Genomic DNA, 57671 nt, shown 5'->3' on the forward strand with positions numbered 1-57671 from the left:
ATAATAATCTAATAGTTTGCTGCCGTGGTGATGAGAATGATGATGGTTCTGGTCATCCAGTAGTATATTTACATAAAGAAGGAGAAATGTATTGTCCTTATTGCAGTAAGCCCATGAGTGAAATAGTAAACTCCGAAGAATTTCAATCTGTTGAGGTGAAAGCAGTGAATAAAAAGGAAAGGACCAAAGGTTAATAGCACTTCATTCTTTAGCTTATGTAAATAGCAATAAAGGGGGCAGTAAAGATGAAACTGTCCATACGGTCAAGTACTCCTCCATGGCCAGGTATTATACCTCCACTATCTTTAACATTGTAAACTCTTTTTATGAGTGATTCAGTAAAGTCTCCAAGTTGGGCTAGAATAGCAATTGTAAAGCCAATTATTGGGGAATAGAAAATTGGAAATAAACTCAAAAATATTGAGCCAAAAATTGTACAAAATACTCCAGCTAAAACTGCACCTAAAAGCCCTGACCAAGTCTTTCCAGGACTAATAATTGGGCAAATTTTAGCACCACCAAAGTTTTTACCAAATAGGTAAGCGGTAATATCGATGCTCCAAATGGTTAAGATAAGCCATATTAATTCATATTTTCCCTGTGGTAGATTATATAAGTATATCAGCGATGCATTTGGTAGTGCAATGAGTAGTAATGCAAAAATGTATAAGATTCTATTGCCTTTAGTTAGGTTATACCATTCAAAAGAAGATAGAACCGCAATTGAAAAAATTAGTAGATAAAATGATAAATCACTGAAATATGTAGCAAAAGAAAATATCAGTAATATTACTATTGAAGACAGTGTTCTCACCATAAGATTATTATCTACCATATTTTTTCTCTCTCTTTGTATAATCTGCTAATGCTTTACTCAAATCTTGACAAGAAAAATCAGGCCACAAAGTATCACAAAAATACAATTCAGCATAAGCTGCTTGCCATAGTAAAAAATTGCTTAACCTTTTCTCGCCACCAGTGCGAATTAATAAATCCAGTTTTGGTAAATCTTTAGTATACAGAAATTTTTCAAATTCCTCTTCCAATACGCAATCAATATTTCCTTTTATGACGTTGTTGATAGCATGTATAATTTCCTGCTTTGCTCCATAACTAACTGCAACAGTGAGTAATAGACCATCGTTCTTATGTGTCACTTCTTCTGCTTTTTTGATTTGATCGAATATTTTACTGGGCAATAGACTTAAATTGCCAATAAAATTTAACTTAATGTTACAATTGCAAATGAATTTCATTTTATCTTCATTAGTTAAAGTGGAGTAAAATAAATTAAATAGGTAGTCTGTTTCGTTTTCAGATCTGAGCCAATTTTCCATGGAAAATGCATACAAAGTTAAGTAAGATATGGCTAAGGTTGTGCAATGTTTAGCAATATCAAATGCAACTTCACTGCCTTTTCTATAACCATCAATTTTTACCATTCCTTGATTCTTTGCCCACCTACCATTACCATCCATAATAATTGCTAGATGTTTTGGCAGAGATTCTAGATTCAACATTTGAATTCAACCTGTTATAATTAGCTTAATGTCTATATCTCTGTATGAAACGTTCACTATATCCACCTAAAACTATATTATTACTGAAAAATCATTGATAGTCTATATTATAAAAATTTTCTGAACCTCGGTGTCAGCTGCCAGTGATTTTACCAAGAAAATATAATAAAAATAGTCTGATATAGATGGTTTTACGATATAGTAAAATTATTATAAATAAATGAATTTAGTGTTATTAGAAATACCTAGCTCTTTTATGTGGATTGATATTCTCAATAACCTGCTCTAAAGATAAATTATATAATTTTGACACAGGTTCTTTGCATTCAATATATCTTTCAAATGTAAGGAATGGTACAAGTGAATTTATATTTATGTCCTGCTCTTGAGGAAGATCTTTACCGCCTAAGACAATCCCTGGGAAAGGATATTGAGTATATATACTCAGCTCTTGGGGAACATATTTAATTATATCTTCGTAAATACGTTCCTTGTTGTTCAAGTAATCGATATTAATATCTGTAATTTTACCAGCTTTACGCAGGATTATAGCAAGCCTCAAAGTCGACTTTACGCTAGGTTTAAAATTTTTAAATATATTGACAAATACCTTACCAGTAACATTATCTGTTATTGCTTTTAGCTCTTTAGTGGTAACAGAATTGATCTTCTCAACAGCATTTTGATCTTTTAGTAGTGTTATAATCCTTTTGTCATTTAAGCTTGCATTATCAAGTAGAAGTCGAAATTTTTCAGTATCAATAGAATCGATAAAATTCCGACTTTTTAGTAAATCCATAACCATGGAGCGATCAAATTTACTACTACTAGATATAAGTTCAAGTTTTTCAAGATCGATAGAATTGACTCGAACGAATAGACTCTGATCTTCTAGTATTTCTCTAACATCTGTAGAATTAAACTTAATGCTTTTGCATATAATTTTTAATCTATTATCATCAATAGAATGGAGTTGAGGTAATGAACTCTTTAGTATTTCTGCAATCTCTCTATCTCTAAAAAAACAATCAGTTTGCATGATACTAACTTTACTATCATCAAGGGAATTGATTTGATCAAACAAACTCTGATCTTTCAGTAAATTCATAATATATCCTTGATCAGTATATATAAATATCAAGTCAAATATTTTACGGTTCATCGAATTGATGCGTTCAACAACTTCATGATTTTCTAGTAATTCTATAATAATACTGGTATGATAAAATTGCCTAAATACGAATTTAGATTTTCCAGGATCAATCAAATTGGTAAGCTTAATAAATTCTCGATTTTCTAGTATTCTTATAATATGTTCACTAGTAAACTTATCACTCTCAAATATGTATTTAAGTAGTTCTTCACTAATAAGGTTGATATTATCAATAGTATTTTGATTTTTTAGTAATTCTACAATAATACTGGTATCATTAAACTTACGACTATCAAGTATGATTTTAGATTTTTTAGGAGCAATCAAATTGATGCATTCAATAACTTCCTGATTTTCTAGTAATTTTATAATACCTTTATTACTAAAATAATTATTCTCAACTATGTATTTAAGTGCTTCTTCATCAATAAGATCGATGTTCCTAGCAGTATTTTGATTTTTTAGTAATTCTACAATAATACTGGTATCATTAAACTTACGACTATCAAGTATGATTTTAGATTTTTTAGGAGCAATCAAATTGATGCGCTCGACAACTTTCAGATCTTCCAGTAATTTTATGATATCTTTAAGACTAAATTTATCATTCTCAATTATATATTTCAACGTTTCTTTATCAATAAGATTGATGTTCCTAGCAGTATTTTAATTTTCTAGTAATCCTATAATACTGTTACCATCAAACTTAATACTATTAAGTATGAGTTGAAATCTTTCAGGAGCAACCGAATTGATGCGTTCAAGAATTTCCTTGTTTTCTAATAATTTTGTAACATCTTCATCACTAAGCTTACCACTTTCAAATATACATTTTAGTATTTCTTCATTAAGATAAAACTGAACACCGTCAACACGTTTTTCATTAGTTCCTTTATTTTCTAATGCTTCTTTAGCAAAGTTATTCGGATCATTTTTTTCATCTTCCTCGTAATCATAATTATTATAATATCCATAATCTTCTTCATTCTCCTCACTATCACTACTTTCGAATTCATTGTTGATATTGCAAACCTTCCCACCTTTTAGTATTTCTAGAATATTGTGTTCCGAAGGTGCATCATTTAGCATGGAACTAAACATTTCATCATCGTAATCGTTGATGTTATCAACAATTTCTTTATCTGATAGTAATTCTTCAATACCTTTGTAACTAAACTTATTATTATATTTGTATAAGATTTTAAGTTTACTGTAATCCATTGAATTGATGCCATCAACAAATCTTTGATTTGATAGTAATTCTCTATTATAAGCCTTACATATCAGTTGAAGTTTTTCGTTATCTAAGTCTTCTGCATTGCCTGCTTTATCAAAATCCATAATCTTATTCTAAGTTACTTAACATTTTAATTTTAAATATATTGAAAGAAATAATCAAGCGTTATGACAAAAAGCCTAATGAATTTATTAGTTTATTACATGTCTCTTTTCATGTATAAATTTATAGAAAGTTTTATGTAGAAGTTATTTTATGAGCAAAATTATAGAAATAAGGGCACCAAAAACTCTTGGTGGTGAATCGGTTACGGAAGGTATAGTAAAAATAAAGAAAAATATTGGCGAAGCAGTAAAAGTAGATGACTTGATCTTTGAAATTGAGACTGACAAAACAGCACTCGAATTAACTGCAGAAGCTTCAGGACAAATAACCGAATTTCTTGTGAAAGAAGATGATGTAATCGGCCCTGATCAATTATTGGCAAAACTTGCTGTAGGAGAAGTAAAAGAAGAAGTGAAAAAAGAAGATAAAGGCGAAAGCGCTAATAAAAAAGATGCCCCTTCAGCTCGTAAAATTATGGAAGAAAATGCAATTAGTGCAGAAAGTGTAAAAGGAACTGGCATGGGAGGCAGAATAACTAAAGCGGATGTGATAGATCATATGAGTAAAGCTGAACAACCTCCGGTAAAACAATATGAATCGCCAAAAAGTGTAGTAAGTGGAGAGAGAAGAGAAGAGCGAGTGAAAATGAGCAAAATAAGGCAAGTAATAGCTGCTCGTTTGAAAGCATCGCAAAATACTGCTGCAATACTGACCACGTTCAATGAAATTGATATGAAAAACGTCATGGATCTGAGGGCAAAGTATAAAGAAACTTTTGAAAAGAAATATGGAATAAAACTGGGTTTCATGTCGTTTTTTATAAAGGCAGCAGTGCAAGCACTAAAAGAAATTCGTGAGATTAACGCTGAGATTTCAGGTGATGAAATTGTATATAAAAATTACTATGATATAGGTGTTGCTGTTGGCACTGACAAAGGTCTTGTTGTACCGGTTATTCGCAATGCTGATCAAATGTCATTTGCTGAAATTGAACTAACTTTAGTTGCTCTTGGCAAAAAAGCACGAGAAGGTAAGCTGCAAGTATCGGAAATGGAAGGTGCAACATTTACTATCTCAAACGGTGGTGTATACGGTTCACTTCTTTCTACTCCAATAATCAACCCTCCGCAATCTGGAATACTTGGCATGCACTCAATACAAAATAGGCCAGTTGCTGTGAGTAGCTCAATTGAAATCAGACCTATGATGTACATTGCCCTCTCTTACGACCACAGAATAGTTGATGGTAAAGGAGCAGTTACTTTCCTTGTTAAAATAAAAAATTACATAGAAGATCCAAATAGATTGGTTTTGGAAGTTTAAACAAGTTAAAAACGGCAGGTAAGTTTTTCTGAAGTTTTCAAGGTGGGTGTTACAGCTGTGCAAACATTTGTTTATAAAGGTAACTTATACGAAAAATGGTCAGTGCTTACTGTACGAGCATTGTGATTTAGGCCTAAAAAATGCGAGTAGCCCCTTTGGTGTTATCCAAGTAGCTGACACTAGGATGGCTTTGTTGCATAGCACCTTAAGCAGTGATGGTTTACGACAAATTTATGTAATGATTTCAAATTTAGCCATACCAATACCAGTGAATTTGTTGAGCAAATAGCACTTAATTAGTAATTCTTTTTCACGGTTTACTTCAGATTTATTCCTAAACAAATACTTGCTTCAACCTTGAGAAAAATCCTTCTATGTAAGATCTTTTTCCATAAATTGCTTCCTTTTTCCACTCTTTTACACCATCTTGTCCATATAATTTTATTAACCTAATAGCAGCATTTCTGTCAGACATATAATCTATTTTTGAATGTTCTGCTGCATCCTTTTTTGGTAGAACTTTTGTCTTTATATCGTATTTCTTACACAATTTATAAAGTTTTTGCCTATCGTATGCCCTATCTGCATATAATGCTTTTATTTTGTGCTGAAAATTAACTTCTTCAAGCAAGCTCCATAGTGGTCAGAGTAGACGCCATTACTGTATCTTGCAGCTATAGCTTTTTTACTATTCACACTTAACATAACATGTAACTTTCTTACTTGCTCGTAGCTTCGGTACTTTCTATCTGCACTGTTTTCCTTACTGTGGCCAGGAGTGTTACTGTAAATTTGTACTATCTATGATAATTTCAATATTTTCCATGTTGCTTTTATCAATCCTGCAATCATTTATCTTAATATTAAGTTTTTTTTGATGCTTGTGAATAGCTGATAACTGCCAAATTTTTTCCTATTTGTTGCAGATATCCTTTTACAAACCCTACCGTTTGTCTTAAGCCAATTCTAAAAAGATTAACGATTATATGCACCAAAATCACAACTTTATCACTATAAATATAGTTGCCGCCCTGCATTTTTGGACTATTTTCATACCAATTTTCGATAGCTTCATCGATGTAACGAAAAATATTCCCCCTTTTTTCAAGGAATTTGTTATATTCGTTTTGGTTACTGACTTTCATTTTCTGTGGCATATTTTTTCTTCAACAGTTAAATGGCTGTTTTATAATGAATTTTGTCAGTAGCCACCAGATTTTTTCAGTTGCTATGCAACAAAGCCATTCCAGCGTCACACGCTGGAATGACAGGGCTGTGAGTGTCATCGAAGTAGCCGATACAGGCCTTTTTCTCCTGTCATCCCAGTGCCCTAACACTGGGATCCAGTTAAATTTACAGGTATAAAAGTAATCAACGTTTCTGGTGATGATAGAAAAATGGATCCCAGCACAGGATACCATTTGTTGTTTTGGCAAACAGCTACGTACTTTATTTGCACATTCTTCTGAACAGATACGCAGCGAAAAAAATGCTTGACACAAAAAAATGGATGCTGTATAGTGCTAACAGTTAAGTATAATATTTACCGTGGTGTAATACTACACTACTTTTTTTTACTTCAACAAGTAATCATTATTATTTTTTTCTCACTACCAAGTAGCTTACGTTCATTTGTATCTACCATGAAGCCAATGCTAGAATCCAGAAAAAAGACCAGTGAATGGCAGGCACGAGCATTATACGTATACAGTTGTATGAACGTTGTTTACCATGAGGGCGCCATCCCAGCACTGGGATCCATATTGTAAACAAGCGTTTGAGTTATAATAAGCTGCCATTCACCGGTCTTTTTTCTGAATGCAGTTTACATGATAACAAAAAGGTACTGAGATTACTGATAAAGATTACTTTCAAATTACAATACTATTCTAATTTTATTTTTAAAGGAGGCTATTATGTCACTTACTGATATCACTTACCGTGTTAATGAACTCGCTTCATCATGGGAGCAATTTAAATTAATAAATGATCGCAAACTAAAAGAAATCGAAAGCAAAGGACCTGAGCAGCTATGCAAGATAAATAGTAATATTGATAATTGCAAAGAGCGCTTAGATTTTATTGAAACCTCAGCTCAACGCCCAGAGATTAGCACAGATTTTAATACAGGTGATAAATATTTTTCTGATTATATTCGTAAAGGAATGGAAAACAGGTTATCACATAAAACCCTAAGTGGAGATGACAATGATATTAGAGGGTATTTAGTTACTCCTCATATTGTAAAACGCATAAACAAGCGTATAACTGATTCATCTCCAATGCGGCAGATATGTTCCAATCAAAGAATCTCTACTGAAACGCTGGATTATATTATAGAAGATTGTGACCGTGCTGGTGCAGGTTGGAGTGGTGAAGTAGTAGACGACGAAGATGGTGGCTATAAATCCAAGTATGATTTTGCACAAGACACAAGTACACCTAAAATTCAAAAGATTTCCATCACAACTTATGAGCTCTATGCTCAGCCGCAAATATCACAAAAATTGCTCGATGATGCATTTGTCAATGTTGAAAATTGGCTTGTAGAAAAGGTTGCCGAAACTTTCAGTAAGAAGGAGAATAAAGCCTTTATTAAAGGTGATGGCACTTTTCAGCCTAAAGGAATTTTAACTTACGAAAATGGAAATGGTCATAATAAGATAGTGACCTTACCCAGAAAAAGTAGACAGAAAGTTAAGACGTTTTTGAAGTAAAATAAAACGTTTTTTCAAAGAGGTGTGGTATGACAAAAAGAAAAGAATATACAGCAGAATTCAAAATTGAAGCTATAAGACTAGTAAAAGAAACAGGTCAATCATCAGCAAAAATAGCAAGAGATTTGGGTATTAGCGGTGATTCATTAAGCAGATGGGTAAAAACATACAATGATAGAATGTCTGGAGTAGATGCGTTTCCAGGAAAAGGGAAAGTAGCTCATTGTGACAAAGAAAAGTTTGATTTAAAGAAAGAGCTGGCAAGAGTAACGAGGGAAAGAGACATTTTAAAAAAAGCCCTGGGATATTTTGCAAACCAAAAAGAGTAAAATATTCTTTTATAAAAGAACATAAAAAATGCTATAAAATACGGGAATCATGCAGATTTTTGAACGTATCTGCTTGTGGTTATTATAAATGGATTACTAAGGAAAAAAACAACAAAAAATCAATAAGAGAAGAGCTCATACAAGATATTCAGAAGGTATATCGAGCATCACAATGCAGATACGGAGCTCCTAAAATTCACGCTGAATTAAAGGCTTTAGGTAAAAATTATAACATCAAAACAGTGCAAAATGTTATGCAGAAAAATGGCATTCAAGCTAAGCTTAGACGAAAGTTTAAAAGTAAAAAACCACAAATAGACAATAGAGTTATAACTCCTAACATATTAAATCAGAATTTCATCGCTGATCAACCTAACAAGATATGGGTAACTGATATTACGTACATAAAAACTAATGAAGGATGGTTATATTTGGCAGCAATAATAGATTTATATTCACGCATGGTGATTGGCTGGTCAATGAGTAATGCAGTAAATAGGCAATTAGTTATAGATGCGTTATTCATGGCTATTGGTAGGCGCAAATCTGCTAAAAATCTACTATTTCATAGCGATCAAGGATCGCAATACACCTCTAAAAATTATCAATTTTTACTAAGTACAAAAAATATTACTTCTAGTATGAGTCACAAAGGTTGTTGTTATGATAATGCTGTTTCAGAGAGCTTTTTTAGTTCACTTAAGAGAGAGTTACTCATTGATACTTCACAACACTCTGCACAACAAGCTAAAACCGCAATATTTGAATATATAGAAATTTTTTATAATAAACAGCGTAGACATTCTACTATTAACTATTGCATTCCTGAGCTTTTTGATTCATCATTCTCATAGCAAAAACGTCTTAACTTTCTGTCTACTTTTTCTGGGTAAGGTCAGAGTTTAGAATCGGGAAAAGATCCTGGAACAGAGGAATTAGCGCTGAAAGCAAGATTTGAAGCGAGAATTGTAGTTGATGGAACAGTCGAGTATTCCTCGTTAGTTGTAAGGTCATTAGCAGCAGAAGTAGCAAGAGTAGTAAATAAAAATACTTGGAACGTAAAAAATATTTCTCCTGCTGAATTTCTCTCTGCAGAGCCTGATGGATTTAGACCCGAATTAGATGCATATTTGGTGTGGATGGTTGATTGGAGTCATCAGCTTCATTTAGGTAAATCAGTATGGGAAGAGGGGAAAATCAAACCACATAAAATAGCAGTGGGAGAAATGCATGTTGGAAAATAATTTTGCCATTGCAGAGTTACAGAGAAAAGTAGCGAATATCATTCGTATAGGAGTTGTAAAAGAAGTAGATTATGAAAAAGCAAAAGTAAGAGTAAAAATAGGAGAATTTTTAACAGATTATTTACCGTGGACAACGAGCAAAGCAGGAAAAGATAGAGATTGGTCTCCTCCAGGTATTGATGAGCAAGTAGTTATACTTTCCCCGCTGGGAGAATTATCTTTAGGAGTAGTACTTCCTGGAATATATCAACAAAAGTACTCTGCTCCAGAAAATAAAAAAGAGGTGAGTAGCTTAACATTTCAAGATGGAACAAAGTTGTCATACGATAAAGATAAACATCATTTAGAGATTGAAGTAGTAGATAAAATAACACTGAAAGCTGGAGAATCGAGTATAGAAATGACAAAAAGTGGAATAAAACTGAAAGGAAGTAGAATAGATTTAAATTGACATGAGAAGAGCTATAGTTTGTACAGGTGATAATTGTACTGGAGTACCTATTCATGTTTGCGTAAGCGGGAGTAAAGATGTGTGTATTAATGGTAGATCTGTCTGTCGTAGAAGTGATACCTTAACTATGGGAGAGACACTAACACAAGGATCAAACAGCGTATTTGTAAATGGTATTGGTGTAGCGAGAACAGGTGATGTGGCGTCCTGTAGTTTTCAAGTAGTAAGTAAAAATCAAAGTGTGTTTTCAAAATAAAAAAAATTAAAGTAGTCGAAAAATGAGAGGAATGGATGCTAAAACAGGGAAAGAATTAGAGGGAATAGAACATCTGAAACAATCAATAATTGATATACTGACCACTCCTATTAACAGTAGAATAATGAGGAGAGATTATGGCTCAAGATTATTTGAATTGGTGGATAAGCCAATAAATAGAGATTTAACACTTGAGATATATGCAGCAACTGCAGAAGCTTTGGAAAAATGGGAAAAGAGATTTAAGTTAGAAAAAGTAAAAGTTGAGGGAGTAAAAGAAGGGAGAATAACATTGAATTTAGAAGGTGTCTATCTTTCAGAAGGTAAGTTCATAAATATTAATGGAGTAGTTGTTTAAAAATGCAGCAGCCAAATATTATCGAACCACTGAACTTTGAAGAGATTTTTGCTCGAATGAAGGAAGAGTTAGTAAAGTGTGATGCAAGTTTTACAGCATTAGTTGAAAGTGACCCAGCAATAAAGATTCTGGAGGTAGCAGCATGGCGAGAACTTTTGCTTAGAGAAAGAATAAATGAAGCTGTAAAGAGCAATTTACTAAAATTTGCAACGGGAGAAGATCTTGATAATTTGGCTGAATTTTATGGAGTAGAGAGGCAGAAAGAAGAAGATGATGAACGATTTAGAAAAAGAATTAAAGCAAAGATAGTAGCGTGTGGGAGCAAGGAGCACTATCGATATCATGCACTGTCAGCAGATAGAAGAGTAAAGGATGCGTTAGTAGAATCGCCTATACCAGGGAAAGTACAAATTTCAATCTTATCAACACAAACTGGCATAGTGTCAGAAGAACTACTTGAAATTGTAAAAAAGCAGGTTACTAGAGATGATATAAGGGTTTTAACAGATACGATAACAGTAATTGGTTGCAATATTACGGAAATAGATATTCACAGCAGAATGAGCATAAGTCCTGTAATATCAGAGGAAGAAATCAAGAAGCAGTTTATTAAGAAGTTTGAATTAGCAAAAAGATTAGGGTGGAGTGTAACAAGATCGTGGATAATAGCGAATCTATTTGTAGATGGTGTAGAAAACGTAGAATTAATCGAGCCAAAAGAGGATGTTGTAGTATTGGGGAATGAGTGTGCAGTGCTTGGTCATGTCAAGTTAGATAGGATTTAAAACGTATTTTTTTGTTTTGTGGAATCGTACCAGTGAGGGGATTGCGTGCAATAAGTGGTTTACTGGATAAAAATGACCAATGTTAGGGAGACGAAAGTATTGATTTTCTTCCAGAAGTTGTAACTTGTTTTTTAAAGTATGGATAATATGGTTAAATATTATGGAAAGTGTTTGCGATATTAAGAACATCTTTATTTTTGATCAGTTCTGAAATGATCTCTTGCTTACTCATAAGCTACCTAAATAAAGGAAATTAAAGCAACTTGAAAGAAAAGACAAATGAAAAGTTTATTACCGCCAAACGCAACAAAGCAAGAGCGAGCACTGGTTGATGCAATCGATTACAAAGTTGATCCAAGTTGCATCAGGGGATTTAAATTTAGTCTTAAAGAAGAAACATTGCCGTGTTTGATTGAGGAATATGAATTGGGGGAAATACTACGCTGGGTAAAAGATAGAAGAAAAGCCGTAGTAGAAGGAGTAAAATTTCAAAGACTGAGAGGAACTCCAGCATCACTAAAAATAGCACTAAAATGGGCAAATATAGAAGATATTACAATTATCGAAGAACCACCTGGTAAACATTTTTTCGAGTTGCAAATAGGAATAAAAGATGTTCCAAATGACTTTTTTGTGGATGCAGTAATAGAACTTGCAAAACTATCGTTACCAGCAAGATCGCGGCTAATGAGGATTTTCAATGATCACTATAACGTTGATAGGTTTATTTTAGATGAAAGTTTATTCGGCAGCTTATTGTCAGACTATTCAGGTAGAAAAGTTGAAAAAGATGGACCAGTACTGTCATTTGGTAGAAAGAACACATTTGAGCTAAAAAGCTTAAATCCAAATTTTAAGTTTAGCACTTTTCGGATTCATTATGAGCAAGCATTTAGTAATGACATATATCGATTAGATGTAGCAATCCTTGGAGAAACCGAGCCTCACACAAGGGATTATAAAGGCATCTATGAAAGAGATCATTTGTGGTACAACTTAAAAGCACTATATCCATTACCACAGAGTTTATTACCATCGATTAAATTTGCAAAAGCGCAGATAGTATTATCAGACAGTTGGGATTTAGGAGACATAAATACGTGCTTTCCAGTAAGTAGCGTAGAAGAAAGAGGAAATAAATTTGTATTGGGAAGCGATAAACTTTCAGGGCAATATTGGAATTTAAAACACAAACCAATTTTAGAAAGGTTTAGCGTTACTCACCACTACAAAGTAGAAAATTATACTGATCAGAAGATTACAAACTATGTTTTAGCAGAACACAATGTTTACTATAAAAACGATTTAGAGCAAAAAGACTCAATACATGAATTAGAAAAGCATATTTTGGTATTTTACCCAGGAGTACTGAAATGGCACGAACATCGACATTTGCACAGAAGTTGGAAAAGTAGTCAAGTTATATCTATAATAAGTTAAGTACTTATATTTAGATCCTCATATATTATATTAATAACAGGTAAAAGTGTATGAAATAAAAAGAAAAAGACTTGCTTTCTTATGCTAAAACAGACATGACTTGAATAGCAGCAGGTAAACATAAGAAATTTATCTGGCGCTAGAAAAGCTAATTTTGTGAGGTAAGTATGAAGTTTAGCAAAGAATCTTTTAGTAAGTTTTTTAAAGAAGTATCAAGTAAAGGGTTTAAAAACATTAATAAAAGAAATGAAGAAGGAGAGACGATATTGCACCAAGCAGTAGAAATCTCTGATTACAAAACAGTGAGATTATTAATAAAAAAAGGGGCAGAGGTTAATGCAAGAGATAAAAATGGTTATACACCTCTGCACTGTGCAGTATTTGCGAAAAGTTTAGAAAATGTAAAAGTGCTGCTAAGAGAAGGAGCAGAAGTAAATGCCACTCAATATGTCACTGGATGTACGCCACTGCACTCTGCGTGCAAAATAGGAGGAGCAGGAGTTGAAATAATAAAGGAGCTAGTAAAAGCAGGAGCTGAGGTTAATCAACTGAATAAATATGGTGCAACACCAATGTACTATATCTGGGAAAGTGAAAAGTATTCTCTGTGTGATAGCAAAGAAAGTGAAAAGGCAAGCAAATTTTTGAGAGAAAAAGGAGGAATAACAAAAAGTAGAGAACTGACGTGCTATGGAATAGAGAGGCTAGTGGGAGAAATAGCAGACATGTTGAATGGAAGCTACATGCCGGAGCTAAAAATAATAGAGATAGGAGAAATAAGGAAGAGAGACAAATCGCTAATAAAGAAAGAATGTAAAAATTTAGCAAGCAAAATAATGAGCCAAGTGAACGAAATGATAGATGAGGTAGCGAAAAGGAAGGTTTAAAAGAGGGATTTAAATTTAAAGAAAAGGTGAGGTGGATTATGTTAAAGCTTGGCAAATTTAATAGGTCAGCAAAAGAATTATTAGAGAACTCATATGAAAATATTTATGAAAGAGACGAGAAGGAAAGAACAGCTCTGCATTATGCAGTAGAGGTAAAAACAGTGAAGTTATTAGTTGAAAAAGGAGTGAATGTGAATGCAGCAGATGTGAAAGGATACACAGCACTGCACCTAGCGGTAACGGAGAAACGTCTAGAAATCGTGAGGGAATTGATAAAATCAGGAGCAGACGTAAATGCTGAGGAATATGGAAATAAATGCATACCTCTACACCTTGCGTGCATGGTAGGTGAAAAAGAAATAGTGGAGGAGCTGGTAAAAGCTGGAGGAGAAATAGAGCAAGCGGATAAATTTGGAATGATAGCGATGGATTATGCTAAAAATAGCAAAAAGATAACCGAGGTATTAAAGAAAGAAACAGACAGAATTGAAAAGTTATTTGAACAGCAAAGTGGGAAATCTTCTATAAGAGGCTAAAAGCATGGAGAAAGAAATAGAAAAGAAGGTAATGAATTTAGAGAAAAAAGCGTTGGTAGAGTTGAGAAGAATATGGAAGAAGGTATTTGGGGAAGAAGCGCCTAGATACTCAAAGAAATATCTGATACCAAGATTAGCTTATAGAATGCAGGAAAAAGCATATGGAGAAATGTCAAGAAAAGGAGCAAAAAGACTAGAGTATCTGGCAGATCGACTAGAGAAGGGAAAAAGAATAAGTAGTGACAAATTACCAGTAGAAGGGACAGAATTAATACTAGAGAGCAGTTGTGTTAAAAGTCAATAGAAAAATTGATGTAGCTGTGAATAAATACTTAAAGTTTATGTAGACGTATTTATTCACAGCTACGCTAGTACTAGATAAAAGCAGAATTAGGGCTATATTCCTTAGTGAACACTCTACCATCTCTTACTAAAGAGTTAGCAAGAATAAGTAATTTTCTCATGGCAGCAGTAGAAGCAACTTTATATGGTTTTTTGTATTGATCATATAGTCTATCAAAGAAGATTTTTATATAAGAATTGTACCTTTGTGCACTAAGGATACACATATACAAAACTGTTCTAATTTGCGATCTACCGCCTTGAATACACCTTTTTCCTTTACTAAAACCGCTGTCTCGATTAAATGGCGCAATTCCAGAAAGGCTAGATATTTCTTTATGTTTAAGAGTTCCTAGTTCTGGCATGTAACAGATCATAGTAATAGCCAAAGTTTTACCGGCACCTGGTATACTAGTTATTGACATGTATTTTTTTTTAAGCTCTTGACTTTGATCAATTAATACCATTATTTCATCTTCCAAGATTTGAATTTGATTTTGTAAAATTACAAGCAATTCTTCTATTTGTTTGATTATGGATACATCGGTTATCTGGTGAGCTTGGGTTTTCTGTATCTTTGCCATTTCCACTAGTTGATTTCTGCGAGATAGTTTTTGCTTCAAACAATCAGTATTATTAACATTTAAAGGAGTAACACGCATGTCTGTATTATTAATATAACGTGAGATGATACTACAGTCTATTTTATCAGTTTTAGTACTAATACCAAGGCTTTTTGCGTAATTTCTAACCCATCTAGGTTGAATGACATATACTTCAAAACCATTGCTTAGTAAAGTGTAAGCGCATAGTTTTTCGTATCCACCAGTAGCTTCTAATCCAACTTTTGTTACATTATGCAAACGTAGAAAGTCAAGCACTTGATCAATAGCTTGTACGTTATTTTCAAACGTTTTATAATAACTAAGTGGATGAATGTGGATGTCTAGTTTAGTTTTGCTAACATCAATGCCAGCAATAGTATTTGGTGAATTCATAATTCCTCCATAAAATAATATTGAATACTGCATTTTCCACCCTTATATACGAGCCTAAAAGCTCAATCAGTTGTTCGGAACTTTCAGTATATAAAACAGAGAAGAGAACCTTGCTCAAAAACGGTTCTTATAACCAAGAAGGGAAACGGTTCCTCTTCTCCATATGTCCTTATATTGCCATTCTATAACATTTATAAAGACTTGTTTTAACATATAAGAGGGGAAGAGACTCATACAGTAATGGTAACAGATAAGGGTTTAATCTACCGAGAAGAATTTTTCACATCATTATCAGCAGTAGCCGGGAAAATAATGGGAATGAGCTACAACGGACCTTTATTATTCGGTATGCGTGATAAAAATGAAAATTGAAGAGAATAAAATGCTAAAAGAAGTAAGGTGTGCGATATATACAAGAAAATCAAATGAGGATGGGCTAGAACAAAAGTTTAACAGTCTTGATGCCCAGCGAGTAGCATGTGAAAAGTACATAAAGAGCAGAGAAGGCTGGGTAGCATTGGCAAAAAGGTACGATGATGGCGGCTATTCAGGAAAAAATTTAGAAAGACCAGCGATAAAGGAATTGTTTGAAGATGTTAAAGGAGGAGAAGTAGATTGTGTGGTAGTATATACGCTAGATAGGCTCTCGAGAGAAACAAAAGACAGCATCGAAGTAACGTCATTTTTTAGAAGGCATAGAGTAAATTTTGTAGCAGTAACGCAGATATTTGACAATAATACGCCAATGGGAAAGTTTGTACAAACAGTGTTATCAGGAGCAGCACAACTAGAAAGAGAAATGATAGTAGAGAGAGTAAAAAATAAAATAGCAACATCAAAAGAACAAGGACTATGGATGGGTGGAACTTTGCCGCTTGGGTATGATGTAAAAGATAAAGAATTAATAATAAATGAGAAAGAAGCAAAGTTGGTAAAACATATATTTGAGAGGTATATAGAGCTGAAGTCAATGGCAGAATTGGCAAGGGAGTTAAATAGCCAAGGTTACAGAACAAAATCAGATATCTTTAAAAAGGCGACGGTGAGAAGAATAATAACAAATCCAATATATATGGGAAAAATACGGCATTATGACAAACAGTATGAAGGAAAACATGAAGCAATAATAGAAGAAAAAAAATGGCAAAAAGCGCAGGAATTGATAAAGAATCAACCATATAGAAAAGCAAAATATGAGGAAGCATTGCTTAGGGGAATAATTAAGTGCAAGAGCTGTGGTGTAAATATGACACTAACGTATGCAAAAAAAGAAAATAAAAGGTACCGATATTACGTGTGCAATAACCATTTAAGGGGAAAAGGTTGTGAATCAATAAACAGAACTATAGTAGCGGGAGAGGTGGAAAAAGAAGTGATGAAAAGAGCTGAACGCTTATATGGAAATGGAGAAAATTTAAGCTTCAGAGAACAGAAAGAAGCAATGAAAAAATTAATAAAGGGAGTAATGGTAAAAGAAGATGGAATAGAAGTGAGTTCAGAGGATAAGGTGGAATTTATACCAATAAAAAAGAAAGGAAACAAATGTACAGTAGTAGAGCCAGAAGGAAAAACAAATAATGTACTACTGAAAGCAGTGGTAAGAGCTCATTTGTGGAAACGGCAACTAGAAGAGGGAAAATATGAAAGTGTGAAGGAGCTGAGTGCCAAAATTAATATAGGTACAAGACGTATACAACAAATTTTAAGGTTGAATTATTTAGCACCAAAAATTAAAGAAGATATAGTAAATGGGAGGCAGCCAAGGAGTTTGAAGTTAGCTGACTTGAGGGAAATACCTATGTTATGGAGTGAGCAGATGGAGAAATTCTATGGTCTTAATTTGTAAAAGCAACAGGAGATCGATGTGCCAGAAAATACTTCAAAATTAAAAGCTTAATTATATGATGAAAATAGTGACAATCTTAAACTTATATGTGAAACGACCTCAGAGCTTCAAAATTATTGCATAAGAACCTAATAGCCCTTCTTTCGCTGAATCATGTGTTGGGTCTGATAAAGGAAATTCTGTAGGTATCACAAAAGTCAATTCAATCAAACACAAAATTCGAAAAAGTGTGGAGCAGTCAGTCTTCTTTGAATCAAATATAAAAGGCTATACCTATAAAAGAGTAAACACCAAGAAAGAAAAATGATTTCTTTATAATAATCTCTAAATTATCAACTTAATTTCTCTAAATCCTCATGCTATTTCTCCTTGCTTTGAGCGTATAGTTTATTGAATACCTCCAAGAATCTTGCTTTGAAAACATATCAACTTTTTACCTCTCCAAGACCTTTCTTTTGCAGCTATCTAAACTATCGATTGACTTCATAATAGTGGATGGAATACCTAACTCTTTCACCACAAAATCTGATTGTTTAATAGTTTCAGCTAACTCTATAAGTATTCCGCCGTTTCTTTCAAAACCTTTATCGTTTAAAGCTTGTAGAACACTTTTTCCTCCTAAAAAGCAACTTTCTCCTAAACTTGATTTATCTTTTAATTTGTCAAACTTCTCTTGGCTCTCTTCATCAAGATTTACTTTTATTATATTACTACCTTCATCACTAGGACATAGATGAATATTAATCTTACCTACTTCAGTGATAAAGGACATTTCAATGCCACCCCCTAAGACATCTGTATAATTTCTTTTTCTTCCTATGCTTTCAACTCTTATTATACTTTCTCCGATCTGTAAGATGCTACTTTCTATACTGAAATTTTCATTCACCTTACTATTCATAACCTTTGCAACTTCAACGATACTGTTTTGTGGCCACCTGAAAAGAGCAAGATTGTTATCTACTTCTACTTTCAGATCATCATCTTGAATCTGTTCATTCTTGTTTACTAAACCCTTATATGCGATACTTTTTAGTTCGTCCTTAATTTTTTTACACTCTGTAAAAATAGGCTCATCACTTCCCCACATAACTTCACCTATCATCCTATCATTGTAAAAATCAGACTCTATTTTTGCACCTGCTGATAATAGCTTATTGACAATATTGAATAAAGGTTCTAAAGCCTCTTCCCATTCATCTATTGCCTCTTCTCCATCATCTTTATACCGTGATCTAGTAGTAGGCGTTATACGCATAACACTGCTAGCATTAGCAATATCAATTATTTTTTTGAATACAAAATTTGACACAGTGCATTCATATTGATCACAGCGTAAATTTAGCTTTATTTTTCTTTTCAAATATTCATCTATTAAACGTTCCATCTTTTCTAGAGTTACCTTTGCAGAATTTTCGTATCTATTTTCATGAAACCCTTTCATTATACTTTCCATCTTGTCATGAAATTCATCAATCGAAACTTTTTCGCTCTCAGTTAACAGATTTGCTAAATTCATCAAAATTGAGTTTTCTGGAATAAAAGAACTTTCAACAACAGTATTTTTGTCTTCAATAACGGACTCATGCCAGTCATCATCACTTTGTTCTTGACTTAACGATGATGCATTACCTTCAATGGTGTACTGACCAAAACGTTCTGTATGCTGTTCTTCATCAGCTAACTGACCAAATGGCTTTTTTTTATAAACTTGCTTAGTATCTAAAATATATTCTAACACCATATTCCCTCAATCTATAAATACATTATGTACAATAACTAGCATGAATAAAGGCTGATGCAAGCATAATTTTTCTAATACAAATTTCCGTTAGTTATGAAACACATGAAAAAGAGCTGTTTTTGCCTATAATTGCGAAGTTAAATAAATTTATCATTTGTGTTCCCCATAACGAATGTTGGTATAAATATGGATTTCTTTGTGTGCAGGATATGGAACTTAAAGTTTCACTAAGAGATAAAGTAGAGCACAAAAGCCAACACATTACAAGCAAATGGTTGCCTATTAAAGATGATGATAGATTTTATCATTCCAGTAGACTCACCCATACTTACCCCTCTAAACATAAATAATACATTATATGCAATATATAACATTAAATCAATAACCATAATCTTTTTACTACTTATACTTTTGTTAAGTTTTTATGGTGAGTAACAATGGAGTATGTAGATAGGTTAAAAGTTGCTTATGACTCCAAATTTGAGCTAATTTTACTATAAATTAACATGGTTAAGACCTATATTTGATATCACTACTATAAGAGCATGATGGATTATGCTTTAAAGGAGTACGGAAACTGCTGAAGTTTTTTTACAACAAACTTGTAAGGAGCAACTTCAGCAAAATGAATAAACACATGCCAATATTAATAGAGAATTATTTATAAGTCAACTAACTTTTTCAAAAAATATTTTAGTGAAGATACCATGCTAGCTAGTGTTATAAAGAATTGAATTATTTACTCTTCCTAAGATTGCAAAAAAGGTCGTATATTTGTGAGAACAAGCCGCGTAAAAATAAGGTTATAAAAATAGAAGATTTAAATTATTTCAATAAGCTTAGGCAAAACAGTTCGTATATAGATATGGATGAAATGGGCTAATATGGCTAGTTTTAGCGTATAATGAAATCACTATATTAAAAAGTTCGTATGTATCGTTTGGTAGACCATCCCATCCCAAAACGAACACTTCTCACGGTTGCTGGTTTTATAGTGTTTTCTAAAATAAGTGATAGTGTGCTAATATACAGATTTGCAGCTTTTAGCAATTAATCCCGTAATGGAAATTTATCATTTATTTTCGAAACTACTATAGTTGCTGAAAATGGTTGCGTTGTTTAAGTTTTTAACGATATATGTTGCTGAATTAATAGCAATTCATTTTTGACACATAAACTCTCAATAACCCTCATCTACCAGGAAGATCATCTGCAGAACTATGTCCTAAGTTGTCCTTTATACGAAGAACATCCTTAACTGATATAAGAGTATTTGGCCCCTGTGCACGATCATTGAAGATGGCATACGTTAAAACTACTGTGTTCCCGTCAGTAATACGCTTATATCCTCTAGCATTAAAATAACTACCTAGCTGAGTATTTGCTTCTGCGATTTTTCGCTGTAGCTCTCCAGTACCAGCAAACTTTAACTCTATTACAATTGGATGGGTACCATCTCTCGCTTCCACAGATCTTAACAGAACTAAGTCCACTTTCTGCCCTCCTCCCAACTGAAATTCAATAATTACCCTAGCTGGATTACTGCAAGCGTAAAATAACCCATGCAATATAGAATGAAATCCTGCTTCCCTAGCGTTATCTCTATTTACTGTCCACCTTAATGGAAATAACACATTAGAAATGGCTTGGAATACTTGTGCATGACGATTTTGTACTTGCCAACCAGTATTCATCATTATATCTGCAGCACTGTGCACATTACTAACACCACCTACTTGTAAAACGTCACCTTGAAAAACAGCATTACCCCTATTCTGCAGATAATGAGCAGGTGACTGGAATGGTATTATATTAACAGTTAGGCCTAAATCATCTTCATTCCTTCTATTAGGGTCTAATTGGCACATCACTTCATAAACCCTAGCATTTGGCCATTGTGCTAAATCTAATCCCATATTGGGAAATTGGTGACCCAAGATATGACGGATATGAAACACAACAACTCTTTCTTCCCTCCCTAATAACACATGTAAAACCATAGTTAAAGCACGATCTCCAATATTTACTTGTGCAATTCCTCCTTGCGGACCTAGCATCCTATCGTTATCATGATACTCAAACAAGTACTTAGTTACATATATCTCATTTCCATCTCTTAACACAACTCTTCTTCTTGTAAATGCAGTACTTCCAAAAGTAAACCCAGTTGTATAAAGAAATACTCTTCTATCTCTAGCGCTAACACCACCTCTACTTCTCACACCAGGTACAGCAGGTACACCAAACGATGGATGGAGTAAATAATCTCTGACATTTTCTTCAACTTCTTGATTTGCTAAGGGTTCAAATAATCTTTCTACTAAAGAATATTCCCTTTCTAAGAAATTTTCTATACTAAGCTGAAAACGCCTACGATTAAGGTCAAAGTTCAGTCCCACACAGATAGCATTGCCTGATGAGGTATGGATAGACAGTGATGAAACAGGACATCTGTTAACGTAGTTCTCTGCTTGCTCTAACGCATCTGCAGCACTTCTTCTTCCTGCCTTAAGCTCAATTATGATAGGCACAGAATCCCCTAACCTCTGCACACCACGCACAAGAAAAGTAATATCTGTATACCCTCCTCCTACAAACAATTCAAGATAAATGCCAGCTACATGGCGATACCTAAAATTCATCAAAAAGCCTGACAAAAAGCCATGGTAGTCAGATTCGATACCATTAAAGTTTAACGATTGATTATACCTATCATATGTATCCAGAATATACTGTAAAACATCTTCAATATTATCTCTTATATTAACTGCATTATTGTCTACTAACCCATTTATTAAATTTAGTAAATAATTATTTTGCAATCCAGGTGTTCTGGTAATTTCATCAAAGCCATCACACGGAGATGCTGAATTTCCAGTAAATGCTTCTCCCTCACGAAATTGCATGCACCTTACTGCTTCTTCATCCTCATCTTCCCCCTGATTCCATGCCCATACAAATGTTTTATACTCCTGCCAAGCTACTCGCCTTCTTCTAATACCCTGCCTCTGCAGCTCATCTTCTAACCACTGCCTCTCTTCTTCGCTAAATCTTGAGCCAAAACTGTTTTGCCTATCAGCAATAGTGTAGCACCTTACAACTCTGTTATTTCTTTGATCTACCTCATTAGTTAAGACAGCAACCTTTAAATTTCCCCTTCTATGATTATCTGGATCATTATCAAAGCGAAAAAAAATCCTTTCATTATTATTTGCAACATCAGAATCATGTACAGTAGCAAACATACCGAAAAAAAATGCAGGAAAGAAACGATCTTTACCAACGGAATGTAAAAAAGATGGACTCTGATCTAAAAAAGACTCAAACCTTTCCACGAAACCTTGGCAATTTCCATTTAACAAACTTCTAATTAACCCAATGTTTTCACCGTTACCATGCATATAAATACCTCTATCTTCTGTGACAAGAAAATCCACTAACTCCAGCACCCTTCAACATAGACTGTGGATCACCAGAGCCACCAAAATCACCGCCTTGAGGAGGCAGAGGCGCTTCCTTTTCTAACTCATAAAATAGCTTTTCTGCCAATTTATCATAATCTATATCATCTTTCATACCAGCTCTTCCAACAATCTTTAGATTTTTAACTATAGACTTTTCAAAATTTTTAAAGTCTGTAGTTGAACAAAACTTCTTAGCAAATTGCAATATTTCTAGTATTTCACTCTTTTTTACATTTGCAGCACTACCTGTTCCGCTACTCAATTCCAAGTCAATGATCAATCCTGCAAGAGCATGTTTGATTGGCACTATGCCACTGGAAAAAAAGACTGCAGCCTTTTCTTCCTTTCCTTCCTGGCTATTGAAATTACCACATCTTATAAGATCCATCATAATTTTTCTAGCTTGAGTACTTAAAGTAGGACTTTCAACGACCTTATCCGAAAGGGAAGAAAGAAGAAGAGCGTAATCCTTAGGTGAAAGTATTTTATCTTCTAATATTTTATTTTTAAACATTGGAACTATAGTTTGAACTGTATCAAAAAAATTTTGGCGTATCAATATGCTAAGAAGAGAATATATTCCTTTGTCTTTTTTTGATAACTCAGAGTTTTTCAACAGTTCATTTTTTCCTTGAGCATTCATTTTGCTCAGACAAAAATCTAAAATAACAGCACCATTATAATTACATTGAACAGAAGATAATGTAGTAATTGCACCGATAATTTCCTTTTCTCTTTCTCTTTCACTTAAACGGTCATAAAAATATTCCACTCCCTCACTCCATCTAAGACCTACAGCTTCCCTAAAACCTTCTACACTACTGTATTCTTTTAATTTTAATCCTTCAGATTCTCGATCAATCCAGAAGCTAAATACAGGATCATAACTTTCCATAGACCCTAATAGATCACTTCTTATGTATTTGTTGTTGCTAGCTGCGGGCCTACCATCACCATCTACTGCATCAGGGGAAAACCTACCCTTGTGAAATTCAAACTTCTCCTGAAAAAGTGGTTGAATTTTGTCTACCATACAGTACTTACATGCCATATTATACCTAGAAAATGGGTTTTCTACTTCACCTATTTTTTCTGTAGTTAGCTTTTGCCCTAGCGTTGCGTTATTTAATCTTGTACCTGACCAACAATTTTCATCTTGAAATACATTATATAAAAATTTCAGCCCATCATCTTTAAGGTATTCTACCTGCCTGGTATAAGTTTTTACCCATCTTTCGATAGCTAAGCGCCTTCCAGCAGCAACATCAGGATCCCTATGTTTAATAATATCCTGTAGTTTTTTAAGTATTGCGGCATGACGATCTGTTTTTCTTGGCATTGCACTCTCCATATAAAAATACTTACTGCATTATGCAAAAATTAGAATCAAATATCAACACTAAACTTATCAAGGACAAGAAAAATTTTATGAAAAACATTTTCTATATTTAGATATTATGCATTTAACTGATACGTAGAATTGGTGAGAAAATCAAACAGGCCATAGCGAGAATAGCGGAAGAGTTAGATATAGGCTCTAGACTAGTGGATAAAGAAATATAATAAGTTAAAAATGGATAGAGCTTTAAGGGAGTTGCAATACTTAGGCTTTTTTCTTGAGTTGTTCAATTTCATCTATCGAAAGGCCGGTAGACTCAGCTATTAAGTTAACAGATACGCTAGCTTTCAGTAAGTTTTTTGCAACTTCAATTTTACCTTCAATTTTACCTTTTTGATGGCCGATTTGGATTCCTTCATGTTTAGCATCATCGAGTTTTTGAGCAAGGACAGCCTGTTCATCACGAATACGCTTAGTCTCCTGTTCATAAGCTATAAACTCTTTTTCTGACCAGTTAAACCTGTTTAGCTCTTCATACGCTTTTTTGATTATTACGTCACTTCCTTTTATCCTTTCCAATTCTTCTTCACTTGTTTCATCAGCGTACTTAAAAAAATACACCCACTTCTCAACTATATTTGAAAGCTGATCTTCTTTAGTTTTGGAAAATTTAGGCAGTTCAATAAATACAAAGTAAAAATCTTTTAGATCATGTTCATTAGTATCTTCATCGCGAATAGTATGCTTTGATTTGTACTCAGACTTATCAGGAAATAAAATACAATCTGCTATAGCAATAAAGATAATTTCCTTAAGATCATGATATTGATCACCTTTATCAGCTTGTCTTGAGTAAGCTTTAGCAGCATAGTATTGGGCACGTTTTTCGAAGCCTTTGGTTTTAGCGACCTGCATCTCAATAATCCATTGCACCCCCGTGGAATCTCTACATAATACATCAACAATGCTTTGCTTTTTAGAGGCAATATCAGGGTCTTGAATAGTACTTAAAAACTCTATATCCTGTATTGCATTTTTGCCAGTAAAGCTCAAAATATCATTTAAAAAGTGAATGAGGATGTCTTTATTCTTTTCAGTGCCAAAGATACGGCGAAATGCGAGGAGAGTAGACCAGGAAAACTTCCTTCCTGGCCCCTCACAGAACCTTACGTGAAACTCGCGCTTCATAAGGCTCCCACTAGTCATTGCCCTAACCCTATACTTAATTTCCAGTGTACAAACAGATTTGGTTTACTCTTTGCAGTTCTCTCTAGTACCTTAGCTGCTTTGGTTCTATGTCCTCTCAGCTTTTTGTACTTTGCTTGAAACCACTTTCTGAGTTTCCTATTAAACATTCTTATTATGCTATCTAGTGCAGTTATATGATACTTCCCGTAATAATTAAACCACCCCCTCAGGATTGGATTACATATCCGTGATATATCCTCTATTTCCAAGTTTGTTCTACGAGCAAATTTCCAGCCTCTAATTTCTTTTCTCATCTTCTTTAAACTTTCTTTGCTTGCTATTGGAGTAAAGCTTACAAATAGACTACCATCCTTTCTATTCCGTACAAGCCTTTTTCGAAATTCATACCCAAGGAATGTGAATGATACATTCTCATGATTCTCCTTCCGCTTTCCGTCTTGACAATAGATAATTTTGGTCTTTGTATGTTTTATTTCCAATTTGCAAATCTTCAGTCTCTGTTCAAGTTGACTCAAAATTAGTTGTGCTTGGTTCTCGCTTACACAATGTATAACACGGAGAGTAGACCGGCGGAACTTCCCCACCAGTCTCTCGCAGAACTGCACGGAAACCTCTCGGCTTATACAGCTCCCATTATTTAGCCTTTTGATCCTAACCCAAGTGTCCAATGATAGAAAATACTTGGAGACCTCTTTCTCACTTTTCCTAAAAATTGCTTTGCTAGTCTTCCGTGATCACGAAGTTTCTTATATTTTGTCCTGACCCATCTTATGAGGTATCTCTCTATATTCCTGAGAGATGGATACATCTCTGATTTATAAAACCTGCCATAGTACTGAAACCAGCCTCTGACTATTGGATCTATTTTCTTCGATATTTCCTCTAGTGTGGTCCATGTAATCCGATGTATTCTCCATGACTTTATGGTTTTCTTGATCTTCTTCTTGGCTTTGTTACTAATTGCAGGTAGAAATGAGATGAAATAATTCCTCATCTTATTCTTTGCTACTCTAGGTCTAAAAGTATAACCTAGAAAATCAAAGCTTTGTTTAGGAAATTGTTCTTTTCTATCATCATCCTTACTGTACACAATCTGTGTCTTTTCAGGATGTAACTTCAATTTACACTTAGCCAATCTTTCTTCAATCATTACTTTCATAAATCCTGCCTGTCTTTTAGTTCTGCAGTGCACTATCGCATCATCTACATATCTTTCAAATGGTACTGTTGGATAATTTTGTTTCATCCACATATCAAACGCATGGTGCATAAATATGCTTGAAATGATTGGGCTTATTGAACCTCCTTGCGGACTCTGACCTTACCCAGAAAAAGTAGACAGAAAGTTAAGACGTTTTTGCTATGAGAATGATGAATCAAAAAGCTCAGGAATGCAATAGTTAATAGTAGAATGTCTACGCTGTTTATTATAAAAAATTTCTATATATTCAAATATTGCGGTTTTAGCTTGTTGTGCAGAGTGTTGTGAAGTATCAATGAGTAACTCTCTCTTAAGTGAACTAAAAAAGCTCTCTGAAACAGCATTATCATAACAACAACCTTTGTGACTCATACTAGAAGTAATATTTTTTGTACTTAGTAAAAATTGATAATTTTTAGAGGTGTATTGCGATCCTTGATCGCTATGAAATAGTAGATTTTTAGCAGATTTGCGCCTACCAATAGCCATGAATAACGCATCTATAACTAATTGCCTATTTACTGTATTACTCATTGACCAGCCAATCACCATGCGTGAATATAAATCTATTATTGCTGCCAAATATAACCATCCTTCATTAGTTTTTATGTACGTAATATCAGTTACCCATATCTTGTTAGGTTGATCAGCGATGAAATTCTGATTTAATATGTTAGGAGTTATAACTCTATTGTCTATTTGTGGTTTTTTACTTTTAAACTTTCGTCTAAGCTTAGCTTGAATGCCATTTTTCTGCATAACATTTTGCACTGTTTTGATGTTATAATTTTTACCTAAAGCCTTTAATTCAGCGTGAATTTTAGGAGCTCCGTATCTGCATTGTGATGCTCGATATACCTTCTGAATATCTTGTATGAGCTCTTCTCTTATTGATTTTTTGTTGTTTTTTTCCTTAGTAATCCATTTATAATAACCACAAGCAGATACGTTCAAAAATCTGCATGATTCCCGTATTTTATAGCATTTTTTATGTTCTTTTATAAAAGAATATTTTACTCTTTTTGGTTTGCAAAATATCCCAGGGCTTTTTTTAAAATGTCTCTTTCCCTCGTTACTCTTGCCAGCTCTTTCTTTAAATCAAACTTTTCTTTGTCACAATGAGCTACTTTCCCTTTTCCTGGAAACGCATCTACTCCAGACATTCTATCATTGTATGTTTTTACCCATCTGCTTAATGAATCACCGCTAATACCCAAATCTCTTGCTATTTTTGCTGATGATTGACCTGTTTCTTTTACTAGTCTTATAGCTTCAATTTTGAATTCTGCTGTATATTCTTTTCTTTTTGTCATACCACACCTCTTTGAAAAAACGTTTTATTTTACTTCAAAAACGTCTTAACTTTCTGTCTACTTTTTCTGGGTAAGGTCATCACTACTACGAGTTGATCCGTCCCAGTGATTTGCATCGCTACTCTAAAACTTGAGGATTGGCCTCTTGCTTGTCTCGCTTTTCATCAAATCGACTGGTTCCTGCAGTTCCTTATCAAAGCCCAGATCAGACTCACGCCACCTTTATGCCGAACACCGCCTACACAGTAATCAGGTTCACTGTAAGCTCTTAAGAGGAGAACGATTCACTCCCCCTTTCGATGTTCACTTCCCATTTCGACACGTTCATCAGTGGTTCACTTACGTTCGCCTTTCTGATCCTCACCTTCCAGCTCTTACGCTGATTTTTCCTTAACGCTTATGACCCTATCTCTTAAATAGAGCCACTTAAGGTGGTTTGAAACCTGCTCCTGAAAGCCGATTTCGAAGGACCTTCCTTCATCTTCAATAAAGCTTCTCACAAACATTATTCTGCTTGTTGCTGCAGCACACCATCGCTATGGAAGGCCTTATCATGTAAGTCTTCAGAGGCTTTGGTAAAAAAATACGACATATCAACCGATAGTACTTCTGCTAATTTATATAACCTATCAACTACAAGCCTAATCTCTCCGCTTTCATATCCTTGTACATGCTGAAATGAAATTTCAAGCTTTTTTCCTAAGTCTCTTTGACTAAAACCACACATTAGCCTTCTTTTCCTTATTCTTTCCCCTATTTGTTTATCGATAGGATGTTGTATAGTCATTTTACGTATCAGGTAATATTAACTATGTATTATCACTTTGAGAAAAAGATTTTACCAATATATAAACTGCACTACGTAACCTTTTGCTCTTAATTTCGTTATATCCTTTGACTAACTTTAGTATTTTTTCATCATAAGCTTCATGTGAGTAAGTATGCATATCAGTAAAAAAGTTAGCAACATCTATCGATAGTGCTTTTGCTAAATCATATAATCTACTGGCCAAAACACAATTTGAACCATTTTCGTACTTTTGTATCTGTCTATACGAAACACCTATTCTCTTTCCCAATTCGGTCTGTGTCAAAGCACGATCTAACCTAAGTTGTTTTATTTTTTTACCTAATTGCACTTTTCACCTCTTATTCAAATTTACAACAAATTTTATGAAGTGGAAAAAAAGCTAGCAAAGTAATTGCTTTAATAATTTCTGCCTCTCGCTAATTAAATCGTTTGGCCTTACGTATTTTTTCTCAATTTCCCTCATCTCTTTTTCTCGTTCTGCAATGCTATTTCGTATTACTTCAGCCGAATATCTGCTTTTGCCACATGCAAACTCTGATCTTAATCTTCTAACCTTATATTCGAGCTCAGCAAATCTTTCATGCTGCTCAAGAAGCTCTATCACGTGTTTGATTTCAGAATTTAGCTTTTTTTCCTCAATATCTCTCACAATAAAAGAAAGCAGAAGCTTATCTATTTGGTAATCAATATTTGGTTGAGTAGCAAATAGATTAATCATAGCTTTTACATCAGTAGGATTTGCAACTAATAAGCTAAAATTACTACATAAAAAACTATAGAACTTTATCGTCTTCACAAGATAATTTTTCATATCTTGTGATAATTGCAATTCTTTGTGAATTCCTGACAGCAATATTTTCAATTCTTCCAAGTATTCTACATCAAAATTACCTACTTCTGTAGGTAAAAGGATCATTAGCAGCTTTTTTACAAGCTCAACATCATTTGATTTTACTGCATTATAAAGAGCTTTATCCTTATCTTCTTTTAAATCATAAAGCTCTGACGAGTTATCTATGCTGAATAGATATTCAGTATTTCCCTGAGGAGAGTAAATTAAAATGTCCACTTCTCTTAGCGGGTGGTCATCATTAAACTTTTCTAGTAACTGCTTATCGGTGGTTTCCTCTATTGCTACAGCAGCTTTACTGATCTTTTCCAGTTCAGAAACATTATCTCTTGAATTTTCAAGTATGTCTTTAGCCTTGTCTAGCAGCTGCTCATATAGAATTATTTTTTCTTCATTATCAAGTAGCTGACAATGCTTCTTCAACTTTTCAGTGGAGTAAGACAAGAGATCCATTTCTTTCAGTTTTACAATCACAATACCCAACTTTGATTGAAATTGAAATAATTTTTACAAAATGTGTTTTTCTAGTGTAAATACCCGTAAAACTTGTTATTGTAACATACAGTAAATCAATAAGTCGTATAATATTAACAATTAAACAATATTTATCACGATATGATCGAATAGTAATGAAATTAAGTGAGGGTTACAATGAAAAAAATAAATGGTAAAAATTTGTCTAGTAAAATGTTAAAAGCGGTAGAGCGAATAGCAAAAGAAGGGTTATTACCTAATTTTATAAAAGCTGCTCCAACAGCGAATAAAAAGATTAGTAAATTACCTGTCTTAACATATCCTGAGGAGCTCAATCCATTTCGATCAGCTTTATGCAGGACAAGACTAAGTGAATATGAAAATATGAAACTAAATGAATTCCTGGAAAAAGCTATTGCAGCTAAAAATATAAACGAGTTAAGTAAAGTTATCGATGAAGCTTTGGACTTAGGAATAAGAATAAATGCTGCCAATGAAGATGGCTTTGGCTTCGCTAACGTTACAATGTTTAAGATGTATCGTGATGAATTCAAAGGGAATAAACAAGAGAATATAATCAGGAAGTTAGCATTAAATGGAGCAGATTTTAATGTACAAGTTGATAAGAAAATAACTGAAATTCATCAAAAGGTGCAAAAAGAAATTGAGCCACAAATATATAGTAGACTCACAAAACTCAGGGAAGTTGGAGAGAACGCTACTATAGAAGGAACTGTTGAAAATGTAGAAATCGATAATAAGACCTTCTATATGGAATTTTCACATAGCTGCATAGTTGATGTTGCCAAAGTTGTAGAAGGTGCAAAAAATTTGGGCTTAAGTAAAGGAGACTTAAACCTTGGTGGCAATATTATAAAAATAGGTGATGGTGAAGTTGAAGTCAAAACTGGGAAAGGCGGTGAAAGAGACTACGTGGATATATCGGATAACAGTGCTTTTGCAGTCACATTTTATACTAGCCTAGTAGAGCTAAATTTAATGGTATATCATGACACAGCAGACTATAATCAAGTACAAATTGAGGTAGAAGATGAAGAAATGTGGAACGAGTTGCAAGAAATAGGAGAAATCGTAGGAAAGGGTTGTTTATTTGGTGGAATGTCTATTAAAGAAGCAGTAGAAAAAGGCTGTTTTACTAGATGTGGAAGGTGGGGCGACCAAAATTCTAAAAGTAGTGAGACCTTTTCTTGGGTGAGTAAATTAAAAGACAACAAAACGACATCCGTAGGACGTTCTTGATTGGAGACAAGTAGCTATGTGAAACATAGCCACTTGTATATCAGAAATAAATGGTTAACTATTACAAAGTAAAGTGGTTTTTAAAACTTAATCAAATTTACCATAAATAATTTACTTTAATTAGTATTGCTTGTAGAAGTGTTTTATATTATAAAAAATACCTGAACTTTAAAATTTGTACTATTTGTTAGCAAGAGCCTTTATCACTGAATGCACAATATCACGCAATGTTTCATCTTTAATTTTTCTATATTCTCTTACTAATCTTGATATTTCTTCGCTGCCCACATCGCTACGGAAGGCCTTATCATGCAAGTCTTCAGAGGCTTTGGTAAAAAAATATGACATATCAACAGACAAAGCTTCTGCCAAATTATACAATCTATCAACTACAAGCCTTACCTCTCCAGTTTCATATCATTGTATATGCTGAAATGAAATTCCAAGCTTTTTTCCTAAGTCCCTTTGGCTAAAACCACATATTAGCCTTCTTTTCCTTATTCTTTCACCTATTTGCTTATCGATAGGATGTTGTATGGTCATTTTACGTATCAGATAATATACTTTGAGAAAAAGATTTTACCAATATATAAACTACACTACGTAACCTTTTGCTCTTAATTTCATTGTATCCTTTGACTAATTTTAATATCTCCTCATCATAAGCTTCATGTGAGTCGTCATGCACATCAGTAAAAAAATCATCCTCATTAATCGATAGAGCTTTTGCTAAGTCGTATAGTCTACTAGCCAAAATGTGGTTTGAACCATTTTCGTACCTTTGTATCTGCCTATATGAAACACCTATTCTTTTTCCTAACTCAGTTTGTGTTAAACCACAGTATAACCTAAGTTCCTTTATTTTTTTGCCTAATTCCACTTTTTATTACTAATTTTAGCTGTTCAAGCTTATATTGAATTTTTTAATTTATGAAGTAGAAAAAAAGAAGGAAAGCTAGAGAACTTTCCTTCCAATCTACAGATCACAATAAACCACTGTCATAAAAACTAAAATGGCTCTTCTGTGTTACGATTATATGATCTATTAATTTCATTCCTACATTTTCACAGGTTGCAGCTAATGTAAGTGTGTTATCTTCATCCTCTTTAGATGGCTCTATATCTCCACTTGGATGATTATGTGAAATTGCAACAGATGATGTGTCAATCAGTAATCCCTATTTTATTATTTCCCTCACATATAGAGGTACTCTATCTATAGTTCCACAGTCTTGAACATACTCATATATTAAATGACCACTTCGATCTAAGTATACCACTCGTAAGCTTTCCTTTCTTGACTGTCCTATTGCTGCTTTAAAGTATTTTAGTAGCTCTTCTCTATTATCAAGAATCGACAGCTTTTTTAACTTACCTTTCAATATCCTATCGAAAATCTCTTTCAGGCAAAAGATATTTGCTATTGCTCCATCGTTCATTCCTGTAACATTTTTTAGCTCGTAAAGATCAGCATTAATTACCCTTCCTAAACTACTAAAGAGCTCCATTAGCTTTTTGGCAACTTCTCTTCCTTCTGTGTATGCAGATAGATTACGTTCCAGTAGCTCATGGTCAAGCAAAGACCTACCTCTGCTTGATAGAATACGAGTTTCTAATTTCTCTTTTCTCTCACTATTATTCATAAAAACCTCCAAGATCAACATTATATACAAATTCAACGCCAGCTTTCTGACGCAGTAGTTCTCGAGGAATAACCCTCTTGAACTCTAAATTTGCAATGTTGTCCTTGTTGCTTTTACAACAGATTTACTACAATCCGAACTCCTCATTGATTTTATCGACTATCGTCTGTGGTGGATCATCTCCCCATCCTGAATATAAAATCTCTCCATAATCTGCAACATCTATAGAGCCAGTTCTACTTTTTGCCAGAAACATTTCTCTTTTATCTTTATCAACTAATACATAGTGCCAAGCTGATCTTCCTCGATCTTTACCACGAACTAGATATATGAGATCTGATCTACTTCTTCTTGTTGCATCAGCAAAGGATCTTTCGTTGATAGTTCTGCTTTTACTCTTTATGCCGCCACTTTCAGAAAAAGCTTCCTTGGCTTCAGCTTTTTTGTTTGCCAATTCAGAAATTTTTCCTTTTGCTCCTAGTGCATGTTCTTTGGTATTTTGAGATGAATACTTACTGGAAAAACCTCCTCTTGTCTCATTAGAAGTCCTATTTGTAAAACGCTTAGTAAACGAGTTATCGTTATCATTTTCTGCCATAAAAGTCTCCAAATTTTAGATTGTAGAATCCAAATTTTTACTACACCCTATCATAGGTTAGTTAAATTAATATAAATGAAAGATAATATAGTAATTATTACAGGAATTACAGCCTCAGGTAAATCAGAATTATGCGATAACTTGATAAAAAAGTATAAAAACATTAGCATAATAAACTGTGACTCAAAGCAGGTATACAAAGAGATTACCGTAATTACTGCTCAACCACCAAAGCAGAAAGAATTTTATAGGCTATACGGTTATGTTTCAGCAAGAGAAAATTATTCCGTAGGTTTATGGCTAGAGGATTTAAAGAGGGAAGTTAATAACACGCTGAAAAATTCACGAATACCCATCATCACTGGAGGAAGTGGGCTTTACATTAGCAGCTTAATCAAGGGATTATCATCGATTCCACAAATAAGCCAGGAAGTGAGAGAAAACGTAAATGAACTTAGGAAAAATTTAAGTAAAGAGGAATTCTACAAATTAGTGCTAAGCAAAGATCCAAGGATTCAAGGTAAAATATTTATTAATGACTCACATCGCCTCTCAAGAGCACTTGAAGTTATCACTGAAACTGGCAAGACAATCTTTGTATGGCAAGAAAATAGACAGCCTCCTTTGTTCAATAATTTTAAGGTATATACAATTCTACCTAAACGTGAGGATATATACCGAAAAATAAATTCTCGTTTTATTGAAATGGTTGAAAATGGAGCAATTGATGAAGTAAAAAACCTACTTAGCATGAACCCATCTCCACATTTGCCAGCTATGAAAGCACATGGAGTACCAGAAATTATAAGATACTTAAAAGGGGAGATTACTTTAGACGAAGCAATACAGATTGCTCAAACAAACACAAGGCATTATGCAAAACGCCAGTACACTTGGTTTAAAAATCAATTTCCGAATTCTCAAGTGATTGACTGTGCAAATAAATTGACAGAATTTTAGATATTTTGATTATTATGTATTATATTGCTATGCCTATGCAAACTTTTCTTGATAGTATTAAACTTTTTTCTTAAAGAACTTTCATCATTGCCTAAATTGTGATTATTAAATTCTTTGTAAAAATATTCTTACTTATGAAGCGCTACTATACCTGTAAGAGCCTTTATCACTAAATGAACTATATCACGCAATATTTCATCCTCAATTTTTCTATATTCTCTCACTAATCTTGTAACCACAATCTCCACTTTCATATCCTTGTATAGCTCTTCTCATAATAGTAGGAACAAGATAAGATAGTGATTTAGTGTAACAAGAAGGTAAAAATGCCAGCAGCGTACAGTTATGACTTAAGGAAAAAAGCCATTCAGGCGTTGGATGAAGGAGAGAGCAAAACAGCAGTAGCAAATTTTTGGCCCTCTCTAATAACTTCAACATCACTAAATTCAAGGGATTGGCCTTCTATTATTTGGAATCTTTCATGTCCTTTTCCTGCAACTAGCAGAATCATATTTTCATCATGTGCTATATTTATACCTTTCTCTATAGCTTTTTTTCTATCTCCTATCTCCAGTGCATCAGGGCAATGTAACAAAATATCGTGACGAATTTTCCCCGGATCTTCATCACGCGGATTGTCATCTGTGACTATAACTTTACCTGCAAGCATTTGTGCTATTTTACCCATCTCTGCACGTTTTGTTTGATCACGATTCCCGCCACAACCGAACACTAGAACTATCTTTTTATTGAAGTGCCATTTTAAAGACAACAGAGCTTGTTTGAGTGCACTTGGAGTATGAGCGTAATCGACAAATGCAAAAGTGTTCACTTTTTCCATTCTTCCAGATGGAGAAGCGAGTTTATCTATACACATTCTTTGATAGTCCATACCAGATGAAATAACTATACCGATTGCACACAACAAATTATATGCTTGAAATTGCCCAAAAATCGGAAAAAATGCGTTATAAATTTCATCACCGATTTGAATTGTCAGGTATTGACCATTGGCAGTGGGTATCTGCTTTAATAAAGTAATGTCAGAGTTTTTTTTTCCATAGGTTATAACTTTGTTGCTACGCTTTTCAGCTATGTTGAGCAACTCTCCATATTCGCCTATATCTGCATTTAAAATCGCTGTTTTTTCTTTTGGCAATACCTCATCAAACAACCTTTTCTTGGCCTCAAAATACTCATCGATACTTTTGTGATAGTCCAAATGATCTTGAGAGAAATTAGTAAAAGCTGCAGCATTGAGCCTAAGTCCATGGATTCTGTATTGATCGATTCCATGGCTTGAAGCTTCTAATGCTAAGTGTTCTACGTTCTTATTATTTATGTCACGCAATGTGGAATAAAGATCATCTGCACTTGGCGTTGTAAGGCTATTATCTTTTCTATTATTATTGACACATGTTCCCAGTGTTCCTATAGACGCTGCATTATCTTGCCAAATCTGGCGACAAAACTCCACTACTGAAGTTTTACCATTCGTACCAGTTACAGCAGCAATATATTTAGGTTGTTTGAATTGATAAAACCTGCTGACTATTTCACTGTATATTCCTTGAGGGTCCGAGTGGTAAAGCACTGCAAAACTTGGAGTACTTGTCATTCCAGTGCTTGACACTGGAATCCAGTTTTCATTATACAATTGTCTAGTATGCTTGTTTACAATTAAATTTTCTGGATCCCAGTGTCTGAGCACTGGGATGACATCTTTCTTGGCCCCTTGTATTACAACGTCTACACAGTTGTGTACACATCCATTAGGAAGACATGTTACGTGTTCTTTACTCCTTTCTGACACACAAACAAAAAGGTAACCTTCTTTAACTCTCTTAGGATTACATGTGACGCCTTTGATTTCAATATCAAAGTCAGCATTTACAATGTTATGCAGTAGCTCTTTCAGTCTCACAATCATCTTTAACACTTGAACATGGCAGTCTTATTAATGCAGTATTCAAGTCAAAAATCAAATCTTCAGGATCTTCTAGTCCGCAAAATATTCGCACAAAACTTCCACCATAATCTGAATTCATGACAGATCTCGACATAGATTTATGACCTATTGGTAGTATCAAACTGTCACATCCTCCCCAAGAAGCACCGATGCCGAAAACTTTCATGTGATCAACCATGCAGCCTAGTTCTTCACATGAATATTCTCTATCGAGTACTATACTAAATACGCTACTTGCCCCTTTGAAATAACTTTTCCATAAATCATACTGAGAATAGGAAAAAAGTGCGGGGTATAAGACTTTTTTGATTTTTGGATGTTTTTCCAGCCACTTTGCTACTTGCATTGCTGTACTTTGATGCTTCCTCATGCGTGTTTGCAGTGTTCTAAGTCCCCTGTGTGCAAGGTAACAGTCATGCGATTGAATGGTGACTCCATAATTTTTATAGCTCTCATAAAGCAATTTAAAAGTTTCACCTTCAGCAACCATAGCTCCCATAACTAAATCTGAGTGACCAGCTAGATACTTTGTCACCGCATATAGTGCAACATCAATTCCATAATCAAGCGGCTTAAACAACAAAGGAGTGGCCCATGAATTGTCACAAACGGTTACGATTCCACATTCTTTAGCAACTTTTACTATATGCTCTATATTTGAAATCTCAAACGTTATAGAACCAGGAGTCTCAATCATGATTAGTGAAGTATTACTCTGAACTAAATCAGTTATATCCTGTGTCGGATTATAAAAAGTTACTTCTACTCCTCTTTTTGGTAGTTCATTTTCGGCAAATCTCTTTAGTCTATAATAACTATTATCTTGTATCAAGACATGCGAACCTGCTTTAGTGAAAGTCAAAATAGCAAAAGTAAGTGCAAATAATCCAGAAGGGTAGATGAGTGCTTGTCCCCTACCCTCAATTTCAGCCAGTGCATTTGAAAAATAATGAACAGTAGGCGTACCAACATTACTGTAACTGTAATCCCTTGCAACACCATCATTGATTACATCGTATATACTTTCTCCATTTGCTGCATTTAAGTAGTCCTTGTAAGTAGGAAATAATATAGTAGAAGAATGATAAACTGGTGGGTTCATCGACCCTTTATAATCATTAAATTTTCTTCCTGCTTTAACTAATAAAGACTCTTCGTTCACATTTTTATTATTTATTTTTTAGATTGTATTCGCTTTGCGTATACAAGTGAAGAGAAATCGCATGTAATCGCTCTATTTCACTCTTTAATAATTCATAGATCAATTTATGCCTCTTTAAAGAGCTCATTCCAGAAAAGTCGTTAGATATTAATACTAATTTGATATGTGAAGGTAGTGTCGAAGAAGAAGCAAAATAATGATCTACATGCTTTGCTGATTCATCGATAATATTAATATCAATTACACCTATTGAATCGCGTAATTTTTCTTCTATTGTCTTAATAATATCCACAATAGTTCCTTTAAGCAACAATACGCTCTTCTTGTCATCCCACAGTATCTGGGCACTGGGATGACAATCGAATTACTTATTCTCTTCTTTATTATCCATGTCTTGATAATCAGAATCTACTACTTTTTCTTCCTCATTATTTGTTGTGGATGAGCTTTCTCCACCTTGTTGTTGTTGAGATTCCTTATACATAGCTTCTCCAAGTTTCATAGATAACTGAGAGAGGTTAGTAACTTTCTGTTGTATTGAATCAGCATCATCAATGTTGTCAGATTTACTCACTTCCTTTAACTCATTAACTGCATTTTCAATAGCAGATTTATCTTCTGGAGAAATTTTATCACCATATTCTGTCAGAGATTTTTCTGTAGAATGAACTAAACTATCCGCTTGATTCTTCACTTCAATAAATTTCTTACGCTTTTCATCTTCTTGTGCTTTTTCCTCAGCTTCTCTCACCATCCGATTTATTTCATCCTCCGATAAACCACCTGAAGACTGAATACGTATTTTTTGCTCTTTTCCAGTAGCTTTATCCTTTGCAGAAACATGCGCTATTCCATTTGCATCTATATCAAATGTCACCTCAATTTGAGGAACCCCGCGAGGAGCAGGTGGTATTCCTTCTAAACTAAACTGACCAAGCAGTTTATTATCAACCGCCAATTTTCTTTCACCTTGATGCACCTTAATTGTAACAGCTGTTTGGTTATCATCTGCAGTTGAAAATACCTGAGATTTTTTAGTAGGAACAGTAGTATTACGTTCAATAAGTGGAGTGAACACTCCCCCTAGAGTTTCAATACCAAGAGAAAGTGGAGTTACGTCAAGTAGTAACACATCTCTTACATCACCTTGAATGATTCCCGCCTGTATTGCAGCTCCAATTGCTACAACTTCATCAGGGTTAACCCCTCTGTGTGGATCTTTGCCAAAGAATTCTTTAACTTTCTCTATGACTTTTGGCATACGAGTCATGCCACCAACAAGAACTACTTCACCAATTTGACTAGCAGACAAACCAGCATCTTCAAGAGCTTTTTTGCAAGGAATTATAGTCCTTTCAATTAAATCATTCACTAAACTTTCAAGCTTTGCTCTTGTTAGCTTCATATTTAAGTGTTTTGGGCCACTTGCATCAGCTGTAACAAACGGTAGATTTACTTCTGTTTCCATTGCACTTGACAATTCTACCTTTGCTTTTTCTGCAGCTTCTTTGATTCTTTGCATAGCCATTGGATCGTTTTTCAAATCAATGCCATTACTTTTCTTGAATTCAGCCAGTAAATAATTTACTACTGCATTATCGAAGTCTTCCCCTCCAAGGTGAGTATCACCATTTGTAGCCTTTACTTCAAAAACTCCGTCACCTATTTCAAGAACTGAAACATCAAATGTACCACCACCAAGATCATACACTACTATTGTGTGTCCGTGCTTTTTATCAAGGCCATAAGCAAGTGCTGCAGCAGTTGGTTCGTTAATTATTCTGAGGACATTTAATCCAGCAATTTTTCCTGCATCTTTTGTTGCTTGACGTTGAGAATCATTGAAGTACGCCGGCACTGTTATCACAGCATCCTTTACTTCTTCCCCAAGATAAGCCTCAGCTGCTTCTTTCAGGTTTTGTAGTATAAATGCACCAATTTGACTAGGAGAGTATTCTTTACTATCAGTTGTTTTAACCCATGCATCACCATTTTTTGCTGCAAATACCTTATACGGTACACCTAGATTCTTCATTTCAGGATCGCTATATTGGCGACCTATCAATCTCTTAGTTGCAAAAAAAGTATTATTTGCATTGGTAGTTGCTTGCCTTTTTGCTGGAGCACCAATCAACCTTTCTCCAGACGAAGTAAATGCAACTATAGACGGAGTAGTTCTTGCTCCTTCTTTATTCTCGATTACTTTTGCATCCTTGCCTTGCATTATTGCAACACAAGAATTTGTTGTTCCAAGATCTATACCTATTGCTCTTCCCATAATGAATACTCCCTTTTAAATATTATCTGATGTAAAATATATAAGTATAAAACTCGTTAATTACAAGTCCCGTTTAGTTGTTAGAGCCCAAAAGGCGCGAAAGCCATTTAGTTAACCAAAAGTTGCCCGGTAGTTTATCTGAACTACCAGCTTCTTTATCCCTGCTATTCACAATTTGACATCCAGAATTCTGCAATGGCTTATAATCATTAAAATTAATATGGTCTCCTTGCTTTAAAATAAATGTATCTGCATCTAAACTATTATCAATACTAACATTTAATGTAATATTGAACTCTTTTTCGATTGTAGAAACCATATCACGCTTATTATTAAAAATGTGCGCTATAACTGCACTGCGTGCTATTAAATCAAAGGACTTATTTTGATTTTTATTAGCAATATGTTGCAAATCCCTTAGTATCGATGCAACAACCACTTCGTTTGATTTCACTCTTCCAATACCTTTACAGCGTAAGCACTCTGTAGTATTAATTTCCTGTATATTTGGTTTAATTCTTTGTCTTGAAAAGACCATTAAACCAAAGTCATTGATAAAGCTAAATTGAACTTTAGCTCTATCATCTTTAAACGCCTGCTTGATAGCAAATTCAACATTTTTGCAATACTCAAGTTTCAACATGTCAATAAAATCAACAACTATTAACCCTGATAAGCCCCTGAGATTCGCTTGCCTTGATATTTCAGATAATGCCTCCATATTAGTTCTATAAGCTGTTTCTTCTATGTTATCTTCTCCTGTCATTTTCCCTGAATTTACGTCTATTGAAACAAATGCCTCAGTTAAGGTTATCACCAAAGACCCACCAGATGGTAATTCTACTCTATTGCTATATAATTCAGAAATTTGATCTTCGACTCGATAGTAAGTAAAGATTGGAACAGAGCCTCTATATAACCTAGGACGTAATTTTCCTTGTAACACATTTTTAGTGTATTTTCTTACCGCTTCACAAACTTCTCTATCAGATACTATAATTTCTGTATCATTACTACAAAAGTCACGTACAGATCTCATAACTACATCTGCTTCGTTGTAAATTAATGATGGAACATTTAAAGAAGAGAAGTTTTGCTGGATATTTTGCCATAATAAGGTCAAATTATCGTAATCTTGCTCAATTTCTTTCTTACTTTTTCCTGCACCAACAGTTCTTACTATTAAACCTGAGCCTTTTGGTAAATTTATTGAATTTAATATATCCTTTAACTGTTTTCTAACGTTGGTATCTTCAATTCTGCGAGATACTCCACCCCTACTTATGGAATTGGGCATGAAAACACAGTATCTACCGACCAAAGTTACGTATGTTGTAAATGAAGCTCCTTTATTTCCTCGTTCTTCTTTAGTTAATTGAACCAATAACTTTTGATTTACTGAAATCACATCTTGTAACTTATATTTTCTATGTAAAGGTACCTCCCTCACAAAACCACTGCTGGATTCATTACTAGCTGTAGAATCTAGGCCTTCTTCTGTGCAATTATCATTTGAACAGTCCACACCGCTCGAATAGCCTTCGTCAGGGAAAATTTCCTTCTCTTTTTCTGGAATATTAAAGTAATTTAGAGATATCTCAGAAAAAGACAAAAAACCTTGCTTATTTTTTCCATACTCAATGAACACGGCCTGCAAAGCAGGCTCTATACGCTTTACATAAGCAACGTATATATTACCTCTTAATTGTCTTTTTTCCTTGAATTCTTGTTCAAACTCTACAACCCTACCATTAACTAGTAGGGCAACCCTTACCTCGTTAGAACAGGTAGTACTTTCTATCAATAATAACCTTTTGCCATCACTCGCCACTTATTTACCGTCTGCTTTTCATTCTGAAATCTTCTTATACTACTTAATATATTATTGATTGTCAAGAATTTTGCGACCTGCATTATTGGGTTGACTTTCAGTGTTTTGCGTTCTAAACTTGCATAGAATTATTATATCACTACAATTATGGCGAAAAAAAATGCTTCTTTGCTTGTCAAGCTAGTTAGCACCGCAACCAAAACAACAAAAACTGGAGAAGAGAAACTAACAGGCTATTTTTGTGTAAAAAAACGTAATCCTAAGAACCTTCCCAAGAAGCTCGAGTTTAGAAAGTATGACCCAGTGGTCAGAAGACACGTATTATTTAAAGAAGAAAAATTAAAGTAAGTATATTATCATGCAAAGCTTACAGCTAAAAGGAGTGTAGCTTATTGCTCACTAGTTATACTGTTTTGCATTAGAGAAAGTCTATTTGAGGTTTTGAAAGATTACGGTAACTTGTATAAGTTACGGGGAATTGAGCCACCTGAATAAGGGCTGAAAATGGTAGCGTTTTTGTCCTGATCTGGCCTTTTTATTGCTTAAATGGAAAAAAGTCATTAGAAAGCTTGGCAAGTGTAGAAGTTTTAGTATAAATTTACTGTTTTTAATGTACACTAAAGGTACTAGATAGGCTACTTCTTTTTATTTTAAAAAATTACCCACAGTATTATGTATAAATGCACATAATTATAGTTCTTATAGTATGTTCTTACTAAAGAAGTCGAAAGTGCCCCTATAAAAATTAAAGGTCAGTTATCAACAACTTAGTTCTTCAATTTATTAAATAAGACTTGATAAGACTTGATCTGACACTTTAAATGATCCAGATAGTCTATATACCATCACACTCTGGGACCATACACTTAGAGGTTGTTCACAAACTTTTGAATTCTTTTGTTAAACTTTTACAGAAAAAAATTGCTTGCGCATATTTTAAATCTGACTATAATCATATTCAAAGATATTTTAAGAGCTCAAAATCTATCTTTATCTGCAGACTTTTTTCATTAAACAATCAAACTCATTAAAAAATGTGGCATATCTTCTTCAGCGTACGTGGGTGCACACACATACTTAATCTCTGTCGTATGTGCGCCGCACTTTTTTTTCTAATCTTTTTTACACAGGAGGATTTTATGTCCAGAATGCCAGATACTTGATCTTTACTTTAGCTAAAAACCAATAGGCGCCTATGGTTTTTATAAAGAAAGTTTAGAAAATAACCAAAAACCACTTGCCATAAAAAGTAACTATATTAGTATAATATTCACATTTATATGTTAATATAGATATAATAAGATTAAGGAGTATATTATGGTAAAATTTACACAAGATTCTGCTTCATTGACAGTGCATGGTGTTGATTTACTTAATTTGTGCCACAGACAGTGTGAAAATAAATACGAGGGTAATGATTTATTGACAAAAATTAATAGATCTTGGTGTAAGGCTGACTGTAATAGAAAATTAAAAGCTCCTGAACACCATTCACCAGAAAAAGTAACACTTAGTGAACAGTTAACAGATATTGCAAGTAATCTCCGTTTTGAGAGCATAAAATTATCGCTTATATCAGATGAAATAGACAATTACAATTCAATGTCTTTTTAATTAGAGTAAAAGAAGATATTGGTTATCTTCTTTTTTTTATACGATTATTTCTATAATTAACTACTTGAAATTAAGTTCGTTCAGGCAAGATAATTATGAGTAAAAATAGCAGATGCAAGTAGCTGGCACACAGCTGTACGAGCATTCATTTTTGAGGGCATAGCAAATGGTGTCATTCAAGTAGCTGACATTGGCTTGCCCTAATCTCATCAAGAACGTTGTGCTTTAACATAATATTTTTATGCTTACCAACTTAACTGAATCCCAGACTGGGATGATATACTTCTGGTAGATAATGTCGGTATAGTTGTGATTGGAATAGAAAGCACTAAGTTTGCAATGCTATCTGAATAGATAAAAGAACTCATTACTCAGTGAAACAAGACTTGAAATTCTGTGCAATGCTGCTGATTATATCTAGATATGCATCCTTTCCAGGCTCTACATCTGATCCAATAGGATCAAGAATCACCATTTTTACGTCACTAGAAAAGACATTAGGCTTTATGCTATCCTCTCGTGAATGAGAAACAATACATTTAACGTTTTCCTCTTTCATTACCTTTTTTAATTTCATTAAACTCTTCATACCTATGTAAGAATCTTCTTCTATAGAAAGAATGGCGCTTGGGTAACTTAAATCAAAATATTTTTCGAAATATTGATAAGCATCGTGAGTAACTATGTATTTTTGATTTTTTAACTCATCCAATTCTTTCGTAATTTTTTCTACTTCTTGGTCTATCTTTCTTATAGCCTCCTCTGCGTTAGTATTGTATCGATAGGCATTTTCTTTATCTATATTAGATAATGTTGCACTGATAGAAAGTATCATACTTTTTGCATTTTCAGGACTCAGCCAAATATGCAAATCTTTTTCATCTTGAATGTGACTAGAAAATGAATGTGGTCGAGCAGGAAGTAGATCGATTGCACTTGATAGCGGTATTAACTTCTTATTTTCTTTAGTGAAAGTTTTAATGAATGTTTCCAAAGAATCATCGATATAAAATATAATATTACTAGATTCTAATTTACTTGCGTCTGAAGGCCTGAGCATGTAGTTATGTTCAGACACTACTTCGTACATTAGTAGTTCTGGCTTTGAAATTCCATCTGTAACAGAAGCTACAAGTGAGTGTATAGGTTTGATTGTAGCTACAATTTTTAAATTGGATGAAAAGGCACTATTGTAGTATAATGTAAATGAAAGTAATAGAAAAAAAAACAGTAAATGTCTCATATAAATGTTGAGAAGAAGTCAATTTTTGCCAAAAAATCAAGTAGTGTCAATAACTGCATTCTAAAAATAGAAAACCTTACTCTTTCATACGGTAATAAAAAAGTTCTTGATAATATCAACATATCAGTACAAAGAGGAGATATAGTTACAATACTTGGTCCAAATGGCGGAGGTAAAACCTCTTTAGTGAAAGCAGTTGCTGGTATAAATAAAGGTTTTATTGGCAGTATTGTATTCGCTGACAATATAAAAATTAGCTATATGCCACAAAATTTTAGTATTGGTAATTTGATGCCAATAACAGTTGAGTCTTTCCTTTTCAATAGCTCCTCGAAGAAATTGAAGAAAAATCAACCCATTGTTACAGAAGCAATAGAATTGGTTGGTATCGGTAACATCCTAAAAAATCAAGTATTAGAAATCTCTGCAGGACAAACACAATTACTGCTGCTTGCACGCTGTTTAATTTCAGAATCTGATTTGATCATTTTAGATGAACCAGTCAGTGCAATGGATATTAACGCACGAGCTAAATTTTATGATATTATAAATAAAATCGCAAAAGAACGATCAGTGTCGATTCTCATGACTTCTCATGACCTTAACTCTGCTCTACCATCCTCAGATTACATAATTTGCATAAATAATACTATCTATTATCAAGGTAAACCTGATGAAATTATGGAGATAAATGAAATATTTGGCAGTTACGCAGCGAAATGATTCAAAATATTCTACGTCTTCTGCAAATAACTACAGTGCTAACACGCTACAATGTGTTACCTTATTTACTTCCACCATCAAAAAAATCAATAAATAAAATACAAGGTCATAAACTAAAGCGTGCTCTTGAAAGATTAGGTCCGGTGTTCATTAAATTTGGGCAATCCATTTCATCACGCACTGATATTTTAAATGAGGACATAACAAATAACTTGCTATTGATATGTGATAGATTGCCATCATTTTCGTATAAAATAGCAGTTAAAACTATAGAAAGTGAGTTTAATTGTAAATTAAGCGATATTTTTTCAAGCTTTTCTGAAAAGCCAATTGCAGCAGCATCAATTTCTCAAGTGCATAGAGCAGTTACAACTGCAGGTAAGGAAGTTGCTGTAAAGGTTTTAAGGCCAAATATTGAGAAAACATTCTCAAGGGATATAAAAATGCTTTCTTGGCTTGCAGAAATTGCAGAAAAATTTAGTGAACAATCAAAAAGGCTGAAGCCAGTTGAATTAGTCAAAACTTTTGCTGAAATTTGCCGATTAGAGTTAGATCTACGTTTTGAGGCTGCCCACTCTTCGGAACTGAAGGAAAATACTAAACATGACAGAGGTTTCTACGTACCTGAAATAGATTGGAGTAGAACTTCAAAAAAGGTTTTAACATTAGAATGGATGGAAGCTATACCAATATACGAAGTTGAAAAGCTGAATAACCGAAAGCAAATAGCTATCAATCTTATAGAATCTTTTTGTAATCAGGTATATAGGGATTGTTTTTTTCATGCTGATATGCATCCTGGAAATTTAATGATCGATAGTAATAACAATATTATTGCCCTGGATTGTGGAATCATGGGTAGAATAGATCGTGAGACATGCTATTACGTTATAGAGATACTCAAAGGCTTTTTAAATAGGGATTATGATCACGTTGCAAAAATGCACTTTAGAGCCGGTTATGTTCCATCACAGCATAGAAATTTTGTTACAGCTTGCAGAGCAATAGGTGAGCCCATTGTTGGACAGCCTATACAGAAGATTTCATTTGCTCGATTACTTACTCAGCTACTAAAAATAACTGGTGATTTTGATATGAAAGTTCAAACACAATTATTATTGCTACAGAAAACTATGATCTTATTAGAAGGAACATGTAGAAAAGTCTATCCAGAAATCAATATGTGGAAAGTAGTTGAAACATGGATAAACAGTCAACATGAAAGTAAAATAGGGTATAGGGAAAAAATTAAAAGCTCTTATCCCATCAAAACAATCCAAGGGATATTTAGCCTTATAGAAAAATTAAACCTAATAGCTGACAAAAAATTACAAGTAAAAAATAGATCAAATGGAAAAGCCTACTTTTTACTTTGGTCTGTAATTATAATTCTCATCGTTAAACTTTTAATTTCTTGAACTAAAAGATAATAAAAGCAAGTTTACAACAACTATTTAAGTCTTGAAACCACTCAGGTTCACATTCACTCGAATTATCAAGGTATTTTCAGGATGTATAAAACTTTCAGTAGAGTTTAGAGAAGAAGTAAAAACCTTAACTTCATCCTAAACTGATAACATTACCAAGCTCAGTGCTTGTCACATCACTCAGCACTGTACTTGCTTTATATGAACAGTAGCACCCAATTGTAAGGAAGACAAATGCAGCTATAGTAAGTGAAATACATATTTCTAAATTCGATATTGTTAAACATGTACCAACAGCAAACGCTCCAGATAACACAAAAGAAGCAGAGGCATAGTTACTTTGCCTTCTATTATAAATGTTTGCTTCTGAAAGTTTTCTGTTTTTGTTCTTTAAGTCTTGATTTTGAGCTTGAAGTTCTAATCTCTCTTGCCTAAAATTCCTTTCTAACTGTGAAATTTTGTTAGTGTCTCTTTCACTTACAACCCTACCCAACTCTTGCTCTTTTTTTCTAAGTTGAGTTTTTGTTCTTTCAAGCTCATCTCTAAGGTTTTCAAGTTGACTTTTTTCTCTAGTAAGTCGAGCTACTTGATCAGTGAAAGTGTGAATTCTTTCTTGATTATCCTGCCTTACTTGTCTCAACTCCCTTTCTAACTGTGAAATTTTGCTAGTATCTCTTGTTCTTTCGCTTACGACCTTATTCAACTCTTGCTCTTTTTCTGCAAGTTGAGCCTTTGTTCTTTCAAGTTCACCTCTAAGGTTTTCAAGTCGCTGCAATTCTTGCGCAATAAACTCATCGTTTATTGCTGGTTGAACATTATGTGTATTTGCTACAGGTTGCTCTGCACTTGTAGGGGAATTTTTCATTTAGATATTCTCTGACAGGATTAAAACTTTTAAGCACCTCAATAACAATTTGATCATTCATAAAGCAATTATCTTCCACTAATTCTTTTACATCATCCAAATCTTTTTTATCAATAGTATCAGTTAATCGCTCTTTAATAGTGCGTTCAATTATCTGCTTTACCCGTTGATTTTGCTCTATAGCTGATATTGGTTTTATTTGACTAAAATCTAGCTCCTTATGTTTTAAAAGTTTAGTCAATACTTCCTCGTTATCTTGTGTTATTCCTTGTAAACATGATTTGATAATCAGGCTAAGTGGTGTTTCTATTTCTCCATTTAAATTTCTTTTCCAGCAATTAGGGTTGAATTCTTGATTTAATAGTACTTTTGCTTCATGGAAATTTCCACGAGAAAGAACATTTAATAATTGTCTTCCTGTTTGTGCTTTTTGTATTTCTATTATCAAATGCTCAGCACGATTTTTTCTAGCACATTGCTCAGGATTTTGAAAAATTTTATTTAGTAGATCAATACTTATTCTCGGATGACTTAGTAAGAGTTGTAACACTTTCTTTTGAAGAAAGCACATTGCTAGATGCAAAGCTGTATTGCCATCACGTTTTTCATGAATATTAACATCTATGCTTTGGTGAAGTAGAAGTAACCTAATCATACTCTGATATTCTTTCTCTGCTCCAGAGCCTGAAGATAAATTACTAATTATGGATATCAAAGGTGTCATGCCTTCTTCATCAAACGCATTAACATCCGCACCTTCTGCTAGAGCTTGCTCAAAATCTCCTAGATTTTCTTCATTAATAGCTTCAAATAATTTTGTTGTTGATTGTCCTGAAGTTGTTTGATTTTGAATTCGTAATCCTACATCACTAACAACCCTTCTTCCAAAATCTACATTATTTTGCGAAAGCATACTAAATTCTCCCCAACCTATAATTTATTGACATAATTATAAAAAAAACAAAGAAAATTGCAAGTAACTTAGTTAAAAATTTTAGAATTAATTATGATTCCAAAAACTTTTCCGCATCAAGTGCAGCCATGCACCCTGTTCCTGCGGCAACTACTGCCTGGCGATATACCTTATCTTGAACATCACCAGCAGCAAACACCCCTGCCCTACTGGTTAGAGTTGTTCCAGGTTTCGTAATTATATAACCTTGCTGATCCATTTCAACAAAGCCCTTAAAAATACCTGTATTTGGTGCATGCCCAATTGCAATGAACACTCCATCTACTTTCAATTCCTGGGTTTTATTGATGTCTGTCGATTTAATTGTAATGCCAGTAACTTTTTTAGGATTTTCTTCTCCAAGAATCTGCTCTACGGTATGATTCCATATTACCTTTATCTTATCATTTTTAAAGAGCCTGTCTTGCATTACTTTCTCTGCTCTTAACTTATCACGCCTGTGTATCAGTATAACTTCCTTAGCAAATCGAGTTAAAAATATTGCTTCTTCAACAGCAGTATTTCCACCACCAACCACAGCTACAACTTTATTTCTAAAAAATGCACCATCACAAGTTGCGCATGCCGAAACTCCGTAACCTTGAAATTTCTTTTCACTCTCCAGGCCAAGCCACTTCGCTTGCGCACCAGCTGCGATTATAATTGCATTCGAATAGTAGTCACTAGCATTACCACAAGATCTAAATCTATACTCATTAGAATCCTCAAGTTGTTCAACGCTTTTTATTTCGTCATCTATTATCCTTGCCCCCACCTTCTCTGCATGCAACCTCTTTTGTTCCATGAGTTCTGGACCTTGTATAGAAATAAAACCTGGATAGTTTTCAACATCCGTAGTAATTGTAAGCTGACCACCAGGTTGCATTCCTGTTACTACAATTGGCTCTAAATTTGCACGTGCTGCATATATAGCAGCAGCATAACCCGCTGCTCCAGATCCAATAATAAGAACTTTTGTACTCAATTTATAATTCTGCACTGTGTGAGTTTAGATAATCAGCCACTCCTTCATCGCTTGCCTGCATTGCTGGCTTACCTTTTTTCCACCCTGCTGGACATACTTCACCATGCTCTTCATTATGTTTTATTGCATCAATAATTCTAATAAACTCATCGATATTACGCCCTAAAGGAAAATCATTTATCGATTGATGACGTACAACAAACTTATCATCAATAACAAAAGTTGCTCTTAGTGCAATTGAGTCATCATATAAGACCCCATAGTCTCTTGATATAGACTTTTTGATATCAGACACTAAATTGTAGCTAACCTCTCCAATACCACCATCATTAACTGGAGTGTTTCGCCATTTATAGTGTGAAAATTTTGAATCTATACTTATTCCTATCACTTCAACATTACGTTTTGAAAAATCTTCTATTTTGTTGCTAAATGATATCAACTCAGTTGGACAGACAAAAGTAAAATCAAGTGGATAGAAAAAAAGGACAGCATACTTATCCTTTATATGTTTACTTAAACAGAAATCATCAACTATTTTTCCACTAGCAAGAACAGCCGAAGCAGTAAAATCGATAGCGGATTTTGTTACAAGATTCATAACTAACCTATTCATTCTTAATATTTATAATTTTATACCTTGATACATTTACATGCAAGTTTTCTTTAGCCCCAATCCTATAAAAACTTCCTCTTATTATGGCTGTAAAAATGTTATGATAAGAGCTAATTTTCATGAGTAGGGAAATACCCAAATATTACTATCTTTCACCTTTTCTCCCTTCAAATTTTTTAACCATTTCTTTTACACTTACATTCGTGGAAGGTAAATTTTTGCTGGCAAGATGGTTGATCGAAGATTTTTTATTCCCTACTGGAAATGAACGAGATTGTTTTCTCTTCACACTGATATCCGTTTGTGTTACTGAAGCAGTTTTGTTTTCAGCAGGCAACACGTTCTTTACTTGATTTCGCTCAAATCTTTCTTTTAATGCCTTTACTTTACTACTCTCGCGAGTCACTTCTTTTTTCATAGCAACTACTAGTACTTTTGGTCCATCAGCTTTTTTTGCTGATTCTTTACCATCTTGATTTTCAGATTTTAGTGGTAGTGTAGGGTTACTCTCAGCTGATTTTTCCACTACTATTTTTTGCTCTGTGCTTACTTTTTCGCCTAAATCTTTAGGCTTTGGTGGTACTGCAGGTTTATCTTTTTTCGGTTCTTGTCTAATTTTTTGATTGATAGTAAACATTTTCTCTGGTACTCTTGGTGGTTTTGGTGGTGCAAGAGATTGAAGTTGTTGTTTCTTCCTATGTTCTCTTTTTGCTTCTATATGTTCTTTAGAGATTGTTGCATAAATCGGCTCCTCTTTAATTGATTGTAGATTACGCAAATCTTTTGTTAAAGATTTACTTTTTTCCTCTTGATAATTTGATATTTCTTCATACTCAGGATCTTCGTTTAATGAACCTCCATAACCTGAATCTTCTCGCTCATATAAGAGATTTTTCTTTTGCTGTCTATTTTCTAAATTTATTCCATATGACCTATATTTATCTTGACTTCTTTCTATTCGCTCTAAATCTGAAATTTTTTGAATAACATCTGTATATTCGATTGCTGTTCTAGCAGTTGAAGGAGGCAATTTATCTTTTATAAAATTACTTATATTCCTAATCGAAACATCTCTTCCTAATATTCTATTGAATATCCTAAGAATTAATGGCTTTTTATTTGTCTTCTTTACACAATTATTCAAGTCATCACGTATAACAAGCTTAGCTACATCTTCTGCCTTATCTGTAAAACCCTCTAAAGCATGAGACAGATCTGTTACTGTTTTATAACATTGTTCCTCTGGATTTCCTAGATTTATAGCTTTGATCAGAGAATCAAGATTTTTTTTATAATCCTCACTTTTAAATGGATCATGCATACTAATTGTAATATTTTATTGAAATATAGATCTAAAATATTAAGATCTAGTAAATATTACTTTTTTAGTTCATATATAGCTATAGTTATACGGCGATAATGCGTAGCGGAATAACGATTTTGTCATTCTAGTGTCTGCTGTTACCCCTTATCTAGGTGTGTAAAAGTGAAATCTAGTTTCGCTATATAACACAGTCTCATACAAGTAGCTTCTCGATTGAGAGTTGTCTTCTGCATTGAGCTCAACATTATTTACTACTTTTTCAGTAATAATTTCGGCAAACTCAGGAGAAAGTTCTTTTGCAGAAAATGCAGCATGTACATCATTTTTAACAAAGAAACACGTAGCAAGTGCAAATACTGCTGTTGGTACACAGCACCAAGGAGAAGCTATACTAAAAAAAGTTGTAGAAGCTACTAAAGTAAATATTGCTTGAAGCATAATATACTGTTTATCAATTCCAACATATTCAGCCATCAATTTTCTAATTTTGTTATTGCTGCCGTATGGCAAAAAAATATCTTAATAAAAGCTGTTACACTATTACTAGCAAGATATCAATCACGCTCTATTGGATCTACGTTTTGATTTAAAATCGCCTATTTTCTTGCACCTTTTTGCCATTCATAGAATGTTAACTTTAAACCTCTTGGCTACAAATGCTCTACTTTCCCCTACATCCAATGCTTTTTTCCTTAAATCATAACTATATGCTGCTGGCATTCACATCTCCTCGCTACTTTACCTATTCCATCATGTTCGCACTATTAGGAAAAGAGCTATAGTTTTCAATACTAACAAAAACATTTCCTAATCTTTTACACAGCAACCTATCGAACCTCCAACTTCAGAAAAATAGTTGAAAGACAATCAAGGAAACAAACCTCTCTTCTTCATTTTGATTGGTTTCTTATTTCTCTAAAGTTTTAATGTATTCCGTTAAAGCCCTGAATCCAATGTTAGAAACTATATCTTTTGTTATAAAGGCTATTTCCCTCAATTTTTGATGTAAACTAGGTGGCAACCTTAACACTGACTGTGCTGGCTCTGATTTTCTAACAGTAGATAAGGCTTCCTCATAAACAGATTCAATTTCCCTAATTGCTTTTAAATCTACTGGTTTATATTCAACAATTGCCATACCTTCGCCAGAGGCGTCTTGAACTGCAGCTCGCCAACTTAAAAAACTATCGAACCTTGTTAAGTTGTCAAATTCACTTAAAAAATCATCACATTCTTCAATGTGTTTTTTAGCTGCACCTGGATTGGTGTGTACTCCATTAAATAGCACTCTTGCTTTAAAGGTTTTATTACAACTTTGAGTACCGTTAACTAAGTTGCTCAGAGTGTCAAACGTCCACATATCAATCCCAGATGGATTAATGGGAAATATAGCTAGATTAGCTAATGATAAGGCAGCCCTTAAAGTTTCATCTGCTCTTCTTGCGTCAACAATAATATCTTGATATTTGGACTGTAAAGCTTGTAGCTCATTTCTGATTACTACACCAATGTTAATTTGGCCTAACACCTTGTGAATACTGTTAATTTTCGGTAAACTTTTGTCCTTGTCTCGCAGGGATGCCCACAAGGTAGCTAGCATTAATGGGTCAAGATCATAGAGAAGGACATTTCTACCTTCCCTAGCACGCATCACCGCTATATTTGTGGCTATGGTCGTTTTACCAGTACCACCTTTTTGACCACCAACAACTATTATCATAACACACCTCGTAATATTTTAATTCACTTGGCGTCTACTAAAAAATCAATAAGGGCAGTTTACATAATCCCACTTCAATGTTCAAGAAAAAGTGCTCCGGTGCTCATTCTTTGTTTATAAATAATATTCTTGATTCAATCCTTTGCTTTCTTCTCAATATATCTACATATCAGGATAGAGAGCTCATATAATACCAGCATTGGAATTGCAAGTCCTACTTGGCTTAGTACATCAGGTGGAGTTAAGATTGCAGCAATAATGAAAATTACCACTATCGCAATTCTCCGTTTATTTGACAAACTTTGTGCAGTGATTAGCCCTACTCTTACCATTAAGGTGAGTATAACTGGAATTTGAAATGCAGTGCCAAATGCAAACATAAATTGAAGAACAAGGTCTAAATATTCACTAACTGATGGCATAAACTCTATTGGTATACCGAAAGATTTACCGCTATGTTCAAAAGCAATAAAAAATTTCCAGGCTAAGGGAAATATGTAGTAGTAAGCTACAGCGGCTCCCGTTACAAACAAAACCGGTGTTGCAATTAAGTATGGCAATAACACTGCCCTTTCTCTTTTATATAAGCCAGGTGCTAGAAATATGTAGAATTGCCATGCAAACACAGGAAAAGAAAACAACAGTGCACTCATTATTGCAACCCTGAGATATACAAAAAACGCTTCTGTTAAGTCTGTATAGATTAGAGAAAAATCATTGCTATCTTTTGTAACTTCTATTAAAGGTGCAAGTAAAAAGCGGTATATATTTTCTTTAAAGTAGTAACAAAACCCGAAGGTAACACAAAAAAATAGAAAGCAAAAAATAACCCTTTTTCTAAGTTCCGCAAAGTGCTCATAAAATGAAGCATATTTTTGTGAGTTTTCGTTCATACTTTACAATAAAGCTATATCTAACATTCTCAGTGAAAAAGCCCATTCATTATCGTACCACGCTGCAACTCTACAGATATCACCTGTGACATATGTACCAGCTAAATCCACAATTGCACTATAAGGGTTATGGACAAAGTCTATTGAAACTAAAGGCTCGTTACATACGGAAAGCACATGATTTGCTGAATTCTTAAATATTTCGTTTATTTCCTTAGTTGTTGCTCTCTTATCAGCTAAAAATTTAAAATCAACCATAGAAACGTTGCTAACCGGAACTCTAATAGCAGTACCATCTAGCTTACCCTTTAACTGAGGAATGACAGAACCAATTGTTTTTGCTGCTCCAGTTGTAGTTGGCACCATAGAAAGGCCACAAGCTCTTGCCCTACGTAAGTCTCTATGGTTGCCATCAAGAATATTTTGATCATTCGTATAGGCATGTATAGTGGTCATAAAACCGCTTTTTATGCCTAAATTGGAGTGTAAAACGTGTACAATCGGAGCCAGACAGTTTGTAGTACAAGAACCTGCTGAGATCACTTTATGCTCCTTTTTTAGCATATCGTTATTTACGCCGTAAACTACAGTTACATCAGCATCTGAAACTGGAGCAGAGACAATTACTCTCTCTGCATTATGCTTTGCTGCTTCCGCACGCTTGTTGAATGCACCAGTGCATTCAAGCACTACATCAACATTCCAAGGAATATTTTCAGGGCTACGTTCTCTATATAAAGAAAATTTCCTGCCATTTATAGATAGCCAATTTTCAGACTCGTTAAAATCAATATCGCCGTTAAATTTGCCATGAACAGAGTCATATTTAATCAAATGTGCATGCTGCTCAGCACTGAGCGACCCATTTACCGCCACAACTTCTATTTGCTCACTATAGTTTTCTACTTCAAAAATAGCACGCAATACACTTCTGCCTATTCTACCAAGACCATTAATTCCTACACGAATTGTCATTTTTCCATCTTAAAAGTTTAATTATAGAGGATATTGCCTGATATTTCATTCTATTCTTTTGGTTGTTAATCCTAATGTTATAATATATTGATGCTTATCTTGACTAAAGAAACTGTATCACTTAATTAATAATATCTAAATTTTAACTTGGAGTAGGTTATGCATGGATTACCAATGACAAATTCAGATAATCAGTATCAGCAAAGAAAAATAGAAGCATTGCAAAAAGAAAATAAAGGACTGTCAGAAAAAGTGAAAACACTACAGAAAATGTCAGTGCTGCACAATGAAATGCTAGTAATGCTACAGTGGAAATCAATAACAGAGAAACTGCGCACAGAAATATTAAAAAAACTGCTAGAAACACCTCAAGAAGCAGCAGCATTTCAATTAGAAGAAAAAGATGAAGATCAGCAAGTAATAGAAGACATACTGGATATGCAAGAAGAATTTGAATCTTTACAAAATTTGGAAAGTACTACTATTGAACAAACAAATATTTAAGGACAGAGCATATAGCTCTTTCCTACTCTTCAGAGTTAGCTAAATAGCTGACTCTGAAGAGTAGATAACATTCTTTTACCTTTTTTATTTAGTAAATTCCTTAATATTTCTAATTATAAAGAACCCGTCAGTTATTTTTGTATTTTACGGCTAAGGATATTACTCTTTGGTATCTTATACTTTAATATCTTAATAATTAACTTGATTAAGTAACTATAGTACTATATTATTTAACTCAATATTAATGATAATTATTATGGATTTAAAAAACTTACAACAAGAGTTGCTTGGAATGATTTTTCTCATACTTGCACCAATTAATGCAGAAGAGGAAAAAGATATGAAAGAGCGAGCATTAAAGATTATCGATGAATTAAAAGATCATATTAATGATGATATAGAAATGAGTGATCTGAGAATGACAATTTTAGACTACATTATCCTTTGTGATAGTCAAGATAACGTAAGGTTAAATAACAGATCATTGTTAGACTTAGAAGATGCCGTCAAAAGTATTGGAGGGAAAACTTCACAAGAGTTAGGGCGAGTAAATCAGATTCCACAGCAACCAAATAGTATTGGATTAGCGTTAGCAGAAGCTACAATACAATATGAGGCGCATGTGAGAGAAATGGAAGAGAGAAATCTAAGGATTATCACCTCAATTGGAGTATTAGGTATAACAGCCTTAGGAGTTAATCTTGGAAAATCAAAAGTGAGTGAAATTATTGGTACAACACTTGGAGGACTATTATCCATTCCAATAATGGTCATATTACCAGTATCAATAGCAGTAGCGTTAAAAAACAGGAATTCAGGGCTTAGAGAAGTAGTACAATATTCTCTTGATGCAACAAGTAAACCGTCAAGGATTGGGTTAGTAGCAGCCTTAGGAGCAGGCACGATGATGTTAACTAACAATATAACTAGCAGCAGCACTGAAACAAATATGGAATTATTAGGCCCTGGTTTTATAGCTGCAATTGGAGCTGGAATTGGTGCTACATTGTCAACGGCTTTAGCGAGAAGGATGTTTGCTCCTATCTCTACAAATTTGGAAAATGCTACCACTGAACAACAGAATATTCAAGGACAGAGCATATAAACTTGTAATAGTTTTAAACTATTACATATAACTTTCTCCTATGATTATTGTCCAGTAAAAATTTCAAATTTTGTAAAATCTTTAAAAACCCAGTTATTTTTAAGAGTGTAGAAAATAGTTATAAGAAATTTCCTAGCAGTAGCAGTTATAGCCTTAGCAGAACCACGCTTCTTTTTTATATGTTCATAAAAGCTTTTCAAGTAAGGACTGTAACGTACAGCAATCCAAGTACATTGAACTAAAGAAGTACGCGCTATTTTTGACCCTCGTTTGGTAATTCTTCCAATTGTACATTGCTGATTAGATTGAGAAACTCTTGGCACAACTCCAAAATATGCAGTAAGTTTCTCAGGTCTACGGAAATCATTAATGTCTCCAATTGTTACAATAAAAACAGCTGCAGAAATTGGACCTATTCCCTTTATGCTGATAAGATTGCTGAACCCAGGAAGTTGTTTAGCGAAAGCTATAATTTCCTTTTCAAGCTTTTTAAGGCTTTCTCGGATAGCTTCTAAATGATAGCTAATCACTTCAATTTCAACTTTTTCTAAAGGATCCCAATTATGCTTTTGAGTAGCACGTTCAAATCCTACTTTAGTTGTAAGTACTTCTTTTTTAATTTTTATTCCATGGTAATTAAAAAGACCATGAACTTTATTGATTAAAGATACCCGTGACTTTACTAACTGATCTCTCATTTGAAGAAGAGAAGCTAACTGCTGGCATTGTTTGTTTTTGCACCTTGCCTCAGGCAACATATCTTTGCTGAGAAAGAAAGCAATAGCTCGTGCATCATGCTTATCTGTTTTGTTCACAGAGCGACGAACAACTTCAAACTGCCCAGGAGCAATTATTACTATGCGTTTAACGTAAGGTGAAACTGCATCATAAAAGAAACAGCTGTTACCTGTTGCTTCTATGGCTACTTCATCTGTTTCTTGAAGATCTTTGGTGAAATTATCCAAGTCTTTTAAGCGAAACGTTTGAATATGCTCAGGTTTCCCTTCCTGTAAGGAACAAACAGTAAAACTATTGGTATGTAAATCAACTCCAATGTGACGCATATTTTTTCCTCCAATTGCATATTTCAAT

The 57671-nt window shown here is 33.9% G+C and carries 57 protein-coding genes and 6 pseudogenes (1 of these 63 only partly in view); 24 read left to right on the forward strand and 39 right to left on the reverse strand.

From position 1 onward, the window contains the following. Window positions 1-194, forward strand: partial view of a zinc-finger domain-containing protein gene (locus tag ABWU52_RS03265; protein ID WP_015587723.1) — the 3' portion only. It extends 16 nt beyond the left edge of the window; only the last 194 of its 210 coding nucleotides appear in the window; its start codon lies off the left edge, out of view; it ends in the stop codon at window positions 192-194. Between the two features lie 14 nt (window positions 195-208). Here the strand turns inward: ABWU52_RS03265 and ABWU52_RS03270 are convergent, their stop codons facing one another. The 4 genes from ABWU52_RS03270 to ABWU52_RS03285 all read right to left on the reverse strand — a co-directional run bounded on the left by ABWU52_RS03270 (window position 209) and on the right by ABWU52_RS03285 (window position 4014). Beyond that, window positions 209-835, reverse strand: coding sequence for a phosphatidate cytidylyltransferase (locus ABWU52_RS03270; RefSeq protein ID WP_353277575.1), 627 nt, complete (start codon window positions 833-835; stop codon window positions 209-211). Beyond that, a complete protein-coding gene (gene uppS / locus ABWU52_RS03275; protein ID WP_353277576.1) occupies window positions 825-1520 on the reverse strand; it encodes a polyprenyl diphosphate synthase in 696 nt (231 codons plus the stop codon). The genes ABWU52_RS03270 and uppS overlap by 11 nt, the downstream gene beginning before the upstream one ends. 235 nt (window positions 1521-1755) lie before the next feature. Then, entirely contained in the window at window positions 1756-3300 is a 1545-nt protein-coding gene (locus ABWU52_RS03280; RefSeq protein ID WP_353277578.1) for a hypothetical protein, read from the reverse strand. A gap of 39 nt (window positions 3301-3339) precedes the next feature. Continuing rightward, window positions 3340-4014 carry a hypothetical protein gene (locus ABWU52_RS03285; RefSeq protein WP_353277580.1) on the reverse strand — a complete coding sequence of 225 codons (675 nt, stop codon included), beginning with the start codon at window positions 4012-4014 and terminating at the stop codon, window positions 3340-3342. A 151-nt stretch (window positions 4015-4165) separates the two neighbouring features. Here ABWU52_RS03285 and odhB point away from each other — a divergent pair, with 151 nt between their 5' ends. Next, window positions 4166-5338, forward strand: coding sequence for a 2-oxoglutarate dehydrogenase complex dihydrolipoyllysine-residue succinyltransferase (gene odhB / locus ABWU52_RS03290; protein WP_353277582.1), 1173 nt, complete (start codon window positions 4166-4168; stop codon window positions 5336-5338). A 334-nt stretch (window positions 5339-5672) separates the two neighbouring features. On the opposite strand, the gene ABWU52_RS03295 is transcribed toward odhB, so the two are convergent. Both ABWU52_RS03295 and ABWU52_RS03300 read right to left on the reverse strand, forming a co-directional pair. Next, window positions 5673-5969: a transposase gene (locus ABWU52_RS03295; RefSeq protein ID WP_246433103.1), complete on the reverse strand. Its 297-nt coding sequence runs from the start codon at window positions 5967-5969 to the stop codon at window positions 5673-5675. 232 nt (window positions 5970-6201) lie between these two features. After that, window positions 6202-6495 carry a transposase gene (locus ABWU52_RS03300; RefSeq protein ID WP_353276410.1) on the reverse strand — a complete coding sequence of 98 codons (294 nt, stop codon included), beginning with the start codon at window positions 6493-6495 and terminating at the stop codon, window positions 6202-6204. A 759-nt stretch (window positions 6496-7254) separates the two neighbouring features. Here ABWU52_RS03300 and ABWU52_RS03305 point away from each other — a divergent pair. The 12 genes and pseudogenes from ABWU52_RS03305 to ABWU52_RS03360 all read left to right on the forward strand — a co-directional run. After that, a pseudogene (locus ABWU52_RS03305) lies at window positions 7255-8004 on the forward strand (phage major capsid protein); the annotation flags it as partial. An 80-nt stretch (window positions 8005-8084) separates the two neighbouring features. Further along, window positions 8085-8384: a transposase gene (locus ABWU52_RS03310; protein ID WP_064085359.1), complete on the forward strand. Its 300-nt coding sequence runs from the start codon at window positions 8085-8087 to the stop codon at window positions 8382-8384. Continuing rightward, a complete protein-coding gene (locus ABWU52_RS03315) occupies window positions 8360-9238 on the forward strand; it encodes an IS3 family transposase (RefSeq protein ID WP_353277659.1) in 879 nt (292 codons plus the stop codon). The genes ABWU52_RS03310 and ABWU52_RS03315 overlap by 25 nt, the downstream gene beginning before the upstream one ends. Window positions 9239-9283: 45 nt before the next feature. Then, window positions 9284-9628 (forward strand): annotated as a pseudogene (locus ABWU52_RS03320) (hypothetical protein); the annotation flags it as partial. After that, window positions 9615-10079, forward strand: a complete 465-nt coding sequence (locus tag ABWU52_RS03325; RefSeq protein ID WP_353277584.1) for a phage baseplate assembly protein V — start codon at window positions 9615-9617, stop codon at window positions 10077-10079. The pseudogene ABWU52_RS03320 and the gene ABWU52_RS03325, both read left to right, overlap by 14 nt. Before the next feature lies 1 nt (window position 10080). After that, window positions 10081-10335, forward strand: a complete 255-nt coding sequence (locus tag ABWU52_RS03330; RefSeq protein ID WP_353277585.1) for a PAAR domain-containing protein — start codon at window positions 10081-10083, stop codon at window positions 10333-10335. A 22-nt stretch (window positions 10336-10357) separates the two neighbouring features. Continuing rightward, window positions 10358-10693 (forward strand): GPW/gp25 family protein, encoded by a 336-nt coding sequence (locus tag ABWU52_RS03335; protein ID WP_353277587.1) that lies wholly within the window; start codon window positions 10358-10360, stop codon window positions 10691-10693. A gap of 2 nt (window positions 10694-10695) precedes the next feature. Then, window positions 10696-11478: a baseplate J/gp47 family protein gene (locus ABWU52_RS03340; protein WP_353277589.1), complete on the forward strand. Its 783-nt coding sequence runs from the start codon at window positions 10696-10698 to the stop codon at window positions 11476-11478. Window positions 11479-11757: 279 nt separating this feature from the next. Further along, window positions 11758-12918, forward strand: a complete 1161-nt coding sequence (locus ABWU52_RS03345; RefSeq protein WP_353277590.1) for a phage tail protein — start codon at window positions 11758-11760, stop codon at window positions 12916-12918. A 167-nt stretch (window positions 12919-13085) separates the two neighbouring features. After that, entirely contained in the window at window positions 13086-13805 is a 720-nt protein-coding gene (locus tag ABWU52_RS03350) for an ankyrin repeat domain-containing protein (RefSeq protein ID WP_353276182.1), read from the forward strand. A 38-nt stretch (window positions 13806-13843) separates the two neighbouring features. Continuing rightward, entirely contained in the window at window positions 13844-14341 is a 498-nt protein-coding gene (locus tag ABWU52_RS03355) for an ankyrin repeat domain-containing protein (RefSeq protein ID WP_353276180.1), read from the forward strand. Window positions 14342-14345: 4 nt separating this feature from the next. Further along, window positions 14346-14621 (forward strand): annotated as a pseudogene (locus tag ABWU52_RS03360) (DUF2924 domain-containing protein); the annotation flags it as partial. 94 nt (window positions 14622-14715) lie between these two features. Here the strand turns inward: ABWU52_RS03360 and ABWU52_RS03365 are convergent. Further along, window positions 14716-15681 (reverse strand): IS110 family transposase, encoded by a 966-nt coding sequence (locus ABWU52_RS03365; protein WP_353276609.1) that lies wholly within the window; start codon window positions 15679-15681, stop codon window positions 14716-14718. 216 nt (window positions 15682-15897) lie between these two features. On the opposite strand from ABWU52_RS03365, the pseudogene ABWU52_RS03370 reads away from it, so the two are divergent. Beyond that, a pseudogene (locus ABWU52_RS03370) lies at window positions 15898-16053 on the forward strand (DUF2924 domain-containing protein); the annotation flags it as partial. Window positions 16054-16063: 10 nt separating this feature from the next. Then, window positions 16064-17527, forward strand: a complete 1464-nt coding sequence (locus tag ABWU52_RS03375) for a recombinase family protein (protein ID WP_353277591.1) — start codon at window positions 16064-16066, stop codon at window positions 17525-17527. Window positions 17528-17960: 433 nt separating this feature from the next. Here the strand turns inward: ABWU52_RS03375 and ABWU52_RS03380 are convergent, their stop codons facing one another. The 11 genes from ABWU52_RS03380 to ABWU52_RS03430 all read right to left on the reverse strand — a co-directional run bounded on the left by ABWU52_RS03380 (window position 17961) and on the right by ABWU52_RS03430 (window position 29932). Next, window positions 17961-19271 carry a hypothetical protein gene (locus ABWU52_RS03380; protein WP_353277593.1) on the reverse strand — a complete coding sequence of 437 codons (1311 nt, stop codon included), beginning with the start codon at window positions 19269-19271 and terminating at the stop codon, window positions 17961-17963. A gap of 1190 nt (window positions 19272-20461) precedes the next feature. Next, window positions 20462-22672: a hypothetical protein gene (locus ABWU52_RS03385; protein WP_353277595.1), complete on the reverse strand. Its 2211-nt coding sequence runs from the start codon at window positions 22670-22672 to the stop codon at window positions 20462-20464. A 10-nt stretch (window positions 22673-22682) separates the two neighbouring features. Next, a complete protein-coding gene (locus ABWU52_RS03390) occupies window positions 22683-24074 on the reverse strand; it encodes a hypothetical protein (protein ID WP_353277597.1) in 1392 nt (463 codons plus the stop codon). 264 nt (window positions 24075-24338) lie between these two features. Continuing rightward, entirely contained in the window at window positions 24339-25262 is a 924-nt protein-coding gene (locus tag ABWU52_RS03395; protein WP_353277599.1) for an Rpn family recombination-promoting nuclease/putative transposase, read from the reverse strand. Window positions 25263-25276: 14 nt separating this feature from the next. Continuing rightward, window positions 25277-25762, reverse strand: coding sequence for a group II intron maturase-specific domain-containing protein (locus ABWU52_RS03400; protein ID WP_353276428.1), 486 nt, complete (start codon window positions 25760-25762; stop codon window positions 25277-25279). Between the two features lie 158 nt (window positions 25763-25920). After that, window positions 25921-26553 carry a group II intron maturase-specific domain-containing protein gene (locus ABWU52_RS03405; RefSeq protein WP_353277600.1) on the reverse strand — a complete coding sequence of 211 codons (633 nt, stop codon included), beginning with the start codon at window positions 26551-26553 and terminating at the stop codon, window positions 25921-25923. A 90-nt stretch (window positions 26554-26643) separates the two neighbouring features. Further along, window positions 26644-27522, reverse strand: a complete 879-nt coding sequence (locus ABWU52_RS03410; protein WP_353277703.1) for an IS3 family transposase — start codon at window positions 27520-27522, stop codon at window positions 26644-26646. Continuing rightward, window positions 27498-27797, reverse strand: a complete 300-nt coding sequence (locus ABWU52_RS03415) for a transposase (RefSeq protein ID WP_064085359.1) — start codon at window positions 27795-27797, stop codon at window positions 27498-27500. The genes ABWU52_RS03410 and ABWU52_RS03415 overlap by 25 nt, the downstream gene beginning before the upstream one ends. 505 nt (window positions 27798-28302) lie before the next feature. Beyond that, window positions 28303-28584: a helix-turn-helix domain-containing protein gene (locus ABWU52_RS03420; protein ID WP_353277602.1), complete on the reverse strand. Its 282-nt coding sequence runs from the start codon at window positions 28582-28584 to the stop codon at window positions 28303-28305. A gap of 22 nt (window positions 28585-28606) precedes the next feature. After that, on the reverse strand, window positions 28607-28936 hold the full coding sequence (locus ABWU52_RS03425) for a helix-turn-helix domain-containing protein (protein ID WP_353277603.1): 330 nt from the start codon (window positions 28934-28936) through the stop codon (window positions 28607-28609). A gap of 51 nt (window positions 28937-28987) precedes the next feature. Further along, the gene (locus ABWU52_RS03430; RefSeq protein WP_353277605.1) at window positions 28988-29932 is read right to left on the reverse strand and encodes a hypothetical protein; all 945 of its coding nucleotides are present in this window, start codon (window positions 29930-29932) and stop codon (window positions 28988-28990) included. A 177-nt stretch (window positions 29933-30109) separates the two neighbouring features. Here ABWU52_RS03430 and ABWU52_RS03435 point away from each other — a divergent pair, with 177 nt between their 5' ends. After that, a complete protein-coding gene (locus ABWU52_RS03435) occupies window positions 30110-31192 on the forward strand; it encodes a hypothetical protein (RefSeq protein ID WP_353277607.1) in 1083 nt (360 codons plus the stop codon). 180 nt (window positions 31193-31372) lie between these two features. Here the strand turns inward: ABWU52_RS03435 and ABWU52_RS03440 are convergent, their stop codons facing one another. From ABWU52_RS03440 to ABWU52_RS03455, 4 genes and pseudogenes are all read right to left on the reverse strand, one after another. After that, entirely contained in the window at window positions 31373-31573 is a 201-nt protein-coding gene (locus tag ABWU52_RS03440) for a hypothetical protein (RefSeq protein WP_353277609.1), read from the reverse strand. A gap of 163 nt (window positions 31574-31736) precedes the next feature. After that, window positions 31737-32072 (reverse strand): helix-turn-helix domain-containing protein, encoded by a 336-nt coding sequence (locus tag ABWU52_RS03445; RefSeq protein WP_353277610.1) that lies wholly within the window; start codon window positions 32070-32072, stop codon window positions 31737-31739. Window positions 32073-32175: 103 nt separating this feature from the next. After that, window positions 32176-32856, reverse strand: a pseudogene (locus ABWU52_RS03450) (JAB domain-containing protein). A 106-nt stretch (window positions 32857-32962) separates the two neighbouring features. After that, entirely contained in the window at window positions 32963-33433 is a 471-nt protein-coding gene (locus ABWU52_RS03455; protein WP_019236353.1) for a hypothetical protein, read from the reverse strand. 75 nt (window positions 33434-33508) lie between these two features. On the opposite strand from ABWU52_RS03455, the gene miaA reads away from it, so the two are divergent. Further along, on the forward strand, window positions 33509-34393 hold the full coding sequence (gene miaA, locus ABWU52_RS03460; RefSeq protein WP_353277611.1) for a tRNA (adenosine(37)-N6)-dimethylallyltransferase MiaA: 885 nt from the start codon (window positions 33509-33511) through the stop codon (window positions 34391-34393). A 367-nt stretch (window positions 34394-34760) separates the two neighbouring features. Here the strand turns inward: miaA and ABWU52_RS03465 are convergent, their stop codons facing one another. The 5 genes from ABWU52_RS03465 to ABWU52_RS03485 all read right to left on the reverse strand — a co-directional run bounded on the left by ABWU52_RS03465 (window position 34761) and on the right by ABWU52_RS03485 (window position 41633). Next, window positions 34761-36323 carry a Mur ligase family protein gene (locus tag ABWU52_RS03465; RefSeq protein ID WP_353277705.1) on the reverse strand — a complete coding sequence of 521 codons (1563 nt, stop codon included), beginning with the start codon at window positions 36321-36323 and terminating at the stop codon, window positions 34761-34763. Beyond that, window positions 36292-37524 (reverse strand): cystathionine beta-lyase, encoded by a 1233-nt coding sequence (metC, locus tag ABWU52_RS03470; protein ID WP_353277613.1) that lies wholly within the window; start codon window positions 37522-37524, stop codon window positions 36292-36294. Before metC ends, ABWU52_RS03465 begins: the two co-directional genes overlap by 32 nt. A 7-nt stretch (window positions 37525-37531) precedes the next feature. Beyond that, window positions 37532-37816: a BolA family protein gene (locus ABWU52_RS03475; protein ID WP_064085813.1), complete on the reverse strand. Its 285-nt coding sequence runs from the start codon at window positions 37814-37816 to the stop codon at window positions 37532-37534. A gap of 72 nt (window positions 37817-37888) precedes the next feature. Continuing rightward, window positions 37889-39802: a molecular chaperone DnaK gene (dnaK, locus tag ABWU52_RS03480; RefSeq protein WP_353277615.1), complete on the reverse strand. Its 1914-nt coding sequence runs from the start codon at window positions 39800-39802 to the stop codon at window positions 37889-37891. 73 nt (window positions 39803-39875) lie between these two features. Beyond that, window positions 39876-41633, reverse strand: coding sequence for an Rne/Rng family ribonuclease (locus ABWU52_RS03485; protein WP_264704611.1), 1758 nt, complete (start codon window positions 41631-41633; stop codon window positions 39876-39878). Between the two features lie 147 nt (window positions 41634-41780). Here ABWU52_RS03485 and rpmG point away from each other — a divergent pair, with 147 nt between their 5' ends. Both rpmG and ABWU52_RS03495 read left to right on the forward strand, forming a co-directional pair. Continuing rightward, the gene (rpmG, locus tag ABWU52_RS03490) at window positions 41781-41981 is read left to right on the forward strand and encodes a 50S ribosomal protein L33 (protein ID WP_012481745.1); all 201 of its coding nucleotides are present in this window, start codon (window positions 41781-41783) and stop codon (window positions 41979-41981) included. Between the two features lie 969 nt (window positions 41982-42950). Beyond that, entirely contained in the window at window positions 42951-43247 is a 297-nt protein-coding gene (locus ABWU52_RS03495; RefSeq protein ID WP_353277617.1) for a hypothetical protein, read from the forward strand. Window positions 43248-43614: 367 nt separating this feature from the next. On the opposite strand, the gene ABWU52_RS03500 is transcribed toward ABWU52_RS03495, so the two are convergent. After that, window positions 43615-44490 (reverse strand): zinc ABC transporter substrate-binding protein, encoded by an 876-nt coding sequence (locus ABWU52_RS03500; protein WP_353277618.1) that lies wholly within the window; start codon window positions 44488-44490, stop codon window positions 43615-43617. On the opposite strand from ABWU52_RS03500, the gene ABWU52_RS03505 reads away from it, so the two are divergent. Further along, window positions 44482-45213: a metal ABC transporter ATP-binding protein gene (locus ABWU52_RS03505; RefSeq protein WP_353277620.1), complete on the forward strand. Its 732-nt coding sequence runs from the start codon at window positions 44482-44484 to the stop codon at window positions 45211-45213. The genes ABWU52_RS03500 and ABWU52_RS03505 overlap by 9 nt on opposite strands. Continuing rightward, entirely contained in the window at window positions 45210-46631 is a 1422-nt protein-coding gene (ubiB, locus tag ABWU52_RS03510) for a 2-polyprenylphenol 6-hydroxylase (protein ID WP_353277622.1), read from the forward strand. The genes ABWU52_RS03505 and ubiB overlap by 4 nt, the downstream gene beginning before the upstream one ends. Before the next feature lie 142 nt (window positions 46632-46773). On the opposite strand, the gene ABWU52_RS03515 is transcribed toward ubiB, so the two are convergent. The 10 genes and pseudogenes from ABWU52_RS03515 to gap form a co-directional block, all read right to left on the reverse strand. Continuing rightward, window positions 46774-47505, reverse strand: coding sequence for a hypothetical protein (locus ABWU52_RS03515; protein ID WP_353277624.1), 732 nt, complete (start codon window positions 47503-47505; stop codon window positions 46774-46776). Next, complete coding sequence (locus ABWU52_RS03520) at window positions 47456-48418, reverse strand: ankyrin repeat domain-containing protein (RefSeq protein ID WP_353277625.1); 963 nt, start codon at window positions 48416-48418, stop codon at window positions 47456-47458. Before ABWU52_RS03520 ends, ABWU52_RS03515 begins: the two co-directional genes overlap by 50 nt. 91 nt (window positions 48419-48509) lie before the next feature. Continuing rightward, entirely contained in the window at window positions 48510-49457 is a 948-nt protein-coding gene (gene trxB, locus ABWU52_RS03525; protein WP_264682645.1) for a thioredoxin-disulfide reductase, read from the reverse strand. After that, window positions 49444-50043, reverse strand: coding sequence for a peroxiredoxin (locus tag ABWU52_RS03530; protein WP_010401485.1), 600 nt, complete (start codon window positions 50041-50043; stop codon window positions 49444-49446). The genes trxB and ABWU52_RS03530 overlap by 14 nt, the downstream gene beginning before the upstream one ends. A 160-nt stretch (window positions 50044-50203) precedes the next feature. After that, window positions 50204-51379 carry a hypothetical protein gene (locus ABWU52_RS03535; RefSeq protein ID WP_353277627.1) on the reverse strand — a complete coding sequence of 392 codons (1176 nt, stop codon included), beginning with the start codon at window positions 51377-51379 and terminating at the stop codon, window positions 50204-50206. 147 nt (window positions 51380-51526) lie between these two features. Next, window positions 51527-51892 (reverse strand): hypothetical protein, encoded by a 366-nt coding sequence (locus ABWU52_RS03540; protein WP_246433208.1) that lies wholly within the window; start codon window positions 51890-51892, stop codon window positions 51527-51529. 57 nt (window positions 51893-51949) lie between these two features. Further along, window positions 51950-52102, reverse strand: a pseudogene (locus tag ABWU52_RS07305) (IS630 family transposase); the annotation flags it as partial. Window positions 52103-52289: 187 nt separating this feature from the next. Continuing rightward, on the reverse strand, window positions 52290-53102 hold the full coding sequence (locus tag ABWU52_RS03545; RefSeq protein WP_353277629.1) for an AAA family ATPase: 813 nt from the start codon (window positions 53100-53102) through the stop codon (window positions 52290-52292). A 134-nt stretch (window positions 53103-53236) separates the two neighbouring features. Beyond that, a complete protein-coding gene (tatC, locus tag ABWU52_RS03550; RefSeq protein ID WP_353277631.1) occupies window positions 53237-53995 on the reverse strand; it encodes a twin-arginine translocase subunit TatC in 759 nt (252 codons plus the stop codon). A 3-nt stretch (window positions 53996-53998) separates the two neighbouring features. After that, entirely contained in the window at window positions 53999-54970 is a 972-nt protein-coding gene (gap, locus tag ABWU52_RS03555) for a type I glyceraldehyde-3-phosphate dehydrogenase (protein WP_211908049.1), read from the reverse strand. Window positions 54971-55129: 159 nt separating this feature from the next. On the opposite strand from gap, the gene ABWU52_RS03560 reads away from it, so the two are divergent. Together ABWU52_RS03560 and ABWU52_RS03565 are read left to right on the forward strand one after the other, a co-directional pair. Beyond that, window positions 55130-55474 (forward strand): hypothetical protein, encoded by a 345-nt coding sequence (locus ABWU52_RS03560; RefSeq protein WP_353277633.1) that lies wholly within the window; start codon window positions 55130-55132, stop codon window positions 55472-55474. 256 nt (window positions 55475-55730) lie between these two features. Continuing rightward, a complete protein-coding gene (locus tag ABWU52_RS03565) occupies window positions 55731-56579 on the forward strand; it encodes a hypothetical protein (protein ID WP_353277635.1) in 849 nt (282 codons plus the stop codon). A 44-nt stretch (window positions 56580-56623) separates the two neighbouring features. Here the strand turns inward: ABWU52_RS03565 and ABWU52_RS03570 are convergent, their stop codons facing one another. Then, window positions 56624-57643 carry an IS110 family transposase gene (locus ABWU52_RS03570; protein ID WP_353277694.1) on the reverse strand — a complete coding sequence of 340 codons (1020 nt, stop codon included), beginning with the start codon at window positions 57641-57643 and terminating at the stop codon, window positions 56624-56626. Window positions 57644-57671: the final 28 nt, after the last annotated feature.

Origin of the sequence: Wolbachia endosymbiont (group B) of Villa cingulata, from assembly GCF_964028285.1 — a bacterium.
Taxonomy (GTDB): Bacteria; Pseudomonadota; Alphaproteobacteria; order Rickettsiales; family Anaplasmataceae; genus Wolbachia.

What these genes read in the sequence shown, in the direction of transcription:
- ABWU52_RS03335 (WP_353277587.1), top strand. Translation starts at nt 10,358, where the DNA reads ATGAGAGGAATGGATGCTAAAACAGGGAAAGAATTAGAGGGAATAGAA.
- rpmG (WP_012481745.1), top strand. Translation starts at nt 41,781, where the DNA reads ATGGCGAAAAAAAATGCTTCTTTGCTTGTCAAGCTAGTTAGCACCGCA.
- ABWU52_RS03385 (WP_353277595.1), bottom strand. Translation starts at nt 22,672, where the DNA reads ATGCATGGTAACGGTGAAAACATTGGGTTAATTAGAAGTTTGTTAAAT.
- ABWU52_RS03565 (WP_353277635.1), top strand. Translation starts at nt 55,731, where the DNA reads ATGGATTTAAAAAACTTACAACAAGAGTTGCTTGGAATGATTTTTCTC.
- ABWU52_RS03545 (WP_353277629.1), bottom strand. Translation starts at nt 53,102, where the DNA reads ATGATAATAGTTGTTGGTGGTCAAAAAGGTGGTACTGGTAAAACGACC.
- ABWU52_RS03395 (WP_353277599.1), bottom strand. Translation starts at nt 25,262, where the DNA reads ATGAAGCGCGAGTTTCACGTAAGGTTCTGTGAGGGGCCAGGAAGGAAG.
- ABWU52_RS03465 (WP_353277705.1), bottom strand. Translation starts at nt 36,323, where the DNA reads ATGATTGTGAGACTGAAAGAGCTACTGCATAACATTGTAAATGCTGAC.
- ABWU52_RS03420 (WP_353277602.1), bottom strand. Translation starts at nt 28,584, where the DNA reads ATGACTATACAACATCCTATCGATAAACAAATAGGGGAAAGAATAAGG.
- ABWU52_RS03560 (WP_353277633.1), top strand. Translation starts at nt 55,130, where the DNA reads ATGCATGGATTACCAATGACAAATTCAGATAATCAGTATCAGCAAAGA.
- ABWU52_RS03285 (WP_353277580.1), bottom strand. Translation starts at nt 4,014, where the DNA reads ATGGATTTTGATAAAGCAGGCAATGCAGAAGACTTAGATAACGAAAAA.
- ABWU52_RS03520 (WP_353277625.1), bottom strand. Translation starts at nt 48,418, where the DNA reads ATGCTTTCGCAAAATAATGTAGATTTTGGAAGAAGGGTTGTTAGTGAT.
- ABWU52_RS03270 (WP_353277575.1), bottom strand. Translation starts at nt 835, where the DNA reads ATGGTAGATAATAATCTTATGGTGAGAACACTGTCTTCAATAGTAATA.
- ubiB (WP_353277622.1), top strand. Translation starts at nt 45,210, where the DNA reads ATGATTCAAAATATTCTACGTCTTCTGCAAATAACTACAGTGCTAACA.
- ABWU52_RS03330 (WP_353277585.1), top strand. Translation starts at nt 10,081, where the DNA reads ATGAGAAGAGCTATAGTTTGTACAGGTGATAATTGTACTGGAGTACCT.
- ABWU52_RS03375 (WP_353277591.1), top strand. Translation starts at nt 16,064, where the DNA reads ATGCTAAAAGAAGTAAGGTGTGCGATATATACAAGAAAATCAAATGAG.
- ABWU52_RS03355 (WP_353276180.1), top strand. Translation starts at nt 13,844, where the DNA reads ATGTTAAAGCTTGGCAAATTTAATAGGTCAGCAAAAGAATTATTAGAG.
- ABWU52_RS03345 (WP_353277590.1), top strand. Translation starts at nt 11,758, where the DNA reads ATGAAAAGTTTATTACCGCCAAACGCAACAAAGCAAGAGCGAGCACTG.
- ABWU52_RS03380 (WP_353277593.1), bottom strand. Translation starts at nt 19,271, where the DNA reads ATGGTGTTAGAATATATTTTAGATACTAAGCAAGTTTATAAAAAAAAG.
- ABWU52_RS03505 (WP_353277620.1), top strand. Translation starts at nt 44,482, where the DNA reads ATGTCTCATATAAATGTTGAGAAGAAGTCAATTTTTGCCAAAAAATCA.
- ABWU52_RS03535 (WP_353277627.1), bottom strand. Translation starts at nt 51,379, where the DNA reads ATGCATGATCCATTTAAAAGTGAGGATTATAAAAAAAATCTTGATTCT.
- ABWU52_RS03495 (WP_353277617.1), top strand. Translation starts at nt 42,951, where the DNA reads ATGGTAAAATTTACACAAGATTCTGCTTCATTGACAGTGCATGGTGTT.
- gap (WP_211908049.1), bottom strand. Translation starts at nt 54,970, where the DNA reads ATGACAATTCGTGTAGGAATTAATGGTCTTGGTAGAATAGGCAGAAGT.
- miaA (WP_353277611.1), top strand. Translation starts at nt 33,509, where the DNA reads ATGAAAGATAATATAGTAATTATTACAGGAATTACAGCCTCAGGTAAA.
- ABWU52_RS03300 (WP_353276410.1), bottom strand. Translation starts at nt 6,495, where the DNA reads ATGCCACAGAAAATGAAAGTCAGTAACCAAAACGAATATAACAAATTC.
- ABWU52_RS03405 (WP_353277600.1), bottom strand. Translation starts at nt 26,553, where the DNA reads ATGCACCATGCGTTTGATATGTGGATGAAACAAAATTATCCAACAGTA.
- ABWU52_RS03515 (WP_353277624.1), bottom strand. Translation starts at nt 47,505, where the DNA reads ATGAAAAATTCCCCTACAAGTGCAGAGCAACCTGTAGCAAATACACAT.
- ABWU52_RS03325 (WP_353277584.1), top strand. Translation starts at nt 9,615, where the DNA reads ATGTTGGAAAATAATTTTGCCATTGCAGAGTTACAGAGAAAAGTAGCG.
- ABWU52_RS03500 (WP_353277618.1), bottom strand. Translation starts at nt 44,490, where the DNA reads ATGAGACATTTACTGTTTTTTTTTCTATTACTTTCATTTACATTATAC.
- ABWU52_RS03435 (WP_353277607.1), top strand. Translation starts at nt 30,110, where the DNA reads ATGAAAAAAATAAATGGTAAAAATTTGTCTAGTAAAATGTTAAAAGCG.
- ABWU52_RS03570 (WP_353277694.1), bottom strand. Translation starts at nt 57,643, where the DNA reads ATGCGTCACATTGGAGTTGATTTACATACCAATAGTTTTACTGTTTGT.
- ABWU52_RS03415 (WP_064085359.1), bottom strand. Translation starts at nt 27,797, where the DNA reads ATGACAAAAAGAAAAGAATATACAGCAGAATTCAAAATTGAAGCTATA.
- ABWU52_RS03390 (WP_353277597.1), bottom strand. Translation starts at nt 24,074, where the DNA reads ATGCCAAGAAAAACAGATCGTCATGCCGCAATACTTAAAAAACTACAG.
- uppS (WP_353277576.1), bottom strand. Translation starts at nt 1,520, where the DNA reads ATGTTGAATCTAGAATCTCTGCCAAAACATCTAGCAATTATTATGGAT.
- ABWU52_RS03365 (WP_353276609.1), bottom strand. Translation starts at nt 15,681, where the DNA reads ATGAATTCACCAAATACTATTGCTGGCATTGATGTTAGCAAAACTAAA.
- ABWU52_RS03455 (WP_019236353.1), bottom strand. Translation starts at nt 33,433, where the DNA reads ATGGCAGAAAATGATAACGATAACTCGTTTACTAAGCGTTTTACAAAT.
- ABWU52_RS03530 (WP_010401485.1), bottom strand. Translation starts at nt 50,043, where the DNA reads ATGAATCTTGTAACAAAATCCGCTATCGATTTTACTGCTTCGGCTGTT.
- dnaK (WP_353277615.1), bottom strand. Translation starts at nt 39,802, where the DNA reads ATGGGAAGAGCAATAGGTATAGATCTTGGAACAACAAATTCTTGTGTT.
- tatC (WP_353277631.1), bottom strand. Translation starts at nt 53,995, where the DNA reads ATGAACGAAAACTCACAAAAATATGCTTCATTTTATGAGCACTTTGCG.
- ABWU52_RS03340 (WP_353277589.1), top strand. Translation starts at nt 10,696, where the DNA reads ATGCAGCAGCCAAATATTATCGAACCACTGAACTTTGAAGAGATTTTT.
- ABWU52_RS03350 (WP_353276182.1), top strand. Translation starts at nt 13,086, where the DNA reads ATGAAGTTTAGCAAAGAATCTTTTAGTAAGTTTTTTAAAGAAGTATCA.
- ABWU52_RS03310 (WP_064085359.1), top strand. Translation starts at nt 8,085, where the DNA reads ATGACAAAAAGAAAAGAATATACAGCAGAATTCAAAATTGAAGCTATA.
- odhB (WP_353277582.1), top strand. Translation starts at nt 4,166, where the DNA reads ATGAGCAAAATTATAGAAATAAGGGCACCAAAAACTCTTGGTGGTGAA.